Source organism: Acaricomes phytoseiuli DSM 14247, assembly GCF_000376245.1.
In the GTDB taxonomy this organism is placed as follows: domain Bacteria; phylum Actinomycetota; class Actinomycetes; order Actinomycetales; family Micrococcaceae; genus Renibacterium; species Renibacterium phytoseiuli.
In genome coordinates, this window is record NZ_AQXM01000059.1 from 56315 (window position 1) to 107458 (window position 51144).

42 protein-coding genes, 1 tRNA gene and 1 pseudogene (1 of these 44 running past the window's edge) are annotated in these 51144 nt (G+C 61.9%); 16 read left to right on the forward strand and 28 right to left on the reverse strand.

All coding sequences use genetic code 11. From position 1 onward, the window contains the following. The 3 genes from C501_RS0107920 to C501_RS0107930 all read right to left on the reverse strand — a co-directional run. On the reverse strand, nt 1-753 hold the 5' portion of the coding sequence (locus C501_RS0107920) for a LuxR family transcriptional regulator (RefSeq protein WP_083906579.1). It extends 2055 nt beyond the left edge of the window; only the first 753 of its 2808 coding nucleotides appear in the window; the start codon lies at nt 751-753; its stop codon lies beyond the left edge, outside the window. 143 nt (nt 754-896) lie between these two features. Next, nucleotides 897-1364 carry an ArsR/SmtB family transcription factor gene (locus C501_RS0107925; RefSeq protein ID WP_018135094.1) on the reverse strand — a complete coding sequence of 156 codons (468 nt, stop codon included), beginning with the start codon at nt 1362-1364 and terminating at the stop codon, nt 897-899. A gap of 88 nt (nt 1365-1452) precedes the next feature. Next, nucleotides 1453-2691 carry an acetoin utilization protein AcuC gene (locus C501_RS0107930; protein WP_018135095.1) on the reverse strand — a complete coding sequence of 413 codons (1239 nt, stop codon included), beginning with the start codon at nt 2689-2691 and terminating at the stop codon, nt 1453-1455. A 154-nt stretch (nt 2692-2845) separates the two neighbouring features. Between C501_RS0107930 and C501_RS0107935 the strand changes: the two genes are divergently transcribed. Further along, on the forward strand, nt 2846-4255 hold the full coding sequence (locus C501_RS0107935) for a TrkH family potassium uptake protein (protein WP_018135096.1): 1410 nt from the start codon (nt 2846-2848) through the stop codon (nt 4253-4255). A 49-nt stretch (nt 4256-4304) separates the two neighbouring features. Beyond that, nucleotides 4305-4943, forward strand: coding sequence for a potassium channel family protein (locus C501_RS0107940; protein WP_026174742.1), 639 nt, complete (start codon nt 4305-4307; stop codon nt 4941-4943). Between the two features lie 11 nt (nt 4944-4954). Here the strand turns inward: C501_RS0107940 and proC are convergent, their stop codons facing one another. The 5 genes and pseudogenes from proC to trhO form a co-directional block, all read right to left on the reverse strand. Next, the gene (proC, locus tag C501_RS0107945) at nt 4955-5791 is read right to left on the reverse strand and encodes a pyrroline-5-carboxylate reductase (protein ID WP_026174743.1); all 837 of its coding nucleotides are present in this window, start codon (nt 5789-5791) and stop codon (nt 4955-4957) included. Between the two features lie 284 nt (nt 5792-6075). Then, entirely contained in the window at nt 6076-6891 is an 816-nt protein-coding gene (locus C501_RS0107950) for a sugar phosphate isomerase/epimerase family protein (RefSeq protein WP_018135099.1), read from the reverse strand. 143 nt (nt 6892-7034) lie between these two features. After that, a pseudogene (gene topA / locus C501_RS12865) lies at nt 7035-9777 on the reverse strand (type I DNA topoisomerase). A 204-nt stretch (nt 9778-9981) separates the two neighbouring features. Next, nucleotides 9982-11730 carry a DUF7059 domain-containing protein gene (locus C501_RS0107960; protein ID WP_018135101.1) on the reverse strand — a complete coding sequence of 583 codons (1749 nt, stop codon included), beginning with the start codon at nt 11728-11730 and terminating at the stop codon, nt 9982-9984. Nucleotides 11731-11790: 60 nt separating this feature from the next. Beyond that, nucleotides 11791-12681, reverse strand: coding sequence for an oxygen-dependent tRNA uridine(34) hydroxylase TrhO (gene trhO / locus C501_RS0107965; protein ID WP_018135102.1), 891 nt, complete (start codon nt 12679-12681; stop codon nt 11791-11793). 107 nt (nt 12682-12788) lie between these two features. On the opposite strand from trhO, the gene C501_RS0107970 reads away from it, so the two are divergent. Further along, entirely contained in the window at nt 12789-15218 is a 2430-nt protein-coding gene (locus C501_RS0107970; RefSeq protein WP_018135103.1) for a DEAD/DEAH box helicase, read from the forward strand. Here the strand turns inward: C501_RS0107970 and C501_RS14010 are convergent. The 7 genes from C501_RS14010 to ssd form a co-directional block, all read right to left on the reverse strand. Further along, nucleotides 15124-15501, reverse strand: coding sequence for an Rv3654c family TadE-like protein (locus C501_RS14010; protein WP_169332126.1), 378 nt, complete (start codon nt 15499-15501; stop codon nt 15124-15126). The genes C501_RS0107970 and C501_RS14010 overlap by 95 nt on opposite strands. Next, on the reverse strand, nt 15498-15935 hold the full coding sequence (locus C501_RS12870; protein WP_169332127.1) for a TadE family type IV pilus minor pilin: 438 nt from the start codon (nt 15933-15935) through the stop codon (nt 15498-15500). The genes C501_RS14010 and C501_RS12870 overlap by 4 nt, the downstream gene beginning before the upstream one ends. A 24-nt stretch (nt 15936-15959) precedes the next feature. Further along, a complete protein-coding gene (locus C501_RS14765; protein ID WP_043568584.1) occupies nt 15960-16283 on the reverse strand; it encodes a DUF4244 domain-containing protein in 324 nt (107 codons plus the stop codon). 50 nt (nt 16284-16333) lie between these two features. Continuing rightward, nucleotides 16334-16843, reverse strand: a complete 510-nt coding sequence (locus C501_RS12880) for a type II secretion system F family protein (RefSeq protein ID WP_018135106.1) — start codon at nt 16841-16843, stop codon at nt 16334-16336. Between the two features lie 56 nt (nt 16844-16899). Then, the gene (locus tag C501_RS12885) at nt 16900-17514 is read right to left on the reverse strand and encodes a type II secretion system F family protein (protein WP_169332128.1); all 615 of its coding nucleotides are present in this window, start codon (nt 17512-17514) and stop codon (nt 16900-16902) included. A gap of 119 nt (nt 17515-17633) precedes the next feature. Next, nucleotides 17634-18842 carry a TadA family conjugal transfer-associated ATPase gene (locus tag C501_RS0107995; RefSeq protein WP_018135108.1) on the reverse strand — a complete coding sequence of 403 codons (1209 nt, stop codon included), beginning with the start codon at nt 18840-18842 and terminating at the stop codon, nt 17634-17636. Further along, complete coding sequence (ssd, locus tag C501_RS0108000) at nt 18839-19957, reverse strand: septum site-determining protein Ssd (RefSeq protein WP_018135109.1); 1119 nt, start codon at nt 19955-19957, stop codon at nt 18839-18841. The genes C501_RS0107995 and ssd overlap by 4 nt, the downstream gene beginning before the upstream one ends. A gap of 241 nt (nt 19958-20198) precedes the next feature. Between ssd and C501_RS0108005 the strand changes: the two genes are divergently transcribed. After that, nucleotides 20199-21932 carry a bifunctional 3'-5' exonuclease/DNA polymerase gene (locus C501_RS0108005; RefSeq protein ID WP_018135110.1) on the forward strand — a complete coding sequence of 578 codons (1734 nt, stop codon included), beginning with the start codon at nt 20199-20201 and terminating at the stop codon, nt 21930-21932. Nucleotides 21933-21958: 26 nt separating this feature from the next. Here C501_RS0108005 and C501_RS0108010 read toward each other — a convergent pair whose 3' ends face one another. Genes C501_RS0108010 through C501_RS0108020 form a run of 3 tightly spaced genes read right to left on the reverse strand, consistent with a single transcriptional unit; the run spans nt 21959 to nt 24622 of the window. Then, complete coding sequence (locus tag C501_RS0108010) at nt 21959-22615, reverse strand: NUDIX hydrolase (protein WP_018135111.1); 657 nt, start codon at nt 22613-22615, stop codon at nt 21959-21961. A gap of 27 nt (nt 22616-22642) precedes the next feature. Then, nucleotides 22643-23431 (reverse strand): endonuclease III, encoded by a 789-nt coding sequence (nth, locus tag C501_RS0108015; RefSeq protein WP_018135112.1) that lies wholly within the window; start codon nt 23429-23431, stop codon nt 22643-22645. A 39-nt stretch (nt 23432-23470) separates the two neighbouring features. Further along, nucleotides 23471-24622 (reverse strand): hypothetical protein, encoded by a 1152-nt coding sequence (locus C501_RS0108020; RefSeq protein WP_018135113.1) that lies wholly within the window; start codon nt 24620-24622, stop codon nt 23471-23473. A gap of 317 nt (nt 24623-24939) precedes the next feature. On the opposite strand from C501_RS0108020, the gene acs reads away from it, so the two are divergent. The 3 genes from acs (at nt 24940) to aroQ (ending at nt 28663) form a co-directional block, all read left to right on the forward strand. Further along, nucleotides 24940-26943, forward strand: coding sequence for an acetate--CoA ligase (gene acs / locus C501_RS0108025; RefSeq protein ID WP_018135114.1), 2004 nt, complete (start codon nt 24940-24942; stop codon nt 26941-26943). Nucleotides 26944-27211: 268 nt separating this feature from the next. After that, nucleotides 27212-28180: a cytochrome c oxidase assembly protein gene (locus C501_RS0108030; protein ID WP_018135115.1), complete on the forward strand. Its 969-nt coding sequence runs from the start codon at nt 27212-27214 to the stop codon at nt 28178-28180. 33 nt (nt 28181-28213) lie between these two features. Beyond that, entirely contained in the window at nt 28214-28663 is a 450-nt protein-coding gene (aroQ, locus tag C501_RS0108035) for a type II 3-dehydroquinate dehydratase (RefSeq protein WP_018135116.1), read from the forward strand. A gap of 19 nt (nt 28664-28682) precedes the next feature. Here aroQ and C501_RS0108040 read toward each other — a convergent pair whose 3' ends face one another. Then, the gene (locus C501_RS0108040) at nt 28683-29864 is read right to left on the reverse strand and encodes a MarP family serine protease (RefSeq protein ID WP_018135117.1); all 1182 of its coding nucleotides are present in this window, start codon (nt 29862-29864) and stop codon (nt 28683-28685) included. A gap of 182 nt (nt 29865-30046) precedes the next feature. On the opposite strand from C501_RS0108040, the gene C501_RS0108045 reads away from it, so the two are divergent. Further along, nucleotides 30047-30724 (forward strand): Crp/Fnr family transcriptional regulator, encoded by a 678-nt coding sequence (locus tag C501_RS0108045; RefSeq protein WP_018135118.1) that lies wholly within the window; start codon nt 30047-30049, stop codon nt 30722-30724. Between the two features lie 48 nt (nt 30725-30772). Here C501_RS0108045 and C501_RS12890 read toward each other — a convergent pair whose 3' ends face one another. The 3 genes from C501_RS12890 to sp36 are packed head-to-tail and all read right to left on the reverse strand — an operon-like array spanning nt 30773 to nt 32389. Next, nucleotides 30773-31711 carry an NUDIX hydrolase gene (locus C501_RS12890; protein ID WP_051064505.1) on the reverse strand — a complete coding sequence of 313 codons (939 nt, stop codon included), beginning with the start codon at nt 31709-31711 and terminating at the stop codon, nt 30773-30775. Beyond that, nucleotides 31698-32234 carry a RidA family protein gene (locus C501_RS0108055; protein WP_018135120.1) on the reverse strand — a complete coding sequence of 179 codons (537 nt, stop codon included), beginning with the start codon at nt 32232-32234 and terminating at the stop codon, nt 31698-31700. The genes C501_RS12890 and C501_RS0108055 overlap by 14 nt, the downstream gene beginning before the upstream one ends. Beyond that, nucleotides 32234-32389: a Sp36 family protein gene (gene sp36 / locus C501_RS14295; RefSeq protein ID WP_156807692.1), complete on the reverse strand. Its 156-nt coding sequence runs from the start codon at nt 32387-32389 to the stop codon at nt 32234-32236. The genes C501_RS0108055 and sp36 overlap by 1 nt, the downstream gene beginning before the upstream one ends. A 36-nt stretch (nt 32390-32425) precedes the next feature. Here sp36 and C501_RS0108065 point away from each other — a divergent pair, with 36 nt between their 5' ends. From C501_RS0108065 to C501_RS0108085, 5 genes are all read left to right on the forward strand, one after another. Continuing rightward, nucleotides 32426-34744, forward strand: a complete 2319-nt coding sequence (locus tag C501_RS0108065) for a transglycosylase domain-containing protein (RefSeq protein ID WP_026174745.1) — start codon at nt 32426-32428, stop codon at nt 34742-34744. Next, entirely contained in the window at nt 34741-35733 is a 993-nt protein-coding gene (locus C501_RS12895) for a metallophosphoesterase (RefSeq protein ID WP_156807693.1), read from the forward strand. The genes C501_RS0108065 and C501_RS12895 overlap by 4 nt, the downstream gene beginning before the upstream one ends. A 117-nt stretch (nt 35734-35850) precedes the next feature. After that, nucleotides 35851-36492 (forward strand): hypothetical protein, encoded by a 642-nt coding sequence (locus C501_RS0108075; protein ID WP_156807694.1) that lies wholly within the window; start codon nt 35851-35853, stop codon nt 36490-36492. Between the two features lie 141 nt (nt 36493-36633). Next, entirely contained in the window at nt 36634-38460 is a 1827-nt protein-coding gene (locus C501_RS0108080) for an ABC transporter ATP-binding protein (protein WP_018135125.1), read from the forward strand. Continuing rightward, complete coding sequence (locus tag C501_RS0108085; RefSeq protein ID WP_018135126.1) at nt 38457-40277, forward strand: ABC transporter ATP-binding protein; 1821 nt, start codon at nt 38457-38459, stop codon at nt 40275-40277. The genes C501_RS0108080 and C501_RS0108085 overlap by 4 nt, the downstream gene beginning before the upstream one ends. Nucleotides 40278-40328: 51 nt before the next feature. Here the strand turns inward: C501_RS0108085 and C501_RS12900 are convergent, their stop codons facing one another. Beyond that, nucleotides 40329-41876, reverse strand: a complete 1548-nt coding sequence (locus C501_RS12900) for a M20/M25/M40 family metallo-hydrolase (RefSeq protein ID WP_211206361.1) — start codon at nt 41874-41876, stop codon at nt 40329-40331. 286 nt (nt 41877-42162) lie between these two features. On the opposite strand from C501_RS12900, the gene C501_RS0108095 reads away from it, so the two are divergent. After that, nucleotides 42163-42236: transfer RNA gene (locus tag C501_RS0108095), tRNA-Pro, on the forward strand. 127 nt (nt 42237-42363) lie between these two features. On the opposite strand, the gene C501_RS0108100 is transcribed toward C501_RS0108095, so the two are convergent. The 3 genes from C501_RS0108100 to C501_RS0108110 all read right to left on the reverse strand — a co-directional run bounded on the left by C501_RS0108100 (nt 42364) and on the right by C501_RS0108110 (nt 46162). Continuing rightward, a complete protein-coding gene (locus C501_RS0108100) occupies nt 42364-44052 on the reverse strand; it encodes an amidohydrolase (protein WP_169332129.1) in 1689 nt (562 codons plus the stop codon). A 273-nt stretch (nt 44053-44325) separates the two neighbouring features. Beyond that, a complete protein-coding gene (locus tag C501_RS0108105; protein ID WP_018135129.1) occupies nt 44326-45102 on the reverse strand; it encodes an enoyl-CoA hydratase in 777 nt (258 codons plus the stop codon). Continuing rightward, entirely contained in the window at nt 45095-46162 is a 1068-nt protein-coding gene (locus C501_RS0108110; protein ID WP_018135130.1) for an enoyl-CoA hydratase/isomerase family protein, read from the reverse strand. Before C501_RS0108110 ends, C501_RS0108105 begins: the two co-directional genes overlap by 8 nt. 129 nt (nt 46163-46291) lie before the next feature. Here C501_RS0108110 and C501_RS0108115 point away from each other — a divergent pair, with 129 nt between their 5' ends. Further along, the gene (locus C501_RS0108115) at nt 46292-46963 is read left to right on the forward strand and encodes a JAB domain-containing protein (protein WP_018135131.1); all 672 of its coding nucleotides are present in this window, start codon (nt 46292-46294) and stop codon (nt 46961-46963) included. A 23-nt stretch (nt 46964-46986) separates the two neighbouring features. Here the strand turns inward: C501_RS0108115 and C501_RS0108120 are convergent, their stop codons facing one another. Then, nucleotides 46987-48420 carry a sugar porter family MFS transporter gene (locus C501_RS0108120; RefSeq protein WP_018135132.1) on the reverse strand — a complete coding sequence of 478 codons (1434 nt, stop codon included), beginning with the start codon at nt 48418-48420 and terminating at the stop codon, nt 46987-46989. 84 nt (nt 48421-48504) lie between these two features. After that, nucleotides 48505-49845 carry an LssY C-terminal domain-containing protein gene (locus C501_RS0108125; RefSeq protein ID WP_018135133.1) on the reverse strand — a complete coding sequence of 447 codons (1341 nt, stop codon included), beginning with the start codon at nt 49843-49845 and terminating at the stop codon, nt 48505-48507. A gap of 1112 nt (nt 49846-50957) precedes the next feature. Here C501_RS0108125 and C501_RS0108135 point away from each other — a divergent pair. After that, nucleotides 50958-51144, forward strand: a 187-nt coding sequence (locus C501_RS0108135) for a transposase (protein ID WP_026174747.1), incomplete at its 3' end; no start/stop codon positions are given.

The window sequence follows — 51144 nt, forward strand, 5'->3', positions numbered from 1 at the left end:
CAGCAGCATGACCTCCTGAGCCTCTTCGGAAAGCCCCTGGAAGAAGCGTTCGGTTTCCCGCGCAGCGCGATGACCGAAGTGCGCCGGATAGGAGAGCGGATCACGACCCTTGCGTTCACCCTCGGAAAGCGCTTCGAGCCCCTCCCGCAGATAAGCAGGATTGCCGCTGGAGATCGCGGAGATGATCTGCAAGACCGAGGGAACGGTACCCGGCTTGGCCATGTCCTGAGCCACCGCAAGGCTCTGTCTCAGCGTCAGCATCTGAAGCGCGAGCTCTGGCAGCGCCTGGAAAGGCCCACAACTAAGGTTCTCCTCGACGCTGAGTAGCAGATTCAGCCCGGTGCCGCGAAGCCGTCGTGCCAGGAAGCCGAGCACTGCCTGGCTCCCGAGGTCCATGCGATCGGCATCGTCGATCACGACCAGGCGCGGGGACAGCCCGAAGTCGACCACCCGACGCAAGAGTTCCTGCGCCACCAGGAAATCGTCTTCGCTATCTCGGCGCTGAACTGCTGAAGGCCAGAATGTTTCGGTATGTCCTAGAGCTGCCAACACTGCTGAGATCCCCGAATAGCGCCATTCCGTCTCTGCGGGATTAGCGCGCACCAAAATGGCGTCAGGAAAAGACGCAGCAGCCTCCTCAAGCAGATAGGTCTTCCCCAGGCCAGCTGCCGCACTGACCACGAGTATCGCCTCTCTGCTTCCCCCGAAGACCTCCCTGACGCGATGCATCTCGCGTTCTCGCTCGCTAACCATCAAAGCTCCCCTAGGCCTTTGACCTCTAACCCCACTGGGAAGGACTCAATAACCCCTATTTTTGAAACACCATCCATTCCCTGGCTTAGCAAGATTCTGGCATATGTTCGGCCGGTGTGCTGGGATTATGAGCAGGATTCCGGTCAGGAGGGCGATCCGTGATCTTTACGTCGACCGAACTTAGGAAGATTGGCGAAAAGGTCCGCCGCCTTAGTGGCTGCACGGCCAACGCTGCGACCAATCTGCTGTGACACGCTTTCGCCGTCCTGTTCAGCATCGGCTTCTCTATGATCAAGCCGCGACTCCTGCGCTTTCGCTCCAGGCAGAACCCTGGGCTCGGATTCCGGTCCGGGGTCTGCGACATCGTCGAACCACTGACGAGCCGTCAGCAGCGGCTCGTGTTCAATCGAGTAGAAACGCCGCTGACCTTCCGCGCGCATCGTCACCAAGCCCGCTTCCCGGAGCACTTTGAGGTGCTTGGATACCGTGGGCTGACTCGTGCCGACTCCATCGACGAGCTCCCCCACCGAAAGGTCGCCGCGACGCAGAAGGGTCAAGATCTCCCGCCGGGTAGGCTCGGCAAGCACAGCGAAAACATCCTGGTTAACCATGTCTCATACCCTAGCGACGTATACCCCCCATCGGCATACCCCATGCCTGCGGCCCGTGCTCTGATCGCCGATCGCCGCGAACACCTGATCAGTCCAACCAGGGATCCAGCCCATGCAGCGGGAAAACCGCTTTGCGAGTCGCCAGAATCACTCTGTCCACCGCATCGGCCGGGTTATAACCGGTCTCCCAGGAGCGCCACCAGAGATCGACATCATCGCCCATCAACGCAGGGCCATCGGTGCCAAATCCGATGCGCAATTTGTCCCGCCAGACCTGCGGCACCTCGGTGCGCAGCGGTACCGGCTTTCCGCTGACCACCGCGATCAGATGCGACCAGATCCTAGGCACCGCTGAGGTGACATCGTAACCGCCTCCGCCGAGCGCCAGCCAGCGCCCCTCGCACAGCTCCTGTGCCAGCCCGGCGATGGTCAAGGCGGCTTCTCGCTGCGCATCGACGCTGGTGCTCAAGTGGGTGAGCGGATCCTCGCGGTGCGAATCACAGCCGTGCTGGGAAACGATGACCTCCGGGCCGAAGGCGCGTACCACCTGAGGAACCACGGCGTGAAAGGCACGCAGCCACCCGCCGTCACCGCTGTATGCGGGCAGAGCGATATTCACCGCGGTGCCCTCGACTCCGGGGCCGCCGGTCTCATCGGCGAAACCGGTTCCAGGGAAGAGCGTGAGGCCGCTCTCATGCAATGAGACCGTGAGCACGCGGGGATCATCGTAGAAGATATCCTGCGTTCCATCACCGTGGTGGGCGTCGATATCGATATAGGCCACTCGCTGGACCCCACCATCCAGCAGCGCCTGTATGGCGACTGCAGCATCGTTGTAGATGCAGAAGCCGCTGGCCCTCGCCGCATGCGCATGGTGCATGCCCCCGGCGAAGTTCACCCCGCGCACAGCGGTGCCGTCCAGCATCGCCGATACCGCTCGCAGAGAACCGCCCACAAGCCTGGCGCTGGCCTCATGCATTCCGGGGAAAACCGGATCATCCTCCGTGCCAAGCCCTCGCTCCTGCAGGGTCAGCGGCTCCAATACACTGCTCGCCGCCTGGACGGCCTGGATGTACTCGGGTTCATGCACCGTGCCCAGCTGGGCATCGCTCGCGACGAAGGGCTCCGCAAGACGAACCCCGGGGCGCTCCAGAAGCCCCAGAGCCTCGGCGAGGCCCGCGGTCAGTGAAAGCCGGGCCGACGCCATCGGATGATCCGGTCCGAAATCATAGGCGGTCAGTGACTCGTCCCAGATTACGCACGTCGGAGCACTGGCCGGCCCGGAGGAGGAGCCAGTCGAAGCCCGCGAGGAATTAGTATCCGTCATCCTAAGCAAGGCTACGCGACGAACTTCCTGCAGAAGAGCTTCAGAAGCGCATAAAACGCAGAAAACAGAGAAACCAGGAGAAAAGTGGTTAACTACATCCAGGCATTCAGCCCAGAAGTGAGTAAAACTAGCCGAACGCTGCGACCGGAGCACCATGACGAAGAATACTGCCTCCTGGCGTCCGCGCCCTGAGCGCGGCCGCTTCGGCTTCATCATGGCGATCCGGGACTTCATCGACTCGGTGGCCAGCTCATCCCCGGCCAGGCTCGCCTTGATCGTCTTCGCGCTGGTCATCATGGCCTTCACGACGTTGCTCACCCTGCCCATAGCTTCCGCCTCGGGCGAGCCGACCCCTTTTCACGACGCCCTGTTCACTGCGGTATCCGCAGTGTGCGTCACCGGGCTGACCGTCGTCTCCACCGCTGTCTACTGGTCGTTCTTCGGGCAGGTCGTCATTTTGGTGGCGATCTTCATCGGCGGCCTGGGCATCCTGACGCTGGCATCGCTGATGGCACTGACCGTCTCGAAGCGTCTGGGCCTTCGGGGCCGGTTGATCGCCCAGGAAGCCACTAACGCAGGGCGCCTCGGCGAAGTCGGCACACTGCTGCGCATCGTCATCACCACCTCGGTCGCGGTAGAGCTCGTCCTGGCTGTGATCCTAGCGTTCCGGTTCATGACTCTGGGCGAAGCCTTCTGGCCGGCGACCTGGCACGCGGTCTTCTACGCAATCTCATCCTTCAACAACGCAGGCTTCACCCCGCACGCAGACGGGCTGATGTCCTATCAAGACGATCTGTGGGTTCTGGGGCCGCTCATGGCGGGGGTCTTCCTAGGCTCTTTGGGTTTCCCGGTGATCATGGTGCTGCGCAGCAGCGGCTTCCGGTTCTCGCGCTGGAACCTGCACACCAAGCTGACGATCCACGTCTCGCTGATTCTGGTCCTGGTAGGCGCCGTGGGCTTCGCGATCTTCGAGTGGAACAACTCCAGAAGTTTCGGCGAGATGGGCAGCGGGGAGAAAATCCTGCAATCGCTCTTCGCCTCGATCATGACCCGTTCCGGCGGCTTCAACCTGGTCGACATGAACGATATCTCCCCGGTGTCCCAGCTGTTCACCAACGCCCTGATGTTCGCGGGCGGCGGCTCCGCCTCCACCGCGGGTGGTATCAAAGTGACCACCCTGGCGGTGATGTTCCTGGCGATCGTCGCAGAAGCCCGGGGCGATAACGATGTCAAAGCCTACGGGCGCACGATCCCGCAAGGCGTCATGCGGGTAGCGATCTCCGTGATCATGATGGGTGCCACCCTCGTCATGGTCGCTACGGGGGCGATATTGATGATCTCGGATGCACCCTTGAACCGGGTGCTCTTCGAAGTGATCTCCGCCTTCGCCACCTGCGGACTGAGCACCGGGCTGAGTTCCGAACTGCCGCCAGCCGGCGTTTATGTGCTCTCTGCACTCATGTTCGCCGGCCGTGTGGGCACGATTACGCTGGCTGCGGCGTTGGCATTAAGACAACGTCGGCAACTGTTCCGATACCCAGAAGAGAGGCCCATCATTGGCTGAGAAACCGCAGCACGAGAACACCTTGCATCGGCCGGCCCATAACACCCCGGTGCTCGTGGTGGGTCTGGGTAGGTTTGGCTCCGCAACCGCTGAGCAGCTGGTCCGGCAAGGCCGTGAAGTGCTGGCCGTGGAACGCGATCCGGCCCTGGTTCAGAAATGGGCGGGCACGCTGACCCATGTCGTAGAAGCCGATGCAACCAATCTCGACGCCCTAAAACAACTCGGTGCACAGGACTTCAGCTCCGCCGTGGTGGGCGTCGGCACTTCAATCGAATCCAGCGTTCTGATCACCGTGAACCTGGTGGACCTGAACGTGCCGCACCTATGGGTCAAGGCAATCACGCCGTCGCACGGCAAGATCCTGACCCGGATCGGCGCAAATCACGTGATCTACCCGGAGGCGGATGCCGGGGTGCGGACAGCGCACCTGGTCTCCGGCCGGATGCTCGACTTCATTGAATTCGATGACGATTTCGCGATCGTCAAGATGCATCCACCCAAAGAGACCCAGGGCTTCACTCTGGCGGAATCCAAAGTTCGCTCCAAATACGGAGTCACCGTGGTCGGCGTGAAATCCCCCGGCGAGGACTTCACCTACGCTCAGCCGGATACCAAGGTGTCTTCACGAGATATGCTCATCGTCTCCGGACATGTCGACTTACTGGAGCGCTTCGCCTCCCGCCCCTGACGAACAGCTGACTAATCGCTGAGCTCCTGGGTCATCTCCTCAGAGCGCTCCGCAGCAGCACGGGCACCAGCAAGGATCACTGCGGGAAGACCCTGCTGTGTGAAGGTGGCAATGGCCCGTTCTGTGGTTCCATTGGGACTCGTCACCGCTTTCCGGAGAGCCGCGGGATCGGCTCCATCTTGAGCCAGCATCAGCCCTGCGCCGGCCGCTGTCTCCGCGGCGAGCTGCTGAGCGGTCTGCGCTTCAAGGCCGAGTTCCTGCGCCGCCGCCGCCATCGCTTCGGCGACGTAGAAGATGTAAGCGGGCCCTGAACCGCTGATAGCGCCGATCGCGGACATCTGCGTTTCCGGCACCTCGAGGACCAAGCCGGAGCCGGCGAAGACCGCCTGAGCCAGCTCGGCCTGCTCAGCACTCACCGAGGCTCCGGGGGAAAGCGCGACAACGCCCCTGCCAACCATCAAAGGCGTGTTGGGCATGCTGCGGACCACCGGCTGGTCTTCTGGTAGCGCGGCTTCCAGCTGCGCCAAGGAGACCGCAGCTGCAACGCTGATGACGACCGCACCAGCGGAAAGGGCGGGGCTGATCTGCTCGCAGAGCGGAACGATCTGGGCGGGTTTGACTCCCAGCAATACGACATCGGCGCCAGTCACCGCAAGCGTATTAGCCTCTGCCTCCTCGGAAGTCGCCATCGCCACGACGCCGTAACGCTCAGCGAGTTCCACAGCCCGCTCGGGGCTGCGTACGGTGGCGATCACCGCAGATGGGTCCACCAGGGACTTGGCCAGGAAACCGGCGAGAATGGCCTCGCCCATAGAGCCACAACCTAAGAAAGCGATACGGGAGATCATGAGGCCATGATGCCACTTATCGCCGGTTATTTCAGGCCCGGTCGCTCTTGCTTGCGCCCCGGCGGGATGCCGGATCCTTTGCCAGGAAACACCCAGCTGGCGAGCAGGCCGCCATAAGCTTCAACTACTAAAGTGGGAATTACCTTTCGAGGTGCGAGTGATGGTGAACTGATCAGCTTGCTGATTAGCGAAGAAGCACCGGGAGCATGCTGGTTTCCCCCAAATTTCAGCATGGCCCCGGTGCTTCTTTGCGGTTCCGCTCGATTCGGCTCAGCTATTTGGAGTTATTGGACGCTATGCGGCTCAGGCACAGGCTGATCCAGATGCTTCCTGGCGAAGCGCAGGCACTCCCCTAGCCATTGTTCGCGCTCCCCCACCGCTTTGGCCCTGCGCGTCGAGATCTCCACCACCACCGCGCCCTCGTACCCGGACCCTGCAAGGTATTCGAGCACGGCGTCGGCCTGCTGCTGGCCCTGGCCCGGCAGCAGATGCTCATCCCGGTTGGATCCGCTGCCATCGGTGAGGTGCACATGCCGCAGGCGGCCACCGAGGGCCTGCACCGCATCGAGCGATGGCATCCCGGCCGTCGCCGCATGCGAAAGATCCCAGGTGACATCCGGATAGTCCAGCGGTATCGGATTCCAGTGCGGCAGATAGGCCTTAGCCTCCCGGCCACGGACTCGCCAAGGGTACATGTTCTCCACGGCGATCCGGATGCCGGTGGAGGCGGTCAGATCACGGATGCCCATGGCAAAGCTCTCGGCATAATCGTTCTGCCAACGGAAGGGTGGGTGGGCGACCACGACCTCGGCACCAAGCTCGGCTGCCATCTCCACCGAGCGCTCGATCTTGTTCCATGCGCTACCCCAGACCTGCTGAGTCAGCAGCAGAGTGGGCGCGTGCACCGCGAGCACCGGTATCCCATAACGCTCTGAGAGCTCCCCTAAGGCCTGCGGATCCTGGCTGGTGGTGTTATTCGTGACCATCACTTCCAGGCCGTCGTAGCCGAGGTCCTGCGCTACCGCGAAGGCATCGTGAACGGTCAGCGGGTATACCGAAGTGCTGGACAGCGCGACTGGGATCTGTCTTTGCTCGGGCACGGTCCTATCTTGCCAGAGTCTCGTTGAGCGCGAGCTGAGAACACGATCCTACGCCCCGCAGAGCACCCCGCTGAGTGGTCGGCTTTGGCGGCTCAGAATGGCTCTGAGCCGCCAAAGCCGACCACTCACGCGAGAGGAACATGCTAGCGCTTAGCGGTTTTCTTACGGGTTCCGCGCTTCACGGGACCGCGCGCGTTTCTCGGCCAACAACTCGACCGCCTTCTCCCGGGTGAGCTCCTCCACCGAAGTGGCCCGGGGTACCGTGATATTCGTTTCCCCGTCCGTGATATACGGGCCAAAGCGGCCGTCCTTGACGACGATCTTCTTCCCCGAGACCGGATCCTCGCCGAACTCCGCGAGCGGCGCAGCCGCTGCCCGGGCCCCGCGCTGCTTGGGTTGCGCGTAGATCTCCAGCGCCTGCTCCAGGGTGACCGTGAAGATCTCTTCCTCGGAGGCCAGCGAGCGGGAGTCCGTCCCCTTCTTCAGATAGGGGCCGAACCGCCCGTTCTGGACCGTGATCTCCTGGCCTTCGGCATCTTGACCGAGGACCCGCGGTAAGGACATGAGCTGCAGTGCCTGCTCCAGGCTCACCGTCTCCAGGTCCATGGACTTGAACAGGGAACCGGTGCGCGGTTTGACCTTGGCCGGCTTCTTAGGCGGCTTCGGCTTGCCGTTCTTGTAGTACTCCACCGGCTGATTCGCGAGTTCCTCCGCCGTCGGCTCAGGGATGACCTCGGTGACGTAAGGGCCGTACCGGCCGTTCTTCGCCACGATCGCCCTGCCCGTTTCCGGATCGGTACCAAGCGCCCGTTCTTCCGGAGCGGCGGTGTTCATGATCTCCAGCGCCTTCTCCGCGGTCAACTCATCCGGAGCGAGATCCTGGGGAACGTTGGCCCGCTCAGGCTCCGTCCCTTCTGGAGCATCAGCGGGGACGGGCTTCTCCAGATAGGGGCCGAACTTACCGACCCGGAGCACAATGCCCTCGGCGATGGGGATCGAATTGATCTCCCGGGCATCGATCTCGCCCAGATTATTGACGATCGGCAGCAGACCGGAGCCGTCATCGGCGCCGAAGTAGAAGCGGCCCAACCAGTTGGGGCCGGTCTCCTCGCCCCGGGCAATCCGGTCTAGATCCTCTTCCATCTCCGCGGTGAAGTCGTAATCGACATAGTCCTCGAAATGCTCCTCCAGGAGGCGCACCACGGAGAACGCGACCCAGCTGGGCACCAGCGCAGAACCGCGCTGGGAGACATAACCGCGGTCCATGATGGTGGAGATCGTCGCAGCATAGGTTGACGGCCGGCCGATACCACGCTCCTCGAGGAGCTTGACCAGAGAAGCCTCGGTGAATCGCGGGGGCGGAGAGGTCTCGTGGCCCTGCGCCTCGATGGCGCGCGCCGAGACTTCATCCTTTTCCGCCAGCTTGGGCAGCCGGTGGCCGACGGCGCCGTCGGCATCGTCCTTGTTGCGCGCTTCGTCCCGGCCCTCTTCGTAGGCGGCGAGGAAGCCCTGGAACGTGATCACGGTACCCGATGCGGCGAACTCCGCATCCTGACGGGCGCCTCCGGCTACCGGGGCGGAGACCGCTCCGAGCCGGATCGATGCCGTGGAGCCTTTGGCATCGGCCATCTGCGAGGCGACCGTGCGCTTCCAGATCAACTCGTAGAGTTTGAACTCGTCAGAACTCAGGGACTTGGCCACCTGGGCCGGGATCCGGAATGAGTCTCCGGAGGGCCGGATCGCCTCGTGAGCCTCTTGAGCGTTCTTGGTCTTGCTGGCATAGATCCTGGGCGCATCGGGCACGTAGGAGGGGTCGTACAGCTCGGCAGCCTGGCGCCGGGCGGCGCTGACGGCCTGCTCGCTCAGCGCGGTGGAGTCGGTACGCATATACGTGATGTAGCCGTTCTCGTACAGGCTCTGCGCCACCCGCATGGTGGTCCGGGAGGAGAAACGCAGCTTACGCGCCGCTTCCTGCTGCAGAGTCGATGTGGTGAACGGCGCCGCGGGGCGACGGGTGTACGGCTTCTGCTCCACCGAGCGCACGGTGAACGCAGCGTCATCGAGTGCGGTTGCGAGCGCGGTTGCACGGACCTCATCCAGCTGCACCACATTGGCGCTCTTGCTGACGAGTGCACCGGTGTCGTCGAAATCCCGGCCAGAAGCCACCCGAGCGCCATCGACGCTCACCAGTTTCGCGGTGAAAGCGGAGGACTCAGACTGGCCCGCAGGGAAGAATTCGCCGAGCAGATCCCAGTAGGAGGCGGAGCGGAAGGCCATCCGCTCGCGTTCCCGCTCGACGACCAGCCGGGTAGCCACGGACTGCACTCGGCCGGCAGAAAGACCCCGGGAGACTTTTCGCCAGAGCACGGGGGAGATCTCGTAGCCGTAGAGCCGGTCCAGGACCCGCCTGGTCTCCTGGGCATCCACCAGGGTCATGTCCACATCGCGCAGCTCGCCCATGGCGCGCTGGATGGCTTCCTTGGTGATCTCCGGGAAGGTCAGGCGGTAGACCGGGACTTTGGGCTTGAGTACCTCGAGCAGGTGCCAGGCGATCGCCTCGCCTTCGCGGTCACCGTCGGTGGCGAGGTAGAGCTCATCGGCGTCTTTGAGCGCGGCTTTGAGCTCGCTGACGCGTTTCTTCTTGTCGGATGGCACCACGTAATACGGTTCGAAATTGTTCTCTAGATCCACCGCGAACTTGCCCACGGGGCCCTTCTTCAGTTCGACCGGCAGGTCCGAGGGCTGCGGCAGATCCCGGATATGACCGTATGAGGCTTCTACCTCGAAGCCCAGGCCAAGATACCCGGCGATGGTCTTGCCTTTAGCCGGGGATTCGACGATGACCAGCTTTCTGCCGGTCTTGTTCTGTGCTGCCTTTTTGGGCACGGTGCTCCTACCGCTGTCAACTTCGCTGTTCTGCACAAGCGATCCGGCTGCCCCCAGACCGTGATCCTGCTCGATGATCTTGCCGATCTCGCCCGTGTGCGCTTCAAAAGCTTAGTTCACCATAGCTGATAGGGGCTGCGCGACTCTCGCCGCGCCACGGCAGCTCTTTACGTGGCTAGCTTAATCCGCTCTGGGCCCCCGCCCCTAGCCGCTCACGAGATCTTGTGGGGTGAGGAATCCGTTCCGGATCAGCTCCCGTACCTGCCCGCGGAGCAGCTCAGTGTCGATCTGCTCTTCCAGGAGCACGCTGAGCGCAGTGAGGATCTGGCCCACGCTCAGTGTGCCGTCGCAGGCGGAGACGAGACCGGCGAGTTCTGAACTGAGTATCCGGGTACGGCGAAATCCGGCACCCTGGCGGAGCAGGATGATGGCGGGGTGCTCGGCCCCCGGACGCTGATGCCTTTCTTCAGTCACGTCCTCCGGAACCACGAGATGCCCCGCATCGAGACTCTCCGGCGCGCAGTGCCCGGCGAGCCAATCCGCACGCGCGATGGCAAGGCCCAGCTGGGGGCCGATGGGCTGCTCCAGGGGGTGGCCGATGGCTTCGAAGCGGCGGAAAGGGGGAATTGAGCCCGGCTGCGCTGGCTGCCGCACCCAGACCGAGCCGAAGCCCACCGCGTTGACGCCGCGTGCCGCGAAGTCCTCGAGGTAAGCGGTATAGGCGCGATCGTAGGCGTCAGGGTCGCGGCTCTGGGCAGCGTCTTGCAGCCACGCCTCCGCGTATCGCTCCGGGGACAATTCCTCGCGCTGGATCACCCAGGCATCCAGTTCTGGCGCTATCCAAACATCGAGCCGTTCCTGCCAGGATCCGGCTTGTCCGGGTTCGGCCTCGGGGTCAGCGATCTCCCAGTTGCCCAGAAGCTGGGCTAGGCCGCCGGGCCTCAGCAGCTCGGGTAAGCCGTGTAGCAGTTCGGAGACGATCTGATCGCCGGGGAGCCCGCCATCGCGATAGATGAAGACGGCTTCAGGGTCTGCCCCTGGTTCCTGAGCCTTCTTCCGCGGCGTGATGACGAACGGCGGGTTGGAGACGAGCAGATCGAAGCGTTCCCCGAGCAGTGGCTCCAGAAGGTGACCGCTGCGCAGCTCTACGCGTTCGGTGAGGTGTTCGGGGTCCAGTTCCAGAGCCTCGGCGTTGAGCATCAGATTGAATCGGGCGAAGTTCAAGGCCCTGGCCGAGATATCCGTGGCGATGACCTTGCGGGCGTGCCGCAGTAGATGGAATGTCTGGATTCCGCAGCCTACGCCGAGGTCCGCGGCGATATCTACCGGTTTCCGGACGATGAGCTGGGCCAGGGTCAACGAGGCCTGTCCGATGCCCAGCACGTGGTCGTGGCGCAGCACACCGGGACGCTGGTGTGCCGCGAGGTCACTGGCTACCCAGAGATCCACGGCACCGGATTCATCGGTGAAGGAGTAGGGGCTCAGATCCACCAGGGCCCGATAGCACTCCGGCTGCTCAGATTCTGAAGGCGCTGATTCTGCCCGTGGAGATTCTGGCAGCGTAAATTCTGGCAGTGCAGCCGGGAATTCTGGCAGTGCAGCCGGGGCGATCAGCCCGAGTCTTAGCATCCCTGCCAGCCCTATCGTGGGCAGGGCGGTTTCCAGCAAGGCACCCGGCACTGCCCTGGCCAAGGGGAACAGCTGGACTAGCACCGCTAAAGGATCCCCTGAGCGCATCGCTGCTCCGCTACGGCGTAGCGCCGGAACGAACTGCTCACGGTTCAGGGCCGCGTAAACGGATTCCCCCAGAAGCTCCTCGACCCCGGCTACGCTGTAGCGGACCGCAGCAAGGTCCCCGGCCAGCATTCGGATCAGGTGTGGATCAGCAACAAGGGCTTCAGTATCCGAAAAGTCCACGAGCGCCGGGGAATCCTCGGTGTGCGAATCAGGCATGGCTCTAGCCTATGCTGGCCTGTCAGTTCTACTGCAGCTCTACTACAGCCGATAGAGCCACTAGGCCGAGCCGGCCTTTTCTATTTCTGGAGTGTGCACTGCGCACCTCGGCTCCACCACTGCCGCACAGCCAGAACAGAAAAGATCAAGGGCCCGGCAGGACGGCTCTGCGCAGTTCTGGAAATCGCTCGTGGGCTCGGCGCAGCGGGTACAGCGGCCGAGCACTTCTGCGTCCTCGCTGAACTGGATATGGCCTCTGCCGTCGAAAACGTAGAGCGAACCCTGCCACAGGCCGCTGTCGCGGTACTGCTCGCCGTAGCGGACGATGCCGCCATCGAGCTGGTAGACCTCCGAGAAGCCGCGGCGGCGCATCAGCGCGGTAAGCACTTCACAGCGGATGCCTCCCGTGCAATAGGTGACCACCGGCTTGTCCTTGAGATCGTCATAGACGCCGGAATCCAGTTCCGCGAGAAAGTCCCTGGTGGTAGCGACATCGGGCACTACCGCGTCCTTGAATTTGCCGATCCGCGCTTCACGGGCGTTCCGGCCATCGAAGAAGACTACGTCCTTGGCCTCAACTAGCCGGTGGAGTTCTTCCGGGCTGAGCCGGGCTCCGCCGTCGATGACTCCCTGCTCGTCGACGCCGACCTCACCCGGGGCCCCGAAACTGACCAATTCATCCCGAACCTTGACGCTCAGCCGAGGGAAATCCTCAGCAGAGCCCTCAGACCATTTCACGTCGATCTTCCGGAAGTACTCTCGCGTAGTTTTGACGTACTGCTTGACTCCTTCGAGTTCCCCGCCCACTGTCGCGTTGATGCCCTGATGGGAGATGATGATGCGCCCGGTCAGGCCGTACTGCTCGCAGAGCGCACGCTGCCAGAGCCGGACTGCTTCCGGATCAGCCACGGGGGTGAATTCGTAGAACAAGACGATGCGATGGATGGCCACCCCACGATTTTAACGCGCATCGCTCAGTAAGTGTGGTCAGAGGGCAGAAGCACTGCTGAGAGCTGACCCGATTGGCGGCGCCGACCTGTGGTGGGAGAATATCAGCGATGGAAAAACCTGCCGGGGCGGGGAGTCCGCCAGCTCCCGGTGACCTGATCGGATTACTGGGGCGCGGCTCGGAAGCGGAAGAACTGCGGCATATCCGCGTCTTGCCCGCCCGAGCCGGTGATCACGTCGAATGGCCGTCCTGGCTGCATCAGGATATCGTGACGCAACTGGCGGAATCCGGTGTTGCAGCGCCCTGGTCGCATCAGACTGCAGCGGCTGAGCTATTGCACGAAGGGCAGCACACCATCATCGCCACCGGCACCGCTTCCGGGAAGTCCCTGGCCTATCAGCTTCCGGCGCTGGATGCGGTGCACCGGGATGGGCTGGCGCAGGCTGAACAGCCCGGTGCCTTTCTTGACGGCGCAACGGTGCTGTACCTCTCCCCCACGAAGGCGCTTGCTGCGGATCAGCTCTCGACCCTGCGCGGCTTCGACCTGGCGACCCTCCGAGTGGCCAGTTACGACGGGGATACGGACCCCTCTGAGCGGCGCTGGATCCGGGAGCACGCGAATATCGTGCTGTGCAATCCGAATATGCTCCATATCGGCATCCTGCCCAACCATGCCTGGTGGGCTTCATTCTTACGCCGGCTGCGCTACGTGGTCATCGATGAAGTCCACAGCTACCGGGGCGTTTTCGGCTCACATGTCTCCGCGGTGCTGCGACGGCTGCGGCGAATCTGTCAGAGTTACGGGTCACAGCCTGTTTTCTGCGGGGCATCGGCAACGGTCGCACTGCCCGCGGAAGGGTTTTCCCGTCTGGTCGGGGCACCCGCGGTGGCGGTCACGGAAGACGCATCGCCGCGGGGCGAGACCACGGTGGCTTTCTGGGAGCCGCAGCTGAGTGAATTCCGGGGGGAGAATGGCGCTCCAGAACGCCGGAGCAGCATTGCGGAGACTTCCGCGCTGCTGGCGGATCTTGTCGCCGCGCGAGTCCGGACGCTGGCTTTCATCCGCTCCCGCCGTGGCGCTGAAGCCATTGCTGGTAACGCCAGGCGGCTCCTCGCGGAGGTGGATAATTCGCTGACCGGGCGTGTTGCCGCCTACCGCAGCGGCTATCTGCCCGAAGAGCGGCGCGAGCTGGAAAAGCGGTTGCGGATCGGGAGCCTGCTCGGCGTCGCCAGCACCCCAGCCCTGGAGCTAGGGATCGATGTCTCCGGGTTGGATGCGGTGCTGGTCGCGGGCTGGCCGGGTACCCGGGCTTCATTGTTCCAGCAGATAGGCCGGGCTGGAAGAGCCGGCCAGGACGCCTTGGCCGCACTGATCGCCAGTGACGACCCGCTGGATACCTATTTGGTCAACCATCCGGAGGCGGTCTTCGATACTGGCCTGGAGGCCAGTATCTTCGATCCGCAGAATCCCTTCGTCCTCGGACCGCAGCTCTGCGCCGCGGCGGCAGAGCTACCTCTTACGAGCGCGGATCTTGAGCTTTTCGGTGCGCAGGCACTGCCCCTCTTGGACGATCTCGTGGCTGGCGGATACCTAAGGAAACGGCCTCAGGGCTGGTACTGGACGCATTCCGGAAGCGCGGCGGCTCTTGTCGATCTGCGCGGCAATGGTGGCGCCCCGCTGGAGATCGTGGATGCTGACAACGGCGTAGTCCTCGGCACCATAGGATCAGCTCAGGCTCATCACCAAGTGCACCGTGGGGCCGTGTACACCCACCAGGGTGTGAGCTATCTGGTCGAAGAGCTCGATGAGGAGCAGCATTGCGCGGTGGTCAGGAAGTCCTGGCCGGACTATTACACGACGGCCCGGGATGTGACGCAGATCGAGGTTCTGGAAGATCTGCGGCAGGACTCCTGGGGGCCGGTGCATCTGCACTTCGGCACAGTGCAGGTGACCACTCAGGTCACCTCTTTCCAACGCAAATCTCTGCTCTCCAATGAGGTTCTGGGCGAGGAACCCCTGGAGCTGAGCCCCCGGGAACTGGAGACCAAGGCCTTCTGGCTGCGGCTCAGCTCTGAGACCCTGAAAGAGGCGGGTCTGAGCCCGGATCGTTTCCCGGGGGCACTTCATGCCGCCGAACACGCGGCTATCGGCTTGCTCGGCCTGGTGGCATCCTGCGATCGCTGGGACATCGGCGGAGTCTCCACCCCCCAGCATGCCGATACCGGAGAGCCGACGATCTTCGTCTATGACGGACACCCCGGCGGAGCGGGTTTCGCCGAACGCGGCTTCGATGCGGCTGCGGCCTGGCTCCGGGCGACTAAGGATGCGATTGTCTCCTGCGACTGCGATACCGGTTGCCCGTCCTGCGTGCAATCACCGAAGTGCGGAAACAAGAATAATCCCCTGGATAAGGCCGGAGCCGTTGCCTTACTATCCTTCGTGCTCAGCCATCAGGAGGAAGCCCGGCCCGTGCCTGGGCACGGGCCGGGCCCAGCGGTTGCAGCATGCCGGGAAGAGCCATCGTCACTGTCACCTTGACGGTATCGCCGGTGGCTTCGATAGCGCAGGATTCTTGCTGCGCCCCATGGCGCTGCACCAGAGCCTCCGAGACCCGGCAAGGCTCCCCTGCGCTCAGGCCTCGCGCCGCATCAGCAGCCGCTAAAGCACCCAGATCCGCCGCATTGGAAGCATTCTTCTGGGCCTGAGCTGCGGTGAACCAGGCTGCGATCAAGGTGAAAGAAAGGATGCAGAATGCTGCTATCACAGCGACCAGGACTGTCGTGGCACCGCTTTCTTTCCTACGGTCTTTCGCACCTTTCACGTTCCGACTCCGCGAGGTTCCGCCCACGTGGAATCAGCCCCGCCGCTCTCGGCCCTGGCTGAGGCCGTAGCGGAAACAGCACCTCCGAGCAGAGCAGCCAGACCGGCATCGACGGAGGCTTCCACTCGCACGCTGACGTAGCCGCCATCGCGGTTCACCGTGGCCCTGGCCGCCGGGCCGGCTGTCCGCTGCGCGATGACTGCCGCGGCCTCAGGCTCTCCTCGAGCGGCAGCGCGAGCCCTGGCGTATGCTGCTTCGCTGACCCGCAACTGCATCAGGCCTATCTGAGCACCTGTCACGATGAGAGCCAGGAGCAGGGTCAGCACCGGTAGCAGAACGGCGAGTTCAGCCGTGACGCTTCCGCGGTTGGTGTGCTTCTGCTGGAGCGCAGCGCAGGCTCGACGCTCCGCATTTTTACTCGATGTCCCTGCCACGTACAGCACCTCGTTCGACGATCTTCAGCCGAGACTCAGCGCATTGCGGATGAGGCCGAGCAGAAAACCTCGCACTTCATCACTGCGCAGAATCACCACGAACAGACCGGCGAAGCCGACTGCGGCTAAGGTGGCGATCGCGTATTCGGCGGTGGCCATTCCGCGCTCAGCGAAGCGCCCGGAATACGGCAGGGATCGTACCGTAGCGAGATGGCGCGGAGCTTGCTGGGGCTCCGACGCGGATTCCTTAGTTTCTTGGCGCGAGCTCGGGTCAGGCAGGGGCTGATGGGTAGTGTTCTGAGCATTGCGGCCAGCGCTCTTTGGGCACTCCGTTGGGTGGTTTTCCACTGTTTTCTCCTGATTCAGTTACTTAGGGTGATGAGTTCTCAACAGGTGTTTCAGGGCATGGGCATCACCGCGATGACGATGGGGATCACGGCCCAGAGAATGAAGGCAGGCAAGGCGCATAGACCGAGTGGGATGACTAACTGCACACCGAGTGCGGCGGCCTTCGTCTGCAGGGCCTGACGCCGTTCTCGCCGGATTCGCGCTGCTTCCGCCTCTACGAGATCCGCAGCGGGCGCTCCGGTGTACGCGACGAACCTGAGGGACTGCTCGATAACGGCCAGGGCTGGGGGCTCGCCTAGTCGGGCCGCTCCTTTCCACGCAGCGTTCCACTCGACTCCCATGGCGAGGCCGCTGCTGATGCCCTTGAGCGCGGGCTTCAGTTCCTGCCCGGCTACTCTCTCCAGATGTTCCAGCGCCCCGGGCAAGGAGCTTCCGGCGCGGAACATCGCAGCGGTCAGTTCGAGGAGCAAAGAAGGGTCATCGATACCTGTGTCCGTTGGAAGGGTCTTCGAGAACCTCTGGTGAGGTTGGGCCAGAACGGCAGGATGCTGCCGACTCATGGGTTTCGTTGACAGTACTGCGGCAGAACTCAGGATGACTCAGAGCAGGATCGTGTTCATAGTCGCCCCGCTCGTGCGACGAGGCGCCCTACCCAGAACCGTGAGAGCAGAATCAAGGCGAATCCTGCGCCTAATGCCAGCACGCCCCAGGGGCTCCCTGCGAAGACTTCCCAGAAATCGATCCCCATCCCGGCTGCTATCAGCAGGCCGGCAGGCGGCAGCCAAAGCAAGAGCCTCGCTGTGGCCCGGGGCCCAGCCATCGCCGTGCGGCGGAGCGCTTCAGTATCGAGCTCGCCTTCCAGATGATCGGCAAAACGCTCCAGCAATGCGGCAAGCGGTGCACCACTTGTTTCAGAGATCTCCAGAACCGCAGCTAGCTGGGTCAGCGGACTGTTCAGACCGGTTGAGCCCTGTTGACCCGAGGTGTATTCTCTGATCGCATGAGCCGGGCTGAGTCCCAGTGCCGCTGCTGCCGCAACGCGTGAAACCAACCCGGCGAGCTCAACGTTGCCGACGGTGTCTTGCAGGTCCCGCCATAAGGCCGAAGCGCTCCGCCCTCCGCGTAATAGCGCCGCCATTCGCCGAACCAGCAGCACCAGCTGGCGGATGTCAGCTGCATGCGCTGGTGCGACCCGTGGTTTCAGGGTGGATGCACAAATCGACCGGATCATTCGAATAGTAGGGGCGGCCGACAGAATCGGAACGGACCAATGATTCCTGCCCGGACTTCGTATTGCCCGCAGCAGGACCAGGGCGTAAAGGCAGAGGAATAAAGCGATCAGGGAAAACATCAGTGCAATACCCTTTGGATTTTCTGCAGCAAGCCAGCCCATCCAGGCCCTCGGGACCAGCTGCGGCCATCCCATTCCAATGCCGGTTCGGCATACAGCTCACCCCCGGAACGGCCCAGTACCGCAATCTGGCGAAGCATGCGATGAGAGCCGTGGCGCCCTACATGCAGGAGCAGGTCGATAGCACTCACCGCCTGCGCCATCACCGTTGTGGTGTCCCAGCCCGCTAGAGCTCCGAGCGCGGACAGCCGAGCTGGAACATCGCGCACACTGTTGGCATGGATCGTTCCGCCGCCGGAGTGGCCGGTATTGAGCGCTGTGAAGAGTTCCCGGATTTCTGATCCACGGCACTCGCCAACGATCAGGCGGTCCGGGTTCATCCGGAGAGCTTCGAAGATCAGGCGATCAAGTCCCAGACTGCCCTGGCCTTCGAGATTGGACGGCCTGCTCTCCAGGCGGATGATATGCCGGTGCTCAGGGTCCAGCTCACCGGTGTCTTCCACCAAAATGAGCCTTTCTTGAGCGCCGCACATACTGAGCAAAGTGCTGAGGAGAGTGGTTTTTCCGGTTCCGGTAGCGCCGCTGATCAGAAAATTGCAGTGCGATGCCATCATTGCTCTGAGCAGCTCCTCGACCTCTGTCGGGGAGTCGGAACCGCCGGGGATTGTTGCACCGGCTGCGAGGAATTCGTCGACTGCTATGGGGCGCGATCGCTTGATCCTCAGCGACAGCAGCGTTCCCGCCGGGCTGATCGGTGGCAGCACAGCATGCACCCGGATCCCGCCTGGCAACCGTGCATCGAGGCAGGGGGTTGTCTCGTCGACGCTCTTACCGGCCCGAGCCATGAGCCTGATCGCAAAAGCTCGGAGGTGTTGTTCATCATCGAAACTCAGCGGAGCTCGTTCTACGCCCTGACCTCGGTCTATCCACACCTCCGCCGGAAAATTGACGTAAATATCGGTGACTGCTGAATCATCGAGCACGGTCTGGAGGGGACCGAGACCGCCGAGTTCTGCATAAATCCGCTCCGCTGCTCCCATCGCACCGCTTGCCGCCAGAATGCCACCCCGGGCGCGAAGCGCTGAGATCACACTGGAACGGGTGACCGGCTGGGCGGAAGTCAGGATCTCCTCCCGTACCGATGAGATCAGGCGCGGATCCGCGGTCAATCCGCTGCTGGACCCTCCGTTCGCCTCGAGCCCGCTCATCGCTGGGCCATTCTGAGTTCCCCGAGCAGATCCTGACGCAGCCTACGGACCGTTCGGTGCCGGGCCATAGCAATCACCTGATCCGGGTCAGCGGTGCCGATCAGCTTGCGCAACCGCGGCAGGCTCCCCAGTAATGGCATCTCAAGCGCCTCAGCCATCCGCTCTGCATCCAACCCTTCCGGGAAGGGGCCTCGGGAAACGAGAAATGCGCCAGGCAATGCCGCCTTCATACGCCGGGCGGAGAGCATTCCCGGCACAGTCGCGGGAACCAGGCAGAGAACAAGGTCAGATCTGGAAAGGACCTCGGAACCGATGGCACCTCTTCCTACCGCCGAACTCCCTGGGCTCTGCGACTCCGCATCGACGATGCCCCCACGGCCCAGGTCGATAATCACCGCGTCAAAAGCCTCGGAAGCCGCCGTCAGCGCAGCATCCACCGCCAGTGCTTCGGGCCGGACGGGCTGAGAACCGAACCCCAGCAGATGGCATCCCTGAGCGCTCGGTAGCGCCGAGTGGAAACGAGCCGGGTCCAAGGGCCTGCCATCCGTCGGCAGATCGTGCCAACTCAGTGCGGACTCGACGGTGATGCCGAAAAGGAATTCCAGGCCGGCACCAGAAGGGTCTGCATCGACCGTCAGCACCTTCGCCGAAGTCTCGGTGATGCTGCGGGAAAGCAGCAGGGCCAGTGTGGATGCCCCGGCTCCACCGGAAGCGCCGATCACTGAGATAGCCCTGGCCCGCTCGGGGCGGTCTCGGGAATGACTGAGGAAACCAGCCAACCAAGGCGCTGCTTGCGGCAGCGGAGCAACGTGGTCGGCACTTGCGCGCATACTGGCCTCCCAGAGCTTGGAGTCGTCTCTGACGCTCAGACCTATCAGCGGGACATCCGCTGATCGCGGCAGCCGAGCACTCAAGGCTTCAGGAGTAGCCAAAACAGCACAGGCATCAGTGGTTTCAGGCCCCAGGCTCAGTTCCAGACCGGCTGCCGCGGCAACAGAGCGCACGGCTTCCTGCTCCTCTTCGGAACCGCCCAGAAGAACTAGCCGCCGTGACCGCGGCGGCACCCGGGGCTGCGGGGCCTGGCCGCGCGGAGGGTTCCGACGTGCTGCGGCCACACGGTGAACGTGGCGACGAGTTCTCAACTGCTCTTGCATGGAACTACTGTGGCCGGAGTAGCACGCCCCCGGATCAGCGATTCAGGCCTTTGTGATGAAAGCGCGAGGAAGCCGTCCGTGTGGAGGAAAGCTCCGCAGAATGGCCGGGTAAAGAGCGAATAACCCCCTCGACGTCACCCGTCGCTCCAGATCCCCCGGCGGATCGATGATTTCGTCGGTGCCTGCAGGCAGAATTGACGTTATGTACACGCTCGTCGCTGAAGTCTCCTCTGCTGAGGACAGTCGCGTGATCGAGCTGACCGGGCTCGACCCAGACGGCTTTGCGCAAGGAAGCGCGCAACGGATAACTCGAGCTCAGCTGGCCCAGACCGTAGGCGCTATTGAGGCAGAAGCACACCCCCGCTGGGTCTGGGAAAGCAGTGCGCAATGGTACCCCCAGCTGCTGCGGCACGGCGTCAGCGTAGAGCGATGCTACGACCTGCAGCTATCCGGGACCATCCTGAGCGGCTCTGAATACGCCGAGCCCACAGAGTTCTTGCGTCGGCAGGGGCAGCTCATCGAACCACCGGCACCAGGACGCAGCGCGCCCGATCACGTTCCTTTCGTAGCGAGCGCCTCGACTGCGCTGGCTGCGGACACCAGCCGGAACAACCTGGAGCCCCAAGTCCAGGAGAGTCTCTTCGACCCCCTGCCCCAGACCGGCGCATTGGGCAGCGAAGAGCTCGCCGCAGAGTTTCGCAACCAGCTGACCGCGGTCCGGAGCTCGCCGCGGGCAAGCAGGTTGAACCTGCTCCTCGCTGCCGAATCAGCCGGGAGCCTCATCGCCGCGGAGATGCAATACCGAGGCGTTCCCTGGCGAACCGAGCAGCACGAGGCGCTGCTGGTCGAAGCCCTGGGGCCACGTCCTTCGCCCGGGGCACGGCCCGCCAAAATGGAAGCGCTGGCAGCCCAGCTGCGGACTGAGCTCAACGCTCCGAAGCTCAATCCGGACTCGGCGCAGGACCTGCTCCGGGCCTTGCATCGGGCAGGAATCGAGGTGAAGCGCACCCGGAGCTGGGAGCTTGAACAGATCAACCATCCGGCTATTCCCGTACTCCTCCAATACCGCAAACTCTCCCGCCTTTTCAGCGCTCATGGCTGGCACTGGCTGGAGCACTGGGTGCACGATGAGCGCTTCCGCCCGGAGTACGTCGTCGGCGGAGTGGTTTCCGGGCGGTGGGCGTCACGGGGCGGTGGTGCTCTGCAGATCCCCAAGCAGGTAAGGTCGGCCGTTCAAGCGTCAGCCGGTTGGAAGCTGATCGTCGCCGATGCCGCTCAGCTCGAGCCGCGGGTACTCGCCGCCCTCGCCCAGGATGAAGGGCTGGCACGCGCCGCCCAGGGCCAGGATCTCTATGCCGGCATCGCGGCGCAGGGGTTCGGCGAGCGGGCGCAGGCGAAGCTGGCATTGCTGGGCGCGATCTACGGCGCGACGTCGGGCGAATCCGGCCGGCTGATGCCGCAGTTAGGGCGGCGCTACCCCCGGGCAGTCGGCCTGGTCGAAGAAGCCGCCCGGGCCGGAGAACGTGGAGAGATCGTCACCACCTACCTGGGGCGGAGCAGCCCGCCGCCGGCGGAAGCCTGGTTAGCGGCTCAGCGAAGCACCACGCAGGAGGAGCAGCGCCGGGCTGACGCCCTGGCCCGTTCCCGAGGCCGGTTCACCCGGAACTTCGTGGTCCAGGGGTCTGCTGCGGAGTGGGCTTCTTGTTGGTTGGCCCAATTGCGCCGCAGAATCCGGCAGAATCCGCGGCTGCAAGCAGAGCTGGTGTTCTTCTTGCACGATGAGGTCATGGTGCACTGCCCGGAGCCGATGGCTGCTGAAACGAGCCAGTTGATTTCGGCCGCTGCCAGGGAAGCCAAGGAACTGATCTTCGGTCAGATCCCCGTGGATTTTCCGGTCAGCTTAGCCATCGTCGATCATTACGATGAAGCCAAATAGGCCACCCGACAAGTCCGCTCAGCGGGCTAGACTCGTATCGGCCACTCTCTGCCGCGATCCCATTCCTGAGTCCAGCCCAGCTCTGTGAAAAGCTGATCCAGAAGACCGCCGGTAAAACCCCAGATCACGGTCTCCTGGGCGAGGAAAGCAGGGCTGCGGAACGCTCGGGCACCACGTCTGACAGTAGCCATGAATCGATTCTGCGGGTCGAGCAGTTCCCGCACCGAAGCCTGAAAAACCCGTGCCGTCTCGGCGGGATCAACAGCATAGGCTGGAGACGGCACACGCCACCAGCCGAGTACCGGCGTCACCAGGAAATTGCTGACGGGCAAGCTTGCCTGCCCCAGCGTTCCGAGCACTCGCACTCCGGTGATATCCAGACCGGTTTCCTCCACAGCCTCGCGCAAAGCGGCCGCTTCGGGGCCGGAGTCTTCCGACTCCAGCCCGCCGCCGGGAAAACCGATCTGCCCTGGATGGTCCGTCAGCGTCGCAGCCCGCTCCACGAAGAGCACCTCGCAGTCCAGCGCCGCCGCCTCCGGACCCGCTTCCGAGCCGAAAAGGATGAGCACCGCCGCCTGACGAGCTGCCAGAGGATCCACCCGTCCGCGCTTGTCCTGCAGCGCCGGAACATCACCGGCTGCTGCCCGAGCGGCTAGGCGCTCAAGGTCACGTAAGCCGCTCATAGTTCGCGGGCCGTCGTCAACATGTGCTCATAACGCATTCTGCTGGCGCTGATGCGCCTGCCGTAAAGCCGCAGCATCTGCATTATCCGCCCGCATCGCAGCTAGCAGTTCCTCATTCCCGGGGGGGAGCTCATACTTCAAGAGCTTCTGGGCGCGCTCGGGGACGGTCTCTCCCATATTGTATGACGGACAGAGCGTGGCCACAACACAAGCCCCACAGGCCGGCTTCCGGGAGTGGCAAACCCTCCGCCCGTGGAAGATCACGCGGTGAGAGAGCATCGTCCAATCCTTCGGCTCGATGAGCTCGGCGACATCGGCCTCGACGATCAGCGGATCCTCGGCATCGGTCCAGCCGAATCGCCGGACCAGTCTGCCGAAATGCGTGTCCACGGTGATCCCCGGCACCCCGAAAGCATTGCCGAGCACCACATTCGCGGTTTTGCGCCCGACGCCGGGCAGGGTCACCAAATCAGCGACGTTATCAGGGATCACGCCGTCGAAGTCGTCCATGATCTTCTGCGCCAGGCCGAGCAGGGAGCGGGTTTTGGCCCGGAAGAATCCGGTGGGCCGGATGATCTCCTCGACCTCCGCAGCGCTGGCCTGGGCCAACGACTCCGGATCCGGGTAGCGACGGAAGAGCTCTGGTGTGGTCTGGTTGACCCGGACATCCGCGGTCTGCGCGGAAAGCACCGTGGCGACGAGCAGTTCGAAAGGATTGCGGAAATCCAGTTCCGCATGGGCGTAACTGTAGGCTTCGGCAAGTATCCGGTTCATCTTCCGCGCCCTCCGCTTGAGGGCGAGCGGCGTCTCAGGCATGACAGGGCGCACCCGAGGCAGCTCTTCGGGGATGCGGGCTCATTGCTCTTCCGGCGCTCTTTCGACATTGCGCAGATCGCGCAGCACCGCGATGAGACCGTCCTGACTCTGGACCAGGAATTCGTGGCCGCGGTCTTCGAGAGCCAGGAACCAGATCCCGGGCTCTACGAGGTACTGCACCATTCCACTGCTCTCATCGACTGCCGAACGCGGTGTATCAACAGCGAACCAGAAGGCGCGGTACTCGACAGCAGAAGACCCGGCGGTAGCAACGATCTGCTCCGGCGCAACAGTGGTTGGCTCGGATTCCGACGCACCGGCCAGACCATTAGCTCCTGCAACAGCGGCTGACGTCGGATCTGGCGTGGAACCTGGACCTGGTTCTGAGGCCGGCTCCGAGTCTGGGTGCTGGCCGCTGAGCGGCTCCGCGTATGTCGATGCCATAGTGTCCACCGGAGCTTGAACTGCTGCGTCTTGAAATGCTGATTCCTGAGCTGCTGATTGCTGCGGGCCCGCTCTCTGCGGCCCCGAGTCACGAAGCACGGAACCTTGAGACGCAGCACCCTGATGCGCCTGATCCTCTTGATGGTAGGGGGAAGCCCAGGGCGCTACGGGGGCATGCCCGTGTGCGGCGCCCGGCCCCGACGCGGGTGACGCCGGAGAGAACAGCCCCGGCGCCCAAGAGGCGCAGACAGTCGCGAGCATCAGCCCCATGGAACCCACCAGGCCTACTGAATAGGCCCAGCCGAAGTTCGTGACGACGTTCAGGAAGTAATAGGCGAAGGCCAGGGAGGCGACTACTGAACCAAATTGATTGAGCGTCAAGGAGCCTATCCGATTCTCCTGCTGCTTGACCCGACGGAGCACCGTGAGCACCCCTAGCAGAAGCGGCAGCAGAATGCCGACCCCCAGGAAAAAAAGCCCATCCGTGTTCCAGAGGTTCCCGACTCTGAGCCGGGTGATCGTCAGTGGCAGAAGCGACCCGAGGAAGATCAGCACTACCGAGATCAGGACAACGACGTCACGGGTATCGAAGGGCCCCAGGGACGCCTCCGGTGCCGCGCCTACTGGGCCGGAGTGCGCCCGGTGCGCATTCTGGGTCACTGGGGTGTCAGAAGCCGCTGCTTCTACCTGCTCGTGATTCTGCTGAGACCACGGCTGGTTCCAGGCACTGGATTGCTGGTCGCTCACATCTCCTCCTCGTCGGTCCGGATCTGGGGCCACTTGCTCCCGGTTGACCTTCGGTCACCCCCCCGACTCGTTCCAAAAGTTCCCTCTCAGACTAACTAATCCAACCCTAGATCAGTGCTGATGAGTAACTTGACTCTGTATATCCCAGGCCTTTCAAAGCTATTTGAAGCGACTCCAAAGCGATGAAGCACCGCTCGGCCCATGGTTGGCACCGTTCAACGCAGCCGGCCGAGCAAAGTGTGACCCAGCGCACTACTCAGCCGCTCTGAGCACTAGGGTGAAAGTTAAGAACGAAGTCACAGAGAGGTGAACCAGTGATGTCGCAAGGAGAATCACGCACTGCGGAAACCTCCGGCCCGGAAGAGACCACACCTGGCCGGAGTGACGCGCTGGAGAACATGCTGCATGAAGATCGCAGATTTCCGCCGGATCCGGAATTCGCTGCCAAAGCGGTGGCCACGGAGAATCTCTATGCTGAGGCGGCGGCGGATCGGGAGGCCTTCTGGGCCAAACAGGCAAGGGAGCTGCTGAGCTGGGAAGAAGACTTTCAGCAGACCCTCGATTGGACCGATGCGCCCTTCGCCCGGTGGTTCACCGGCGGGAAGATCAATGCCGCCTATAACGCCCTGGATCGTCACGTCGAGGCCGGCAAAGGGGACAAAGTCGCCATCTACTGGGAGGGCGAGCCCGGGGATGCCCGGGAGATCAGCTATGCCGAGCTCACCGAATCGGTCAAAAAAGCTGCCAACGCCTTCAAGAGCCTCGGGGTGCAGAAAGGCGATCGGGTAGCCATCTACTTGCCGATGATTCCCGAAGCCGTGGTCTCGATGCTAGCCTGCGCACGGATCGGGGCCGTGCACTCGGTGGTGTTCGGCGGGTTCTCCGCGGAGGCGCTAAGAAACCGGATCGACGACGCCGAGGCCACTCTGGTGGTCACCGCAGACGGCACCTATCGTCGAGGAGCACCCAGCTCACTCAAACCCGCAGTCGATGAAGCCCTCAACTCGCCGGGGCACACGGTGCAGCATGTGCTCGTGGTCAAGCGCAACGGTGAGCCGGTGGAGTGGACCGAAGGGCGCGACCTCTGGTGGCAGGAGACGGTAGAGACCGCCGATCCCGAACACCGCGCCGAAGCCAACGATGCCGAGCATCCGCTGTTCATCCTGTACACCTCGGGCACCACGGGAAAACCCAAAGGGATCCTGCACACCACCGGCGGCTATCTGACCCAGACCGCGTTCACGCAGAAGAATGTCTTCGACCTCCATCCGGATGAAGATGTGTACTGGTGCGCGGCGGATATCGGCTGGGTCACCGGCCACAGCTACATCGCGTATTCCCCGCTCATCAACGGCGCATCGATGGTGATGTACGAGGGCACACCGGACACCCCGCATCAAGGCCGTTGGTGGGAGATCGTGCAGAAGTACGCAGTGACGATCCTCTACGCCGCCCCCACCGCGATCCGAACCTTCATGAAATGGGGCCGCCAGATCCCCGGCGAATACGATCTCTCCTCGCTACGCGTACTCGGCTCCGTGGGCGAGCCGATCAACCCCGAGGCCTGGATCTGGTATCGCGACGTCATCGGCGGCGGCAAGACACCCATTGTGGACACCTGGTGGCAGACGGAGACCGGCGGCATGATGATCTCCCCGCTACCCGGGGTCACCGCGACCAAGCCCGGCTCGGCGCAGGTTCCGCTCCCGGGGATCGAGGTCGATGTCGTGGATGATCTCGGCCAGCCGGTAGCCAACGGCCAGGGCGGCTACCTCGTGGTGAAGTCCCCTTGGCCTTCGATGCTGCGCGGCATCTGGGGCGATCCGCAGCGGTATCGGGATACCTACTGGTCAAGATTCGATGACATGTACTTCGCCGGTGACGGTGCGAAGAAAGACGATGACGGGGATATCTGGCTCCTGGGCCGGGTAGATGATGTCATGAACATCTCCGGGCATCGGCTCTCCACCACGGAGATCGAATCCGCCCTGGTGAGCCACCCCTCAGTGGCCGAAGCCGCCGTCGTCGGGGCCAGCGACGAGACCACGGGCCAGGCGGTGGTAGCTTTCGTGATCCTGCGCGGCTCAGCTGCGGAAGACTCCGATATCGAGCAGAATCTCCGGAACCATGTAGCCAAGGAGATCGGGCCGATCGCCAAGCCGCGGCAGATCCTGGTGGTGTCCGAGCTGCCCAAGACCCGGTCCGGGAAGATCATGAGAAGGCTGCTGAAGGATATTGCCGAGGGCCGCGAAGCAGGCGACGCGACGACGCTCGCCGACGCCGGGATCATGCAGGTCATCGCGCACAGTTTGAAAAAATAGAATACGGAGCATGAACGCAAAGGCGCCAAGAAGCTGCACCGTCGCAGAGAGTCATCGGATGCCACGGAGCGGAACTCCGGAGATGTTGAGCTCGGTTTCATGGCGATTCCATAATGCGGTTGCACGCAGCCTAAAATCGAAGCATGCACTTTCACGGATGCCTCATGGTGAGAGTTGAGCGGGCGGTGTTATCCGTGTTGTCATTACCCGTATTATCAGCACGAGAGCCACGAGAGCACAGCAGTCGCACTGATGATCGGGGCAGTCGATGACCGGCGAAGAAGCGGGTATCTCCGGGCCGGTCTGGCTGCCCACCGAGCCACCGAGCCTGGCCGAGTACCTGGCACCTAATCTGCAGCCGTATCCAGTGCTGCCCGTGATCGCGCTCATCGCCGCCCTGCTGTATCTCACCGGGGTGATCCGGCTCTGGTCCCAGGGGCGGAAATGGTCGATTCCGGCGACGATCTCTTTCCTGGCGGGCTGTCTCACCATCATGGTGGTGATGGGCGCGGGCATCGAGGGTTACGGCATGAAGATGTTCTCGATCTTCATGTTCCAGCAGCTCACCTTGATGATGGCAGTACCGCCGCTCCTGGTCTTCGGCTCTCCCGGCCGGCTACTGCTCCGGTCGATGCCGCATCGCGGCCTGGGCGGCACGGCCCTGCGGGTGGCCTTGGGCTCCCTGCGTTCCGGCTGGGCCCGGTTCCTGCTGCACCCAGCCTTCATGGTCCCCCTCTTCCTGCTCAGCTTCTACGGCCTCTACTTCGCCGGCCTGGTAGATAACCTGCTACCCACATGGTATGGGCATATGGGCCTGGAAATCCTCTTCCTGGTCGCCGGGATCCTCTTCACCATCCCGATCATCTCCACGGACCCGCTGCCCCGGCGGCAAGGGTATATGGGCCGGATGATGGACCTTGTTTCAGAAATGCCCCTGCACGCCTTCTTCGGCGTGATCGTGATGATGGCCAGCGCCCCGATGGTCACCTTCTTCAGCGATATGCCGCAGGCCTGGGGCATCGACCCGATGCGGGATCAGGGTGTGGCCGGCGGCCTGGCCTGGTCTTATGGAGAACTTCCATCAGTGCTCTTGCTGCTCCTGGTCCTCTACCGCTGGCAGCGCGATGACACCCGCACCGCTCGTCAAAAGGACCACGACGCTGATCGATCGGGCAAGGACCCGGAGGATCTCTCCGCATACAACGCGTATCTGGAAGGCCTCGCGAAACGGAGCTGACAGCAGGCCTGCGGCATAGGGCATACTGAAGTCATGACCTCGATCGGCAACCTGTTGGTGCTCAACGGACCGAATTTGAACCTGCTCGGCACCCGGGAGCCGGAGATCTACGGCACAGCGACCCTGGCTGATGTCGAAAGGCTCTGCGAGGAGACCGTTGCGAGCTCCGGTTACACCGTGGAGTTCCAGCAGTCCAACCACGAAGGCGCACTGATCGACGCGATCCACGCGGCCCGAGAGGCCGCAGCCGGCATCGTGATCAACCCGGGGGCGTACAGCCACACCTCGATCGCTTTAAGGGATGCGTTGGCCGGCGTGGAGCTGCCCAGTGTCGAGGTGCATATGTCCAATGTGCACAGCAGAGAAGAATTCCGGCACCATTCCTACCTCTCCGCCGTGGCCGATGCCGTGATCGTGGGAGCGGGCGCCGACGGCTACCGGCTTGCACTGCTGTACCTGCTCCGCACACTCGGCTCGAACTAGGCAGAACTAGCCGGATCCCCTACCCCGCCGTGCAGCGGCCTGAGGAGACCTGAGCGTTCATACCGTCGGCATTCTGCAGCACCGACGACACCTGATCCAGGGTGAAGGCGTAACCAACCTGCTGGTTGGAATCAGATTTCGCGAAGATCACGCCAGCCACCCGGCCGTCCATGCTCAGCAGCGGGCCCCCGGAGTTCCCGGGTTGGACATCGGCGGCCAGCTGGTAGACCTCTTGCGGCTGCGGGTTGTTCCGGTAGATATCCGGAACCATCATCTGGCCACGGTAGGAGACGCTGGCAGGTTTGGTCTGGAAGGGGCCACCGAAGGGGTAGCCTTCCACCGCGGCCATCGAGCCGTTGGGCAGGTCGGTGCCGAGCGGGATGGCGGGCAGATCCAGCCCATCCACCGCAATCACCGCAATATCCTGCTGCGGGTCAAAGTAAACGACCCGGCCCGGCAGCGCACCGCCTGGAGCTTCCACCACGGGCTGGTTCACCCCAGCGATCACATGCGCATTGGTGACCACCTTGCCCGGAGCCACGACGAAACCAGTTCCAGTCTGGTTCTGCCCGCATTGGAAGGCCATACCGGTGATTCTGAGCACGGAACGAGCCGCATTATTGAGCTCTACGGTATCCACCCGAGCATCAGGCGGGGCGACGGGCTGAGCGGGGCCGAGGGTCTCAAAGAGCTGCGGGATACCCTGCTGGATCACCGCAGACCGCCACTGGGCGATGACCTGCTGCACCGGGGCCGGAGTCCAGGAGTCGATGGTGCGCAGGATCGCGGACTGGCCGATCGCCTGGGAAACCCAGGGCACACCGAGCGCGGAGACGCCGAGCGAGACCGACATGACGATGAGCGCCGTGATGATGAGCGAAGCCACCGCACCGAGGACGCGGTTCATAGCCCGTAACGGCTGGATCCGCACCCCGCGGCTGAGCAGCTGACCCACCCCGGCACCCAGCGAGTAGCCGATCGCTATCAGCACAACCACGGCACCGATAACTGCAGCCAGCCGCCAGGAGCTGTTTTCAAGCCAGGTGTTGACCAGGGGCAATGCGAAGAACGCTGCGATAGCACCCGCCGCGAAACCGATCACGCTGCACAGGCTCAACACGAACCCGGCCTTCCATCCGTAGATGAACTGCCAGAGCAGCAGGAGGAACAAGGGAATGTCCAGCCAGCCGAATCCGAACATCAACACGCTCCTCACTCGGTACCCGCTTAAGTTTATCCGGCCTTTATGAGCCTTCCTTGTGCCTCGGTGATCTGGCGGTTGCGCGGGGAGCTTGCCAAGATGACGCCAAGTACGTCACATTTATGACGATTATCTGCAACAATCAGAACTAATTACAGTTTGTTCACCTATCAGGAGAGTCCATGGACATCGAGGTACTTCGCCGCGCGCCGCTTTTCGCAACCCTTGACGATGAAGCGTTCCGGTTACTGACCGATGAGCTGGCCGAGGTGGACCTCGCCCGCGGAGCGTCGGTCTTCCATGAGGGCGATCAGGGAGATCAGCTGTATTTCATCGTTTCGGGGAAAGTGAAACTGGGCCGTACCGCACCGGACGGCCGGGAGTCGCTGCTGGCGATACTGGGCCCGGGCGAGCTGTTCGGCGAAATGGCCCTTTTTGACCCGAGTCCGCGGACCGCGACTGCCACAGCGGTCTCCGAGACCCGGCTCGCCGCCCTGCGCAATGAAAGCCTGCGCGCCCTGCTGCAGAGCCGCCCGGAGGTGTCCGCGCAGTTACTGCAGGCCCTCGCCCGGCGGCTACGACGCACGAATGACAGCCTGTCGGATCTAGTCTTCTCGGATGTCCCAGGGCGCGTCGCCAAAGCCTTGATTGACCTCTCCGAGCGTTTCGGACGGCCGGCTATCGACGGCATCCTAGTGGCGCACGAGCTCACCCAGGAAGAGCTGGCTCAGCTGGTGGGCGCTTCCCGGGAGACCGTGAACAAGGCCCTTGCGGAATTCGTCCAGCGCGGCTGGCTACGCCTGGAGGCGCGCGCCGTCGTCATTCTCGACGTCAACCGGCTGCGCCAGCGCTCCCGTTAATCTCGTCTGGTCTCATCGTCCCATCGCGCAGTGCGGAACCGAAGGCGTCTACCGATCCCGGCAGACGCCTTCGGTGCTGGTGGGGGTATCAATCTCCAGCCAGAATTCACCGTCCTCGGTGACCAGCCGTGGCTGGAACGCGAGCACGGGCCTGTGGTGGTTGAGGTAGGCGATACATCCGCGTGATCTGGCGATCTTACTCAGGATCAGCTGGCAGCCGGAGCTGACCAACTGATCCAGCCTGCGGCCCACAGTATTGGCCGCGCCTACGGCGTCCCCGAGTCCGGTGCTCTCCCGCTCCTGCAGCAGATGCGCCGGGCAGAGCCAGTCCACCCAACCGCTTTTGCTGACCAGCGGTGACGCCGCTTGATGCGCGGGCAGAGCGGCGGCAAAGTACCGGGTGTTGAAGCGGCGATGCGCGAAGTCCGGGCTGATCCAGTTCATCAGCGGCTTGAGCAGATCTGTACGCAGCGAAAGGCCGTGCTTCCCCAGGAGCTCCTGGAACGTGATGTCCTGGGATACGAGCGCCTCGCGTTTGGCATCCCATTTGGGGGAGGGCGCCACTTCGACCACGGAGGACGTGTAGCTGCCCGCCAGGAGAACCCCGGTCTCTTCGAAGACTTCACGGATTGCCGCGACGATATGCAGCCGGGCAAGCCTGGGGTCATCCATGCCCATGGCTTTCGCCCACATCGCCGGGGACGGCCCCAGCCAGCCGATCTCGGCTTCGTCTCCGGTCTCGACGCTGCCGCCCGGGAAAGCTATGGTCCCCAGCGGCGAATATCCGCGGTGGTAGCTCAACAAGGCCTTCGGCCCGCGCGGGCTGTCTCGCAGTAGAACAACAGAGGAAGCGTAACGTGCCTTAGACGGGGTTCGTGCACCGTGCTCCGCCCAGCTCTGGGCAGCATCGAGCTCATCCTGCCATAGCGGGAAACGGTGCTTACGCGGTGATTCTCCGGGAAAGGCCCGGCGGCTATCTAAACTCAACAATCAGCTCAACTTCCACCGGCGCGCCCAAGGGCAGCGCCGCTACTCCTACTGCAGATCTAGCATGGACGCCGGCCTCGCCCAGCACTGTGCCGAGCAGATCCGAAGCTCCGTTGATCACCGCTGGCTGAGCGGTGAAATCCGCGGCAGATGCCACGAACCCCACCAGCTTGACGACCCTGGTGATCCGGTCCAGATCGCCGATCATGCTCTTCACCGCGGCGAGGGCGTTCACAACGCAGATCTCAGCGGCTTTCTGCGCGGCCTCCAGGGAGACTACCTGTTCTGTGTGCCCTGCGCCATGAGCAGCAGCATCCGCTTGCGGCGCTTTGGCTTGACCGACTTTCCCTTGGGCAACGAGTTTCCCGCCGACAAGAGGCAACTGGCCGGAGGTAAAGACCAGATCACCGCTGATGACGGCCGGTACATAAGAGGCGAGAGGGGCCGGGGCTTCAGGGAGTTCCTGGCCCAGTTCAGCAAGACGGCGCTCGACCGCTGACACTGCGGAACCAGCCTGAGTCATTACTGTTTCTGCCGCTTCAGATAGGCGACCAGGCCGTTACCCTGGGGGCCAGGAACTACCTGGACGAGCTCCCAGCCGTCGGCACCCCATTGATCAAGAATCTGCTTCGTCGCATGGACGATCAAGGGGACAGTTGCATACTCCCAAGTGGTCATAGGAATCACCATAGCTTGCCCCGTTAGACTAGAGAAATGGCAGAACGCAAGAACCCCTTTCTGGACACCGCTACAACGATGGGGAAACTCTTCGGTTTCTTCTCGGTGAGCCTGCTCTGCGGTGTGCTGGTCGCCGGGCTCATGGTGCCGGTAGTGGCCGCCACCAGCAGCGCCGCAACGACGTCCATCAGCGCTGTGGGCGAGCTGCCCAATGAGTTGAAGATCGACGCCCCCGCCCAAGGCACCAGGATCCTGGCGGCAGACGGTTCGCTGATCGCGAATATGTACTTCCAGAACCGCACCCCGGTAAATCTCGATCAAATGTCGCCGTACATCAAGAACGCTGTGGTAGCGATCGAAGATGAGCGCTTCTACCAACACGGCGGCGTGGACGGCACCGGCTTGGTCCGGGCAGTGGTCGCCTCTGCTTTCGGCCAGCGTCAGGGCGCTTCCACGATCACTCAGCAGTACGTGAACAACGTGATCTTCCAGACTCTCGAGGCGCAGGGCCGCAGTGATGAGATCCGCCTCGGCGCAGCCAAGGGCGTCGCGGATAAGATCCGCGAGATCAAGCTGGCTGTCTCCCTCGAGGAGCAGTACAGCAAAGAGGACATCCTCAAGGGCTATCTGAACATCGTGAACTTCGCCAATGGCAGCTACGGGGTTCAGGCTGCTGCCCAGTACTACTTCCAGATCGATGCCAAGGACCTGACGCTAGCGCAGTCCGCTCTGCTGGCCGGTATCGTGAATAGCCCGAGTTATTACGACCCGGTGCGGAATCCGGATAACGCCCAAGCCCGTCGGGACGAAGTGCTCGGCAAGATGCTGCAGCAAGGCATGATCCAGCAGGCGGAATACGATGCCGCTATTGCGGAACCGATCACCGTGACCCAGAACCCGGCACCGAACGGCTGCGTGGCCTCCGCCACGGCCCCATTCTTCTGCGATTACGTCAGCAACGTCATCCTCAACGACTCCGCCTACGGAGCTACCCAAGAAGATCGGCAGCAGCTTCTGCTGCAGGGCGGCCTGACGATCACTACGACCCTGGATTCCGGGGCGCAGGCCAAGGCGCAGGAGCAGGTCAACAACACCATCCCGGCCGCAGAGCTGGCGGAGACGAGCCGTGGCGCTGCGATCACCAGCATCGAACCGGGTACCGGTAAGGTCCGGGCGATGGCGCAGAACTTCCAGATGTCGCCGCAGCAGGCCCCAGGGCAGACCTCGTATAACTTCAATGTGCCGAAAATCGATAAAGAGGGCAATTCACTGGGCGGCCTGGGCACGATGCAGGTCGGCTCGACCATGAAGCCCTTCACCTTCGCCTCCTGGCTGGACGCGGGCAAGTCGATGAACACGGTTGTCGATGGGACCAGGCGGGATTACCCGATGTCGTTCCGCTGGACGAACTCCTGCGGTACCACGAGCAGCAACTTCACCGGCACAAATATCCTGCAGAATGATGGTGACCGGAACTACCGTTCAATGTCTGTACTGCAGGGCCTGACCTCGTCTGTCAACACCATCACTTTCGCCAGCGCCGCGCAGCTGGACTTCTGCAATATCCAGAAGATGACGGAAGCCGCGGGACTCCGTGATGGTGAAACTGGTGATCCCATCAACTTCAATGAGGCAGCGATGCTCTTGGGCTCGACCGGCATTGCCCCGTTGACCATGGCGAACTCCTTCGCCACCTTCGCCAATAACGGCACTTACTGCACGCCGATCGTTCTGGAGTCCGTGAAGACTCCTTCTGGTGAAGAGCTTCCGGTGCCGCAGTCTGAATGCACTCAGACCATTAAGTCGGAAGTCGCTAACGGCGTGATGTACGGGCTGAAGGAAGTCGTGACCCGGGGCTCTGGTGCCCTTGTCCGGCCTACCATCAATAGTTCCTACGACATCGGCGTGAAGACGGGTACCACTAACTACGGTATCGATACCTGGATGGTCGGCACCACGAGCGGGTTGGCTACGGCCTCCTGGTTCGGCAGCCCCACCGGAAGCTTGGCTGAAGAGTATCGGAATCAGCGGATCAACATCAATGGTCAGTATTATGCACAGCTAGACGGCTCTCAGATCGCCGGTACCGCGTTCTCGAATTACATGAATGCCATTGCACCGGGCTATAACACCGACCTCTTCCCTGCACCTCCGCAGGAGATGATCAACGGGCGGTCATCACAGCAGAACAATAACAACAACTCCGTCCGCCCGCCATCAACTAATAACGCTACTCCCCGGCCTGTGGCTCCCCCAGCCAGCGCGCCGCCCGTCAACTCAGCGCCTCCTGCAGCACCCCCAGCCCCCGGGGGCAATAATTCCAGGGATGGGGGAGCTGAGGGAAGCAATCCTTGAGCCCCCGCACAGAGGAAGCAGGCAGTCCTCGACGGCCCTGGTTGAAGGGCTTAGGCGGTGCCCTGGCGCTGGGGGCTGCATGCGTTGCCTATGGCACTCTGATCGAACGGAACTGGTTCACGGTGCGTTACGAGACCGTGCCGGTTCTTCCGCCAGGGGCCGAGCCGGTCAAGGTACTGCATCTATCCGATATTCACCTGAACATCGGGCAGCATTGGAAAATGGCGTGGCTGCGGAGTCTGGCCGAGCTGGAACCGGACCTCGTAGTCAACACCGGGGATAATCTCACTCACCCGCAGGCCATTGCCCCGCTGCTGTCGGCATTGCGCCCGCTGACGGATCTGCCCGGGGTCTTCGTCCCGGGGTCCAATGACTATTACGCACCGAAGCTCAAGAACCCTGCGAGCTACTTCTTCGGCCCATCGAGCCTTAGTGTCCGCTCTAGCTCTAGCAGCTCTGGGAAACTCGCTCAGCGTGAGCTGGATACCGAGCGCATGCATGCCGGTTTCGAAGCCGCCGGGTGGGCCAATGTAACCAATCGTCATCATTACCTGATGCTGAACGGAACCCGCTTCAATTTCAGCGGTGTGGACGATCCGCATTTGAACCGGGAGAAGTACGCAGGCTGGCCGAGCAGCACCAGTGACCAGACGTCGGAGCAGCCGGTGCGTATCGCTCTGGCGCATGCCCCTTATCAGCGCGTGCTCGATCATTTCACCGGGGAAGGAGCGGGCCTGATCCTGGCTGGGCACACTCATGGCGGGCAGCTGCGCATCCCCGGCTACGGCGCTCTGGTGAGCAACTGCGATCTGCCACCGGCACAGGCCAGAGGGCTAACAGAGTGGCGAAGCGGAAAGCACCGAGCACCGCTGAATGTCTCCGGCGGCATCGGCACCTCCCGCTTCGCCCCTATCCGCTTCGCGTGCAGACCGGAAGCGGTGTTAATAACTTTGGTCGGCCGCTCCGAAGCATCAAGCGATGGGCGTTGATCCGAAAGCAGACTGCGCCATAGAGTGTACGAGGTTTCGTAAGGCCCTCTTTCTCACGGCTCAGGTTCTACTCAGCGCAGCCTGAGAGCATAATGAAGCTTATCGGAGGGAAAAGCCATGAATACTATGCAGAAGACGTCTCGCTCTTTCCGTAACTGGGCTGGGTTGGCGTGGATGCTCGCCCTCCCCTTCTCCGCCGTGGTCACGGTCATCATCTGGAACGACGCTCCGCACGCCGGGGCCTCCGGTATCCCGCTCACCCTGCTGAGCTCACTGACTTTGCTGACCCTCCTGACCGTAGGCGTGTACCGTTCGGCGAGCAGCACTACTTCCAGGAATCACGCTGAACAGTCCCCCGGCGCGGCACAGCGCAGGAGCAGCGGTATCACTCGGCGGCATTTCTGGGCCGGTTACTCTTCGGCTCTGATCGCCAGCGTGATCGCCGGGGGAATCGGGGCTTTCGCAGGGGCCGCGACTTTCCTGGCCGGTATCGCTGGAAGCAATTCCACGCAGGCACCGGCACAGCTGTTCACCGCTTTCGCTCTGCTGTCCATCCCGCTCGCGTTAGCGCTCCTGGCACCGCTGAGCCTCGTCACCAAACTACGCCGCTGGACTCCGGGGAAAGCTGCCTGGCGGCATCTGGTCACGGCCAGCCTGGCCATCGGCATCGGGGCATCTGCGCTGAGCGCCGCACAGGCCTCAGTCGCCTCCCCCGAGGTCGGCACCACCGCATCAGCGACGCAGTCCGTTTCCGACTGACGCTCCGGCCCCTGAGTAGGAGTAGGATGTTTAATCCGGTCACCTGACCCGCCCCGCCGCTGCTGATCAGCCGCGGCGAAACCTCATCTGAGCCAGGAACCGGGATCAGCCACCGCCAGCTACCGTCCCGAGAACTGACACATGACCGCCACTGCTCCGCCGCCCTCGAACCACCTGCTGCGCCGCCTCTTCCCGGTGCTCAAGCCCATTCTGCCGCGCCTGATCTTCGGCCTGATCAGCGCCCTGGCCGCAAGCATCGTCGCCCTGCTCATCCCCCAGGTCTACCAAACCCTGATCAACTCGGCGCTGTCTCCCGGAGGGGAGAGCACCAGGGTCTGGTTCGCAGCAGGGCTCGTCCTGCTCCTGGGCGTCCTTGAGGCCACATTCATCGCCTTACGGCGGTTCTTAGTGGTCGGCCCGGCCACCACCGTGGAAACCAGTATGCGGACCTCCTTCTACCGTCAGCTGCAGCAGCTCAGCCTGGCTTTTCACGATCGCTGGGGTTCAGGACAGCTGCTCAGCCGATCCATGACGGATCTGAATCTGTTCCGACGCTGGCTCGCCTTCGGCGCGATCATGCTGGTGGTCACCACCTTCACGGTAATCCTCGGCACAGTGCTGCTCTTCACGCTCAGCTGGGTTCTTGCACTGATCTTCGTCATGGTGGCCATCCCGCTGATCATCAACGGCTTCCGGTTCAGCCGCTACTACCGCCAGATCAGCAGACGGAGCCAGGATCAGGCCGGAGATCTGGCGACAGCGGTGGAGGAATCGGTCCACGGCATCCGGATTCTCAAGGCCTTCGGCCGCAGCAGGGAAGCCCTCGCGAGTTTCAGCGAGCAGGCAGAACAGCTCCGGGGCACGGAGATCCGCAAGGCTAAGTCTTTGGCCGTCTTCTCCCTGGTGGTCACGCTCCTGCCGGAATTGGCTCTAGGCACCGGGCTCATCCTGGGGGGGCTCCTGGTAGCCGCGGGAGAGCTGAGCATCGGCGGCCTCGTAGCGTTTTTCGCCACCGCCGCCATCATGACCGGGCCGGTGGAAAGCATCGGCCCGCTGCTGGCGATGACCCTGAGCAGTCGGACCGCGTTGGAGCGGTATTTCGAGGTCATGGATACGTCACCGGAGATCACCGACCCGGCTCAGCCGCGGGAACCGGCCGCCCCGCATGGCGAGCTGGTGCTGGATCAGCTGCGGTTCCGCTATCCAGGCGCTGATGCGGAGGTGCTCGCCGGAGTGGATCTGACTATCCGCCCGGGCGAGACCATGGCTCTGGTCGGAGTCACCGGATCCGGCAAGAGCACCCTGCTCCACCTCATCCCCAGGCTCTACGAGGCCAGTGGGGGATCCATTCGGATCGATGGCGTAGATATTCGCGATCTTCCACTGGAGGCCTTGCGCACCATGGTATCCATCGCCTTCGAGGACACGATCCTCTTCTCCGCAACGGTCCGGGAGAATGTGCTACTGGGACTCAGCCCCGAACTCGCGCAGCAGGAAGCCGAGGCCATCCTCACCGAGGCTTTGGACGTCGCGCAGGCGGATTTCGCCTATACCCTCCCCGAAGGGCTCAACACCACGATCGGCGAACAAGGCCTCAGCCTCTCCGGCGGGCAGCGGCAACGGCTCGCACTGGCCCGAGCCATCGCCGCGAAGCCGGCGATCCTGGTTCTCGATGATCCGCTTTCCGCTCTCGATGTGGCTACCGAAGAACGAGTGGAAGCCCGGTTGCGCGAAGTGCTCGCGGGGACCACCACGCTCATCGTGGCGCACCGGCCTTCTACCGTCGCCCTGGCGGATCGGGTGGCGTTACTGCAGGACGGCCGGGTGAGCGCGGTGGGGACGCATGCCGAGCTGATGGCCGGCAACGCCCATTACCGTCACGTACTCGCTGACCTCGGCAACGGGCAGGATGCCGAACAAGAACAAACCGTCGCCCAGAGCACCGAGTCGGAAGGAGTGGCACCGTGAGCGGGATCGGAACCGCGGATGAAGACCGGGTGCGTCTGGACAAGACCCAGTCCCGGGTCGTCCGGGCCCGCTCGCTGCGCTTGCTGGGCCAACTGCTGCGGCCCGTGCGGGGCAAGTTCATCCTCACGGTGGCGTGCGTCGTGCTCTCCCAGGCGGCGCGGGCCGCCGGCCCTCTGATCATCGCTTTCGGCATAGACCGGGCTCTGCCCGCCCTGCAGAGCGGGGATCCCAGGCAGCTCGTCCTGGCCGGCGGCGGGTACCTCCTGGCCGCCGTGCTCACCGCCGTGCTCACCGCCGGTTATGTGACCGCCACGGCGCAGTTGAGCCAGGCGATGCTCCTGGACCTGCGGCGGCAGGTCTTCCGGCATACGCAGCGGCTCAGCCTGGAATTCCATGAGCGATACACCTCGGGGCGGATCATCTCCCGGCAGACCTCTGATCTGGAAGCGCTCCGCGAACTTCTGGATTCCGGAATCTCCTCGCTCGCCTCCGGGGCCGTTTTCATGGTTTTCACCGCGATCACCCTCGTCACTCTCGATGCGCAGACCGGGCTGATCATCCTCGCCGCCGCCGTGCCGATGTTCCTGTTGACGCGCTGGTATCAGAAGCGTTCCCAGGTCGCTTTCCGCGCTTCCCGGGTGGTCTCCGCCAGGCTCATCGTGCACTTCGTGGAGACCATGACCGGCGTCCGGGCGATTAAGGCGTTCCGCCGCGAGAAGAACAGCGCCCGGCAGTATTCGAAGCTGGCCGAGGATTATCGCCGGGTGACCATGCGCTCAATCAACCTGAACGCGGTGTTCCAGCCCGGACTGGTGCTGATCGGCAACGCCACGATCACCGCGGTGCTGCTGCTTGGCGGATTCCGGGTGGTCGAGGGAACCCTGACGGTGGGCGTTCTGCTCGCGCTACTCCTGGCGACCAAGCGATTCTTCGCCCCGGTGGATCAGCTCGCCATGTTCTATACGTCTTTCCAGTCAGCCCAGGCAGCGCTGGAGAAGGTTTCCGGGCTCCTCGAAGAAGAACCGAAGGTCATTGAACCCGCCAGGCCCACACCGCTGCCCGCGCCCCGGGGGGAGGTCTTCTTCGAAGACGTCGAGTTCCGCTACGGGAACGGCCCTATCGTGATGCCGGAGCTGAATCTGCACATTCCCGCAGGTCAGACGGTCGCGGTCGTCGGCCAGACCGGGGCCGGGAAGTCCACTCTGGCCAAACTGCTGGCCCGCTTCTATGATGTGACGGCCGGTTCGCTCACGCTGGACGGAGTACCGCTGCACCAGCTCTCCTCGACGGATCTGCGCCGGGCCGTCGTGATGGTGACCCAGGAGGCGTTTCTCTTCAGCGGCACCGTGGCAGAGAACATCGCCCTGGGCCGCCCTGAAGCCACTCGCCAGGAGATCGAAGAAGCAGCGCGGACCGTGGGCGCGCACGATTTCATCGAACAGCTTCCGGAAGGCTATGACACCGATGTCAACAAACGCGGGGGCCGAGTCTCCGCCGGGCAACGTCAGCTGATCTCTTTCGCCCGGGCGGTTCTTGCCTTACCCGCCGTGCTGATCCTCGATGAAGCGACGGCTTCGCTGGATATCCCCTCGGAGCGGGTCCTGCAACAGGGATTACGGCAGCTGCTCGGCTCCGCCGCCGAGGAGCAGCGGACAGCGATCATCATCGCGCACCGGCTCTCCACCGTAGCGATCGCGGACCGGGTGCTCGTCGTGCACGAGGGCCGGATCATCGAAGACGGCAGCCCGGATGAGCTCATCGCTGGAGGCGGCCGGTTCGCCTCATTGCATGAAGCATGGCGGAACAGCCTGGTGTAACGCGGAGAGCGCGCCCACCAGGCTGCCCAGCCGACAGCCGGCTGCCAGTGATCAGCGCAGTACCGCGCCCCGCACTTCGTCGAAGACGGGGAGCTCTTCGGCGATGCCCGCCCCTGGCGAGCGCAGCAGTTCAGGGGCTGCGGCACGCTGCGCTGCACGCTGTTCGCGCGGCGGCACCCCGTTGACCGAACTAGTATCCAAGGCGTAGCTGGCGATCACCCAGGCCATCGCGTCGGAGTTGACGTCGATAGCACGGCGATTGATGTTGTTGAGCGTGTCTCCCGCGGAATGATAGTTGGGATCAGCCGGCTGACCAGCAACCCCATTCCAGCGCGCAGCTTGCTCTTCAGTCAGCGGAGCAATTCCAGTGAACAATCCTGCTGAGGGAATTCCAGCCCGAGCGAAGTACACATGGTCGGTACCGCCGCCGAGCGGCTGCTTATCCGGAACGATTCCTTTCTCGTTCTGGATATAGCTCGCAAAAGCGTTCGCCATTTCTCGTGAGCCAACAGGCTCGGTGCTCGAGGGGCTGGTGTTATAACCATTGACGAAGTAACCGGCATTTGGGGAGCCGATCATATCGAAGTTGAGATACATGGCAATATCAAGCTGCTGTTCGAAAGGCATCTTCTCGACACAAGCCCTGGAGCCGATGAGCCCCAGCTCTTCAGCACCCCACCAGGCAAAACGGACCGAGTTCTCAATCTGAGGGTTACTGCCAAGCTGCAGAGCGGTCTCCAGAAGAGCCGCAGAACCGCTAGCGTTATCGTTGATACCGGAACCGGCAGGAACACCGTCCAGATGTGTACCGGCCATCACCACGTTATCGGTGTGGCCGCTGCGAGTCTGGGCAATAACGTTCTTCTCCTTAGTCTGCTCAATACGGACCTGGATATCCACGGTGATCCTGCTGCCCTGACGCTTCAGAAGAGCCTGTCCGGTGTCACCGGACAGAGCAGCTATAGGGATTCCGGAGGCGTCTTCACCAAGATTTCCGTTGAACGAGCCCGGAGCGCTGTTGTAGATCAGAGCGGCGCTCGCCCCAGGCTGAGTGGCCAGTTGCTGCTTCTGTGCGAAGGTACACTGTCCGCGCTGAATCAGCACAATGGCCCCCCGAGTAGTCGCGGGATAGTCGCTGGCCTGGCAGCCAACTCTGGAAGCTACCCGCAACGGTGCCGTAATTCCATCGACCGGTGTGCTTGCAGAATAGTCAAAAGCACGACCATCATAATTCGTCTTGCCTTGGCTGATCTTAGTGCGCTCCACAGTGCTCTTGCGATACGTGAACTCAGGAGTGCTCACCCGGAACCCTGCCTGCGTCAGCTTATTCACCACGTATTCGAGGCTGCGTTCATACCCGGAGGTTCCCGCAGCGCGGTTTCCGTTATTGGTCTGCGCAATACGCTGGAATGCTTGCAGCTGACGGAAGACGCCGTCCGTGGTGACCTTCTGGGTCAGCTCCAGTGGCAAAGGCGCTGGCCCGGCCTGAGCCGGTATAGCGGAGCCTGCCAAGACGGTACCCATCATTGCTGCTGTGGCGAATCCTGCGATTACCGCGGCCCATGAGTTGCGTTTATGGCGCGATTCAGTCCTCATCATTACCTTCCCCTCATCCCGGTCGTTCAACACTGAAATCACCGATCCCGAAAGACCATGGTGCTATGCGCTCCATAAGAAAACGGTAAGAGTTCTTTTACCCTCCCAACTGGACGCTGAGATGACAAGAGAATTTCCAGAAAGTACTCGGAGTGCGTAAAGTCTCGTAACATCCGAAAGCCTCTTGCCCGTTTGGCCCGGCTGCTGGGTTTGGGCGCATCCGGGAACGTCGGCTATCCTTGGTAAGTTGCTTTCGTGACATCGCTCCGCTTCGGGGCTCCGGAAGCAGCGGGGTGTGGCGCAGCTTGGTAGCGCGCGTCGTTCGGGACGACGAGGCCGCAGGTTCAAATCCTGTCACCCCGACACATTTAGTTGGGCCGCTCTGATGACGATGGAATCTGGGTCCATCTCCTGGTTCGATGAGACAAAAACGACCGTACGGGGATTTTGCAAACCCCGTACGGTCGTTGAAATATTTTGCTAAATAAAATTATTTCTCATATACGATATTCCCATCAAATATCGTATAAGCTACATTGAGCGACTCGACATCACCAGCAGCAACTTGATTGATATCTTTATCAAAAACGCAAATGTCAGCAGAATTACCAGGAGCAAGAGTCCCCCTAGAGCCTTCAGACTTGCTTTGCCACGACGCTTTAGCGGTCATGGTCCGCAGAGCTTCTTCAAGAGAAATCGCCTGGTCCTTCCCAATATCTTGACCAGAGCTAGTCTGCCGATCCATCAGCAAAGAAACATACTTCCGCCAATCTGGGGTTTCCACGGGAGCGTCAGAACTTGTCATTATCTGCACACCCTTATCAAGCGCAGATCGATATGGAAGTGTTATGTATCCTGCAGGTCCAGTTTCTGCGGTCTGCGCAGAGAGACCCGGCTGCATAGTCACGCCGATACCTAATTTTTCCAGAGAATCAAGATGTTCATTCGTGCAAGAATTTGCATGTATTAAGAAATGCCTAGGGTCAGGCCTCGGATTATTTTTCATGGCTGCTTCGATTCCACGGATAACGATTCCAATATCATTAGCGCCGGTCACATGGTAGCCAATTTGCAGACCTCGATCATGCACGTTCTGAAACATTGCAAATAATTCTTTTTCCTTAAGCTGAGGAGTATCACCCGCGACCACCAGGGGATCTCCAAGACTATCTGCGAAGAGTTTTGTTGATTCAATTCGAATGAACTTCGGATCTAAATCTTGCGGCTTTTGCCAGGAGGAATAGAACTCATCTATCTGCTTCGAGGTTCCCCCCGTCTGCGGTGTTGGCGCCATCTGGACGTTAACACGCATCGGCAACTGCCCCGTACGCATGAGATCGAGGTAGACGTCCAAAGTATCCAGGCCGGTACCGGTTCCAGAACCCATTGCGGGGCCGATGACCGGCTCTGTGTAACTAGTGATTCCCAGCTGATGCATCTTCGCGAACGTCTCAGAAAGAGCTTTCTTCTGCTGTTCTTTCGTGTAGGGAGGCTGAACATTTTGGATCAGGTTCTGCGCTCCGCCATTCAGCTGCCCAGTTGGCTCCCCCGACACATTCAGCACGACATCAGGCCCAGAGCTCGCAGTGATCCCAGCCATTTGCAGCGCGATACTGTTGACAGTCGTAGAATGAGAGCTATTTTCTCGGATTGAGACAGGGTGCTGCTTTGATACTGCGTCGATGTCAGTCTTATTAAAGGACTGGCTTTCCGAATCAGAGAGGTTAGCCCTGTGTAAACCAAATGCTTTAATCCAGCTGTCTTGTGAAGATTGTTTTGATACTTCTTCTGAGATTTTATCTTGAATATCTTTGATAGATTTTGCCGAAGATAAATCTACAGTGAGAGGGGGCCTGGTGACCGCATACTGAGCAAAGTGAAAGTGAGTATCATTGATTCCTGGAATTACCGACCTTCCTTGTAAGTCGATAACCCTTCCCGCACTTTCGCCCAGACTGTCCACTTCAGAACCACCTACCGCCAAAATGCTATTCCCTCGCAACAGGATGCTAGTAGCTCGGGAATTATTAGCATCCATCGTCAAGATTTTACCATTTTTAAGTAAAATTAAATCTTGCGCTTTATTCGCAGCAAAAACTCCTGCGGTTGCGGAAGATCCAATAATACCTCCGGCAAGGATTCCCGCACCACCAACCATCAAAGCAGTTCTACGGCTCACTGAGTTAGACATTATATTATTTCTCCAGCCATTTTCGGCATCTATTTTCAATTGTATTAGATATAAATATCATATAATTCTATTATTTTCTTGTGCGTGCGCAGTTAATTTTATTTGATGATTTGCTTTTCACGGCAACGAAACCCGGTCATTAACCACATGAACTGCTGGCAATGAAGATCCCCTCGGCTCACGAAAGTGATCAGGAGTAAGAGTTTTCTGATTTACTGGATCATTTTTATCGATAAATAATTATCAGTTCACCACAGAAAGTCAGAATCCCCGAAAGTTTGGCGCACGTTTCGCGGTGAAAGCAGCCATTCCCTCTTTCTGATCCTCCATCGCGAAGGCTGAGTGGAAGAGTCTGCGCTCATATGTCACACCCTGCATAAGGCCGGTTTCGAAAGCGGCGTTGACAGCCTCTTTCGCGAGCATTGCTGCTGGCTTGAATTTCGCAGCTATCGTTTCCGCGACATTGAGCGCTTCATTCAGGACTTTGTCTGTGGGGGTCATCCGGGAGACCAAGCCCAGCTGTTCGGCTTCCGGAGCCTTCATCATCCGACCCGTGAGAATCATGTCCATAGCTTTGGCTTTACCGACCGCCCGGGTCAGCCGCTGCGAGCCGCCCATTCCAGGCAGAACACCGAGATTGATCTCCGGTTGACCGAAGCATGCGTCCTCGGCGGCGATGATGAGATCGCACATCATCGCCAGCTCGCATCCACCGCCGAGTGCATAGCCGGAGACCGCTGCGATGATTGGCGTACGCAGGCGAGTGAGATCCTCCCAGTGTCTGAACCAGTCCGTCAGGTACATCGCCATATAGCTTTTATCGGCCATTTCCTTGATGTCGGCGCCAGCCGCGAAGACTTTATCGGAACCAGTGATCACGATGGTCCCGATACCCGGATCCGCATCCAGCTCCTGAGCGGCTGCGACCAGCTCGTCCATCATGGCTTTGTTGAGCGCATTGAGCGCCTTCGGTCGGTTGAGCCGGATCAGCCCTACCCGGGGTCGGGGGCTCTGTTCAACAAGAATGGTTTCAGTCACGATGCTCCTCCTGTTGGGTGAAGAAATCTCCGACCGTCTCCGCTGAGACGCCTGCTAGCTCTGCTGGCTGCCACTGCGGGTCGCGGTCCTTATCGATGACCTGGGCGCGGATTCCTTCGCGCATATCGGGCTGGGCCAGCATCCGGATTCCTACCCGGTACTCCTGGTCCAGGACCTCACGCAGCCCCGGTAGCCGTGCAGCTCGGCGCAGGGACGCCAGGGTGACCGCGAGGGCTATCGGAGAACGGCTTTCGAACGCGGCCAGGGCACGACCCGCCTCGGGGTCCGTCTCCGCTGCTTCCCGGAGCGCACCTACCACTGCGAGCAGGGAATCACCCTCGTAGCAACGGTCGATCCACTGCTGCCGGGAGGCGAGGCTGCTCGGTTCCGGGACTTCCGCAGCCGCGGCTACCGCTTCGGCGGCATCATGCGTGGTGAGCGTTTCGATCAGCTCCGGCAACCGGGCTGCAGGGACGTAATAATCGGCGAGTCCCAGGTAGATCGCATCGGCGGCATCGAATTGCTGTCCGGTGAGCGCAGCGTGAGTGCCGGTCTCTCCCGGGGACCTGGAGAGCAGATAGGTGCCGCCCACATCCGGGACGAAGCCGATCATCGTCTCCGGCATCCCACAGCGTGAGCGCTCGGTGACGATACGCAGGCTGCCGTGCGCGGAGATCCCGATGCCGCCGCCCAGGACCACACCGTCCATCAGGGCTGCATAGGGCTTCGGATAGTTCGCGATGAGTTCGTTGAGCCGGTATTCCATCCGCCAGAAATCAGCGGTCGCCTGCCCCGGAGGTACTCCTTCGCGGATCTGCTCACCGGTGATGTCCCGGTACATCGCCACGATGTCCCCGCCCGCGCAGAGGCCGCGGTCACCGGCGCCTTGGATCAAGACCTGATGAATCTGTGGATCATCGGCCCACTCCTGCAGCTGCACCAGCATGGCTTCGACCATCTGGGCGGTCAGGGCGTTCAGCGCCTGCGGCCGATTGAGCGTGATGAGTCCCAGAACTCCGCGGCGCTCGAAGAGCACCTGGTCCTGATCCGCAGTGTTCACAGCAGGTTCCTCTCCGGAGTCCGCACTCTGCCTCTCTCAGCAGAATATACCGGTATCCGCGGCCAGAACTGAGCCGCGGAGCCCCTGGCGATCAGCAAAACTGTCACCGCTGCGGTCTAGTGTCAGGCTATGGCAAGCGCTCTTCAGATCACCCGTATGACCCTTTCGGATCAGCCTCGTGAACGTTTACTCGCCTTGGGCGCCTCCGCGCTCAGCGATGCAGAGCTCGTCGCGATTCTCCTGGGAACCGGCAGGGCGGGGGAAAGCGCCTTGCAGCTGGGGCATTCCCTGCTGAGCGAGTGGCACGGCGTTGCGGGGCTCTCCCGAGCTGATCCCGATGAGCTCGCTCGGCGCCCGGGCGTGGGTGCGGCCAAAGCAGCACGGCTGGTGTCTTCCTTCGTGCTCGGCAGCCGCGCCACGGCACCACCGCGGGGCGAGAAACTGAACAGCCCGGCTGATATCGCCCGGATCGCTGCGCCGTTGATCGGTTATTCCCGCAATGAGCAGGTAGTCCTGCTCATTGCCGATGGTCAGTATCAGCTGAAACGTGCCGAAGTCGTCTCGCAGGGCGATGCGACAAGCTGCTCTGTTTCAGTGCGTCGGGTTCTTTCCCTGACTCTGCGTCACGACGGTGTGGCTTTCGCTGTGGCACATAATCATCCCAGCGGCAGACTGGAACCGAGTTCCTTGGATGCTGCTTTCACCGCACAACTCCAAGTTGCTGCTTATGAGGTGGGGCTGACCTTCTTGGATCATGTGATCGTCGCCGGTCGGGATCATTTCAGCATCACCGGCCGGTAGCACCGGCCGGAGCAGAAAATCTTTTACTGCTGCTGGGCTGCTTTACGGCGGACCGGCCGCGTGAACAGCGTTTCCGCCTCCTCCAGGGACATCCCGTTCGTCTCCGGGATCTTGAAGTACACGAAGACGAAGGAGAGCAAGGCGAACAGTGCATAGAGCCCGTAGGTCACGGTAAGCGACATATCGGCGAGGACGGGGAAGCTAACGGTGATCGCGAAGTTCGAGATCCACTGCGCCATCGCGGCTACGCCAAGGGCCTTGGCGCGGATCCGGTTGGGGAAGATCTCGCCGAGCAGAACCCAGACCAGCGGGCCCCAGGAGACGCCGAAGGAGATCACGAAGACATTGGCGGCAACGAGAGCGATGGGCCCCCAGGCTCCGGTGAGCGCAACCTCGCCATTGACTTCGCCGGCGTTGGAGAATGCCAGCGCCATCGTGCCCAAAGTCACCGCCATGCCGATTGAGCCGGCCAAGAGGATCGGACGGCGGCCCACACGGTCCACGAGCAGAATGGCCACAACGGTCACGGCGACATTGATGATCGAGGTGACCACGGAAATAAACAGGGAGTCGGACTCCTGGAAGCCCACCGACCGCCATAGCGTCGTGGAATAGTAGAAGATCACGTTGATGCCCACGAACTGCTGGAACATCGATAGCGCGATGCCGATCCAGACGATCGGCAGCAGCCCGAGCCGCCCTCCCGTGAGCTTGGCGTTGCGGGTTTTGATTTCCTCGGAAATCGCGGTGCGGATCTCCCGCACCGCCTTCGTCACGTCTTCAGCAGGCCAAAGCGAGGCGAAGATCTTCTGCGCCTCTTCATCGCGCCCTTTCTGCATGAGATAGCGCGGGGATTCCGGCAGACGCAGTGCGAGCACGCCGTAAACCACTGCGGGCACAGCACCCGCGAGGAACATCCAGCGCCAGGCCTCCCAGCCGAACCAGAAGGGCTCCCCGGCTCCGCCGGCGGAATTGGCGAAAAGCGCATCCGACAGCAGCGCAGCGAAAATACCCAGGGTGATCGCCAACTGCTGCAGCGAGGCGAGGCGTCCGCGGATCAGCTTAGGTGAGATCTCCGCGATGTACATCGGGGCTACCACCGATGCGATGCCGATGCCCAAACCACCGACAATCCGCCAGAGCACCAAGTCCCAGACGGCGAAGGCCCAGCCGGTACCGAGTGCAGAGATCAGGAACATCGTAGCGCCCACGAGCATCGTCGTCCTGCGCCCGTAACGGTCAGCGATCCTGCCCGCCAGATAAGCACCCACAGCACAGCCCAGCAGCGCTGAAGCCACGGCGAAACCCGTCACCGTGGGGCTCAGCTCGAACTGGCTTTCCACGGCGTTGACGGCGCCGTTGATCACCGAGGAATCGAAGCCGAAGAGGAAGCCGCCGACAGCCGCCGATACAGCTAATCCAATGACTTTCAGCTGTAAGACTTTGCGCGACGTCATCTGAGCTGCTCCTAGAATTTTCGGTCAATAGCCTAAGCCACTATATACGCACTTATTTGATCCGCTCCACGCTGTTCGGCATCCTCAGCCCCGGCGGTGCCGGGCGAAAGCCCGTGCCCGGTCACTGGAGAGCGCCAGGACGAGCAGGATTTCGAGGGTGAGCGTGATCAGGTTGGTGTCGAAGACATTGATATCCAGATTGAGCCGCTGCACCCCCTGGATCACAGCGAAGAACGTCACCAGGATGGACAGAGACGTCGTCGCGGTCAAGGTGATCCGCGCCCAGTTGCTGCCCTTCCAGACGAAGTACGCGAAGGCCACCCGGATCAGCGCCAGAATCCCGGTGAACACGACCGAGGCGATCAGCACCTGCTCATGCAGCTGAGTGCCGTCCGCATCCGGGTCATTCCAGAGGAGCTCTTCGGCGAAGCTGTCATTATTGAGCGTCAGAATCGAGGAGATCACCCCGGTGACCGCCGTGAAAAGCGCGAAGAGCGCACCGAAGACCGTGGGCAGCGGCCGCGGTAGGGCGGGGACCTCGACATCGGTTCCCGGCACTTCCGCGCGTTCCTGCTCGCTCAACCGGGGTTTCGGAACCACGGGCTGGACTTCACTGATGTTCACGATCGGCAGGTCCCCATCAGTGATGATCGCATCGCCTCCGCCGTTGCGGGAGTGGTAACCCGTGGAGAAGTCCTCGATCACCCGGACTTTCACCTCGGGGTTCGCCTTGCGCATGCTGGCGACGATATGATCCCGCTCGATATCGATGTTCTCTTCGATCTTGTGCGTGATCTGGAAGGTGAACAGGGAGAAACCCACGCTGCGGTCGAAAGTCCCTGCCGCGAGCCAGTCCGCTTTGTATCCGCCGGGCAGTAGCCAGCCTTCGGGGCAGCGCCAGAAGCGGACGTGGTGGCGTTTGGCGGGGCTGTTCTCGACTTCTTGCTGGTAGGCGAAGTCCTGCTGCCGGCCAAAAAGATTCAGCGTGCTGACCGGGGCTTCATCGTAGCTGCGGCCGGTGATCGTGGAGAGCACGATCCGCCAGCTGGAACGCAGGCTGATCTCATCGGCTTTCGTCCAGCCGGCCTCGGCCATGACCGTTTCCAGTTGCTCCTGGGAACCGCATACCGCGAGGTTGATAGGATCCCCAAGCAGGCCATCGGTAGTCCGGGATCTGCCGATGAAGTAGTCGGGCACATAAATGCCGCTGAGGATCTTATGCAGCCGGGGCAACGTGACATAGGCCAGGATCAGCCAGAACGGCAAAAGGTACCAAAGCCTGGTCCAAGTTCCGAAGCTCTCGCTGAAGACCAGCCAGGCGAGCCAGACCGAGGTCGCTCCGCTGAAAATCACGAAGAAGTTATCGACGATGACGTTAACAGACCAGGGCCTTCGCTTCGGCTGCGCCGGGTCGGTTTTCAGCATCCCTTTAGTTTAGCCAACCGGGCTTTCACCCGAGTCTTCTTGGGCATCGAGATCACTCGCGTCAGCGGCGACTGCCAGAAGGCCTTCTTCTGTCTGGAAGCTGCGGACGCTCCACCTGCCCCATGCGGTCAGTTCACGTGCCTCACGTGTTACTTAATTCCCGGGCGGGCCCCTTAGCCTCCAGGAGATAATCCCGGCGCTCAGTCAGCACAATGCCGTCATCGTTCTGAGCTTCAAAACCTAGAGTATTTTGGCCAAGATAACCATCTTCGATAGACCATCGCTCTTTCAGAGACCCAATGGAAGCCTCAGGAAAACGAATAGCACAGACAAAGGCACCGCGTTGGAGGCGGTTTCGCGAAAGAGTCCGGGAAGCCCGGGTAGCCAGACGGATCAGGAAGAAGTAAAGAATGCCAGTAAAAATCCCCGCTAAAAGGCCCGATACGATGATCCAGTTCAGGGCACTGCCCTGAGCCGACAGGGGATTAATGTTCCCACGGCGGCTGTGATTAGTCCGAGGAGTAACGCAACCATAACAGGATGCTCATAAACAAATAGAGGAATCAGCCGGTAGCCTGTAACGCGCGGTCTGATGTTCCGATTGCGACCACCTTCGCGGCGCTCTCGCTTCGGTTGAGTCATTTGCTCGCTTCTTTCGGCTCTTTATAGCAAGCTGTCCAGAGCCTCAAGAACATCCTTGTCTGCAGCGACTTCAAGAACGCCCTTGTCTGTCTGAAAGGTACGAATACTCCAGCCTATCTCAAACTCCCACCAATCCCACCGATCACGCTTTCTAGACGGCAATCTACTCAGCAAAAAATAATCACGGCGTTCACCCCGCGCGACACCATACCCATTCCGCTTCTGGAAGCCTAGAGCTTTCTCTCCCAGATAGACTTCCCCAGACGTCCATCGAAACCGCAAAAACTTGTGAGGCACTTCCGGAAAGCGAATAGCGCAGAGAAAACCTCTTCGTTCATGGCGCTTCCGAGCAATACGCTTACTCAAAGCGAAGCCGATAGAGAAAGCTAAGCTGTATGCAATCGGGTCTGCCCCGGGTTTGGTTGACATCTGATCTGTGAGGATTCGTCCTCGCTGGAAGGATGTATCTCTTGCCCAAGCCCTATCCGAAAGAGTTCCGTGACGATGTCGTGGCTGTGGCCCGTAAAGCCCGGGCCCCGTTATCGCAGATTGCGAGAGACTTCGGGATTTCCGAAGCCTCGTTGTTCAACTGGCTGAAGAAAGCAAACATCGAAGACGGGCGCGTGCCGGGCCTGACCGAGGACGAGCGTAAGCAGC

Bases quoted from the DNA above. Each gene is read 5' to 3' on its own strand.
- C501_RS0107925 (WP_018135094.1), bottom strand. From the start codon at position 1,364: ATGGTTAACCAGGATGTTTTCGCTGTGCTTGCCGAGCCTACCCGGCGG.
- C501_RS0107930 (WP_018135095.1), bottom strand. From the start codon at position 2,691: ATGACGGATACTAATTCCTCGCGGGCTTCGACTGGCTCCTCCTCCGGG.
- C501_RS0107935 (WP_018135096.1), top strand. From the start codon at position 2,846: ATGACGAAGAATACTGCCTCCTGGCGTCCGCGCCCTGAGCGCGGCCGC.
- proC (WP_026174743.1), bottom strand. From the start codon at position 5,791: ATGATCTCCCGTATCGCTTTCTTAGGTTGTGGCTCTATGGGCGAGGCC.
- C501_RS0107960 (WP_018135101.1), bottom strand. From the start codon at position 11,730: ATGCCTGATTCGCACACCGAGGATTCCCCGGCGCTCGTGGACTTTTCG.
- C501_RS0107970 (WP_018135103.1), top strand. From the start codon at position 12,789: ATGGAAAAACCTGCCGGGGCGGGGAGTCCGCCAGCTCCCGGTGACCTG.
- C501_RS12880 (WP_018135106.1), bottom strand. From the start codon at position 16,843: ATGAGTCGGCAGCATCCTGCCGTTCTGGCCCAACCTCACCAGAGGTTC.
- C501_RS12885 (WP_169332128.1), bottom strand. From the start codon at position 17,514: ATGATCCGGTCGATTTGTGCATCCACCCTGAAACCACGGGTCGCACCA.
- C501_RS0107995 (WP_018135108.1), bottom strand. From the start codon at position 18,842: ATGAGCGGGCTCGAGGCGAACGGAGGGTCCAGCAGCGGATTGACCGCG.
- C501_RS0108005 (WP_018135110.1), top strand. From the start codon at position 20,199: ATGTACACGCTCGTCGCTGAAGTCTCCTCTGCTGAGGACAGTCGCGTG.
- C501_RS0108010 (WP_018135111.1), bottom strand. From the start codon at position 22,615: ATGAGCGGCTTACGTGACCTTGAGCGCCTAGCCGCTCGGGCAGCAGCC.
- nth (WP_018135112.1), bottom strand. From the start codon at position 23,431: ATGCCTGAGACGCCGCTCGCCCTCAAGCGGAGGGCGCGGAAGATGAAC.
- acs (WP_018135114.1), top strand. From the start codon at position 24,940: ATGTCGCAAGGAGAATCACGCACTGCGGAAACCTCCGGCCCGGAAGAG.
- C501_RS0108030 (WP_018135115.1), top strand. From the start codon at position 27,212: ATGACCGGCGAAGAAGCGGGTATCTCCGGGCCGGTCTGGCTGCCCACC.
- aroQ (WP_018135116.1), top strand. From the start codon at position 28,214: ATGACCTCGATCGGCAACCTGTTGGTGCTCAACGGACCGAATTTGAAC.
- C501_RS0108040 (WP_018135117.1), bottom strand. From the start codon at position 29,864: ATGTTCGGATTCGGCTGGCTGGACATTCCCTTGTTCCTCCTGCTGCTC.
- C501_RS0108045 (WP_018135118.1), top strand. From the start codon at position 30,047: ATGGACATCGAGGTACTTCGCCGCGCGCCGCTTTTCGCAACCCTTGAC.
- C501_RS0108055 (WP_018135120.1), bottom strand. From the start codon at position 32,234: ATGACTCAGGCTGGTTCCGCAGTGTCAGCGGTCGAGCGCCGTCTTGCT.
- sp36 (WP_156807692.1), bottom strand. From the start codon at position 32,389: ATGACCACTTGGGAGTATGCAACTGTCCCCTTGATCGTCCATGCGACG.
- C501_RS0108065 (WP_026174745.1), top strand. From the start codon at position 32,426: ATGGCAGAACGCAAGAACCCCTTTCTGGACACCGCTACAACGATGGGG.
- C501_RS0108075 (WP_156807694.1), top strand. From the start codon at position 35,851: ATGAATACTATGCAGAAGACGTCTCGCTCTTTCCGTAACTGGGCTGGG.
- C501_RS0108080 (WP_018135125.1), top strand. From the start codon at position 36,634: ATGACCGCCACTGCTCCGCCGCCCTCGAACCACCTGCTGCGCCGCCTC.
- C501_RS12900 (WP_211206361.1), bottom strand. From the start codon at position 41,876: ATGATGAGGACTGAATCGCGCCATAAACGCAACTCATGGGCCGCGGTA.
- C501_RS0108115 (WP_018135131.1), top strand. From the start codon at position 46,292: ATGGCAAGCGCTCTTCAGATCACCCGTATGACCCTTTCGGATCAGCCT.
- C501_RS0108120 (WP_018135132.1), bottom strand. From the start codon at position 48,420: ATGACGTCGCGCAAAGTCTTACAGCTGAAAGTCATTGGATTAGCTGTA.
- C501_RS0108125 (WP_018135133.1), bottom strand. From the start codon at position 49,845: ATGCTGAAAACCGACCCGGCGCAGCCGAAGCGAAGGCCCTGGTCTGTT.